A 55,509-nucleotide genomic window follows, 5' to 3' on the forward strand; every position below is an offset into this window, starting at 1 on the left:
ACTGGTCACGATGTCGAATGTGGCTCGCGGCTTGCCCAAGGCTGCCCGCAGCAAGCCGCCCCGTCTGCACGGCGCTCAACCTGCGACGAGCTTGACGAAATTTTCGTCCACCCAGCCCTGGTTGCAGGGGCCTTCATAGGCGCGCACGCTGGATACGGGAGAATTGGTCCCGCAGCTGATATCGGTGTCTTTCGGAGCATAGACGATGCCGATCCAGTCGCCGACCTGCTGGCACATGGAAACGCCCTGGCCTTCGCGGATGCGGTCCACCTCGACCGATTCGCGCGACGGAGCCGCGCGCACCGGAAGGGTCGGGTTTCCGTCGGGCAGGTCGCGGATCAGGCCGTAGCTCGCGCAGGCATCGAAGCGCGGACCGTCGAAGCCGATCAGGACCGAACGGGGAGGCACCTCGCCGGGATCCTCGAGCGCTTCGGGAGAGGTTTCGATAGTTTCGGGTTCGATGCGTGTATCATCCGCCCGGTCGCCGCGCGGGCTGTCGCACGATGCCAATGCAAGAGCCGGAAGGGCAAGAGCGGCGAGGAAGCGAACCGGATAAAAGGGAGTTCGGCAAAGCATGGAGACAGGTCTATCGCGCATGGCCTCTCAACACCAGTGGCATGGATGCATACGCCGGCCGGGAAAACGCATCGTGCATCGAGGGGTTTGCATCATACAACGAGCCCCATCGGGTTTTCGACGAGGCTTTTGATCGCCTCCATCAACTGCGCACCGTCTGCCCCGTCGATCGCGCGGTGGTCGAAGCTGCCGGAGGCGTGCAAGACGGTCGCGGGCCGGACTTCACCATCGACCACGAACGGCTGCTGCTGGCCCGATCCCACGGCAAGAATCATGCCCTGCGGCGGGTTGATGACCGCGTCGAATTGCTTGATCCCGTACATGCCGAGATTGGACAAGCTGGCCGTCCCGCCCTGATATTCATGCGGCATCAGCTTGCCCTCGCGCGCCTTGCCGGCGAGTTCTGTCATCTCGCTCGAGATTTGGGCGAGCCCCTTGGTGTCGGCATGGGCGATGACCGGCGTGATAAGACCCGAGGGCGCCGCCACCGCAACCGAAATGTCGGCGCGCGAGTAACGGCGCATCGTGTCGCCGTGATAGCTCACATTGCATTGCGGCACGCGCATCAGCGCGCGGGCGAGCGCCTTGATCAGCAGGTCGTTGACCGACAGCTTGATCCCGTCCGCCTCGAGGCTCGCATTGAGCTGCTTGCGAAGGTCGAGCAAGGGGTCGAGCCGGATGTCGATCGTCAGATAATAATGCGGGACGGTCTGCTTGCTCTCGGTCAGGCGACGAGCGATGACCTTGCGGATATTGGAGAGCTTTTCTTCCTCGAACGGCGCGCCGTGATCGGGTGCTTCCCGAGGTGCGGGTGCGGCAGGGGCTTCGGCCTGCGCAGCGGGTGAGGGAGCGGGAGCGGAGGTGGTATCGAAGCCTTCGATATCGGCTTTGACAATGCGGCCATTAGGGCCGCTCCCGGTGACCTGCGCAAGGTCGATCCCCCGCTGCTCGGCCATGCGGCGGGCCAGGGGGGACGCGATGATGCGTTGACCCGACGACACCGGGGCCGGAGCCGTTTCCCGCTCGGGATCGGGCGTGTTGGCTCCAGTTACCGAGGCCGCGCCGCCGCCGCCCATCGCCGCCTCGACGTCGCCCTTGGTTATCTTGCCCTTGGGACCCGTACCCTCGATCTGGCCGAGGTCGATCCCGTTCGCCTCGGCGAGTTTCCTTGCGGTGGGAGAAGCGGAGGGACCGTTCTTCGTGGTCGGCGCAGGATTGGGCGAAGGCGCGCTGCTTTCCGGGGGCTTCGGGGCGGGAGCGGGAGATGGGGCGGGTTTCGGTGTCGGGGCCGGCGCTGCGCTTTCCTGCGGCACGGCCACGTCGCCGGCATCCTCGCCCTCTTCGGCGAGCATCGCGATGATCGTGCCGACCTTGACGTTCTCGGTCCCTTCGGAAACCGCGATTTTCGCGAGCGTCCCTTCCTCGACCGCTTCGAATTCCATCGTCGCCTTGTCGGTCTCGATCTCGGCCATGATGTCGCCGGGGCCGATATGGTCGCCCTCCTTCACCAGCCACTTGGCGAGCGTGCCTTCTTCCATGGTCGGCGAAAGGGCCGGCATCTTGATTTCAATCGCCATGGTCGCGTGGTTCTCCCTTACGGTCTCGCGCGGCTACGCTCTGGCCGATCAGCGCTGCACGGGCAAGGCCTTGCATTGCAGCGAATTTGACAGGATACCCCGGCGCGGAGCGGAGAGCATGCGTACATTCCTTGTCGTCACCGATGAAAGCGAAGAGTCGCGGGCCGCGCTGCGTTTCGCGGCGCGCCGCGCGGTTGCCGTGGGCGGTGCGGTCCATATCCTTGCCCTCGTGCGCCAGCCCAATTTCAGCGCTTTCGGCGCGGTGCAGGCGACGATCGAGCAGGAGGCGCGCGACCGGGCTGAGATGCTCGCCCACGGGGTTGCCGGAAACCTGCTCGCCGAAAGCGGGATCATGCCGACCATTTCGGTCAAGATCGGCAGCGGGCAGAAGATCGTGCGCGAATTTCTCGACACGCACAGCGAGGTCGCGGCACTTATCCTCGGCGCGGCTGGCGGGAACAGCCCGGGGCCGCTGGTGATGCACTTCTCCGCCCATGCCGGGAGCCTGCCCTGCCCGCTCTATATCATCCCGGAAAACTACGACGAGACCGAGGCCGATCACGGCTGAACCTCAGCTGCGCATGCCGCGCGGCGGATAGTCCTGCTCCAGCGCGATCTCGACCCCGGCTATGAGCTGGTCGATATCCGGGCGGGTAAACGGCGCGCTCTGGACCTGCGCCATGTAGAGCGTGCCGTCGGGCCGGACGAGGAACATGCCGGGTTCGGAAAAGACCTCCGGCTCGTCCGATTCCTCTCGGGCGGCCGAGATATACAGGCCCCATGCGCGCGCAGTGTCCTCTTCCATCGCATAGGCGAGCGGCAGGTCGCCCGTCTTCCAGTCGTTGTCGACTTTCATCGCGCGTTCCTCGTCGTCCATCGACACCGCGACCGGGTTGATGCCGTGTTCCGACAGGGCCTCGACCTTGCTTCCCATTGTCTCGAGATGGGACCGGCACAAAGGACAATGGCTGCCGCGGTAGAACGCGACGAGGGTGAAATTCTCGGGCCGCTGTTTCGACAGGTCGTATTGCGCGCCGATCGTGAGCGGCAGGTCGAGGGCGGGGACTTCCTGTCCGGGAATGAGCATGATTGGCGTTCTCCTGTGTAACGCCAAACCAATGAGCGCCCCCGCCCGCGCGTTCCGAGCCTATTTCCTGCGTCTGCCCTGATGGCGGATATTGCCGGGACGGCCGCGCTTGCCGACCGCATGCTTGCCCACCTTCTTCTGGCCTTCGCGCCTTGGCCTCCTTTCGGGCCGTCGCCCACGCGGTTCGATAGCGTCCGCCTCTGCATCAGGCAGGACGAATTTGAGCGCCCCGGTAAGCGCATTGGCCTCGGCAAGCTTGAGCTTAAGACGGTCGCCAACCGCAAAGACCGTACCCGTCCGCTCACCGATCAGCGCATGGGCAGCCTCGTCATGGCTGAAATATTCACTGCCCAGCGTCGAGATCGGAACAAGTCCGTCGCCGCCCAGCCCCTCGATCGTGGCGAAGAAGCCGAAGCCCTGCACACCGGTGATACGAGTATCGAACACCTCGCCCACGCGGCCCGATAGCCAGGCGGCGACATAGCGGTCGATCGTGTCGCGCTCCGCCTCCATCGCGCGGCGTTCGGTCTGGCTGATCGCGTCGGTAATCTGGGAAAGGTTTGCCCGGTCGCGGTCGGCCAGGCCCGTCGTGGGCGGCAGGGATCCGGGCGGCTTGGGCTGCTCCAGCCCGTATGCCTCGACCAGTGCGCGATGCACGAGAAGGTCGGAATAGCGCCGGATCGGCGAGGTGAAATGGGCATAGGAGGACAGCGCAAGCCCGAAATGCCCGGCATTGGCAGGGCCGTAATAGGCCTGCATCTGGCTGCGCAGCACGGCTTCCATGACCTGCGCCTTTTCGGACTCGTCGGAGACGTCCTTGAGCATCCGATTGAACAGCCCCGGCGTGATCACCTGACCCAATGCGAGCTTCATGCCCAATGTCTGGAGATAGTCGCGCAGGGCGATCAGCTTCTCGCGCGCCGGGGTTTCGTGGATGCGATAGACCACCGGCGCGTTCTTCGCCTCCAGCGCCTTGGCCGCCGCGACATTGGCGGCGATCATGAAGTCTTCGACAACCCGGTGCGCATCGAGCCGTTCGCGCACGGCGATTTCCTCGATCTGGCCTTCCTCGTTCAGCATCACCCGCCGTTCGGGCAATTCGAGCTCGAGCGGGTCGCGTTTCGCCCGTGCGGCGGCGAGCAGTTTCCACGCACCCCACAGGTGTTCGAGATATTCGGGCGGCTCGCCGCTGTCGATGGCGGCCTGTGCGTCCTCGTAGGCGATGTTGTGGTGGATCTTTACCAGCGCACGGGTGAAGCGGAAATAGTCGACCTTGCCGCCCTGGTCGATATGCAGGTGACAGGCCATCGCCGCGCGGCTTTCGTCCTCGACCAGCGAGCAGACATCGGCCGACAGGATTTCCGGGAGCATCGGCACGACGCGGTCGGGGAAATAGACCGAATTGCCGCGTTTCCTCGCCTCGCGGTCGAGCGCGGAGCCGGGACGGACATAGAACGAGACATCGGCAATCGCGACCAGCGCATTGAAGCCGCCCTCCCCATCCGGTTCGGCCCAGATCGCATCGTCGTGGTCGCGGGCATCGGCGGGGTCGATCGCAACGATGGGGAGATGGCGCAGGTCCTCGCGCTTCGATTCCGACAGCTTGAGGTTCGCGGCGCGGCGCGCTTCCTCGTGGACCTCTTCGGGAAAGATGTGCGGGATGCCGTGCTTGGCGATGGCGATGAGGCTGAAAGCGCCGGGGGCAAGCGGGTCGCCGATCACCTCCACCACCTTGACGCCGGAGCGTTCGGAGCGGCCCGTGCGTTCGCACAGAACCAGGTGCCCGGCTTCGGCTTCGCCCAGATCGCTGATCGGCGAGGACTTGCGGATGCGCTTGTCCACGGGCGCAAGCCATGCCTTGCCCGCCTTGTCGATCTCGACCACGCCGAGCAGTCCCTCGGTCCGCGCCGGGAGCTTCTTCATCGGGAAGGCGATCCAGCCGCTGTCGCGCTCCTCCGTCCGGGCGAGCACTCGGTCGCCGGTCTTGAGCGCGGGTGGGCGTTTGCCGCCCCTACCCTTCATTTCTCGCAAGGCGAGGCGCGGCGGCTTTTCCTGGGCGTCGGGCGCCCAATTGTCCGGGATTGCCACGGCCTCGCCGTCCTCGATCTCGACGACGCGCAGGACCGTCACCTTGGGCACGCCGCCCATGCGGTGATAGGCGGTCTTCTTGCCGTCGATCAGGCCCTCCTCGGCCATGTCCTTGAGCAGGGCCTTGAGCTTGATCTTCTCCTGCCCCTTGAGGCCGAAGGCGCGCGCGATTTCACGCTTGCCTGCGGGCTGGTCGGAGGACTGGATGAAGTCGAGGACCTGCTTCTTCGTCGGAAGGCCCTGCGGATGCTTGGGAGAGGGTTTTACCATACTGCCCTCCCATATGGAGACGGTGTCAGTCGCTGTCACCCTCGCTGCGCTCGAGCGGCTCGAAGGCGCCGCCGGGAACTGCGGTGGAAACGGGCGAGCAGTATTCGCCATTGCAGGCGGCCACCCCGAACAGCCAGTCGTCGCCGCGCAGGGACACGGTCTGCGAGTAATCGGAAGTACCCGGAATGCCGGCGAGCCTGAGCGGCGCGTCCGGCAGGGAGGCAGTGACCGGGGCGGAATTGCGCCAGTAAGGCTCGTCGGTGCGGCGCGCATGGACAAGATAGCGATCGGCACCTGGCACAGCATCCCACACGATCTGCGTATCCACCCGCACCGCGGCATCCGCGCCCACCTCGGGCGGCATAGGAGCCATCGCGAGATGGTGCAGCGCGCGCACGTTGAGCCGGGTCGCCCGCGTCAGGTAGTCCCAGTCGAGCTCGTCCACAGTGTCGCCGTATTTCACCCCGTCCTCGGTGCGCAGGTCCTGGTGCTGGTGTTCGTAATCCTCGACCGCGACGGTCACGCGCACCGCCGGATAGCCCCGGTCGAGGAAGGGGATCTGGTCTCCGCCCCGCCCCATCCGGTCGGTCCGCCAGACCTGCCGCACCTGCATCCCTTCGGGGTGCTTCGCAGCAAGATTAGCGAGCCAGCGCGACAAATTACGCCCCGGGCTGTCATTTTCGCCGCCATAGCGCCGCTGGAGCGCGCGCAGGCGTTTCGTGGAATCGGCGCGCAGCCCTTCGGAAAAGACGCGTACGTGCTCGGCGTCGCAGAAGCCGTCGGAGCCGCAGGAATTGCCGATCATGTCGTTGTTGAGCACGGCCTTCACGGTGAAGCCCTGCTCGCTCACCCAGTCGGCGAGGATGTTCGCGCCGTAGAGCCCCTGCTCCTCGCCCGTGAGCAGGGCGTAGATGATGGTGGAGGGATAGTCGTTCCGAGAGAGCAGCCGCGCCGCTTCGAGCACCATGACGCTGCCCGACCCGTCGTCGTTCGCGCCGGGCGCGTCGTCAGTCGCGTTGAGCGGGTCGGAAACGCGGCTGTCGTAATGCGCCTGGACAATGATGACTTCGTCGGGCCGCTCGGTCCCGCTCTGGATCGCGACGGCGTTGCGGATCAGCGTCGGCTGCGGGATGCGCCGCCCGTCCGGTTCGACCACCTTGCCGACCGCCTGCACGTCGAGGCAGCCGTCGCATTCCGCCCCGATCCGCCGGAATTCATCGAGCGCCCAGTTCACCGCTGCGCCCACGCCCCGCTCGGGATCGTCCTGCGCGGAGAGCGTGTGGCGCGTGCCGAAGCCGACGATCGTGTCCATGTCGGCGCGCAGGCGCTGCTCGGACACTTCGTCGGCGGGGGTTTCATCGGATTGGGCGGCGAGCGGTGCCGCGACGAGCGCGGCGCACAAGGCAAGGCGTTTGATCATGCTCAGGGTTTTTGCGGGAAAGCGGCCGCGTTGCAAGCCGCAGGGCAGGATCAGTAGGCGCGCGCCACCAATATCCGCTCGACTGCCTTTTCGCCGGTGAAGATGCAGGTTCCAGCGGCAGGTGCGGCATCCATCGGTACGTTGCGGATGGTGAGCTTTTCGCTTTTCAGCTTGTCTACCACCCGCTCGAGCGCCGCGCCGGTCGGCTTCGCCCATTCGACTTCGACCCAGCCCGGATATTTGCCGTTCGTGGCGAAGAAATCCGTCACCGCGTCCCAATCGGTCAGGCCCCGCGTGATGTTCGCATCGCGCCGATCGCGCGCCTGGGTGAAAAGCGCATTCTGGATGTCCTCAAGCAGCGCGGGGGCCGATGCGGTGAACTCATCGCGCGGGACGAATTGCATTGCGGGCTTGCCGGTCTCCGCATTCCAGACCGCATCGCGGCGGAGCATGGCGACCTTGCCGCCCTCCATGTCGCGCGGTCCGACTTCGAGGATGACGGGAGCGCCCTTGCGCACCCAGTCCCAGCGCTTGGCCGACGCCTTGCCCGGGCTCCTGTCAAGCAGAACGCGGACCGGTTCGCCGAGCGTTTTGGTGGATGCGATTTGGGCGCGCAGGCTTTCACAATAATCGAGCACCGCCGCATCTTCCGGCTTGTCGCGGAGCATCGGAAGGATGATGATCTGGTGCGGCGCGATGCGCGGCGGCACGCGCAGGCCATCATCGTCGCCATGGGTCATGATCACCCCGCCGACGAGCCGCGTGGACGTGCCCCAGCTGGTCGTATGGCAGAATTGCTGCGCGCCCTCGCGGTCCTGGTACTGGATACCGGCGGCTTGCGAGAAATTGGTGCCGAGATAATGCGAGGTGCCCGCCTGCAGCGCCTTGCCGTCCTGCATCATCGCCTCGATCGACCACGTTTCGACCGCACCGGGAAAACGTTCGTTCTCCGGCTTTTCGCCCGCGATCACCGGAACGGCGAGGTCTTCCTCGACACAGGCGCGATACATTTCGAGCGCACGATGCGTTTCCTCGCGGGCCTGATCGCGGTTCTCGTGCGCAGTGTGCCCTTCCTGCCAGAGGAACTCGCTGGTGCGCAGGAACATCCGCGTGCGCATTTCCCAACGCACGACATTGGCCCACTGGTTGAGCGAAAGCGGCAGGTCGCGCCAGCTCTGCACCCAGCGCGCCATCGCATCGCCGATGATCGTCTCCGATGTCGGGCGCACCACGAGAGGCTCTTCGAGCTTTGCTTCGGGATCGGGTATCAGCCCGCCCGTGCCGTCCGCAATCAGGCGGTGATGGGTGACGACCGCCATTTCCTTCGCGAAGCCTTCGACATGGCTTGCTTCGCGCTCGAAATTGGCAAGCGGGATGAACAGAGGGAAATAGGCATTCGAAATGCCGGCGGCCTTGATCCGGTCATCCATCAGGCGCTGGATGCGTTCCCAGATGCCGTAGCCCCACGGCTTGATCACCATGCAACCGCGTACGCCCGATTCTTCGGCGAGATCGGCGGCGGCGACGACTTCCTGATACCACTTGGCGAAATCGTCTTCGCGCTTCGTCGCGAGCGCATGGCGGATCTGGGACACGGGTAACGTTCCTGCTGCTCTGGTGCTTGGCGGCGCGATTAGCCGAGCATGGCGGGGAGGCCAAGGGGCCAATGCGCGACCAAGCGAGGGTCTATTGCGCTTGGCCCGCGTTCACCTTCTCCTGCGCCTCGTCACACCTGAAATAGTCGCCTACCGCGCGTGGCCATGCCTCTGTCGCCTTGAAGTCCGGGTCGAGAGCTTCCTTCCCGATGCGATCGGCTGCGGCTTCGACGCCGTGATCGATCATATAGGCCGGGAAATATTCTGGTGCGCCGAGAGCGACCATACGCTCGCACATCGTGATTATCGCCGCGTGGTCCTCGAGTTTGCTCATCGCGTCGGTAAGCTGTTCGGACTTGTCCTCATCCAGGGGTCCGAATATCGATCGCTGCGCCGCGATCACCGCCCGCCACGCGGTGCGGTCGACAACGCGCCCCGTGTCGAACCGTCCGCGCACGCCGCCGAGAAGCAGAAGGTCGCGCGCTTTCACGGCATCTCCCGCCTCAAGGCACTCGCGGCTTGCGAGGAAAAGGTCGATGGGGGTGCCAAGAGGTGAAACGTCTTCAAGCGAGACGCAGCCGAGCGGCTCGGAAAGGGCGGGCCTGCTCTCGCGGTCCTGATTTCGCCGATCGGATTCTTGCTGCGGATGCGCAGGCGATGCGGCAAGGGCCAGGCTGCTGCCGAGAACCGCTGCAAGCCCGGCACGCGGGGTCATTTGCCGAGTTCGTCCAGTTTCTTCTGCATCGCCTCCATTTGTTCGCGCAGCGCGGCGATTTCGTCCTTCGTGCCCTCGCCCTTTGTCCCATCGCTGCGGTCATTGTCGCGGCGCTGCACCGGTTTCCCGCCCGCTCCGCCCGGTATGAAGGCCCCGGTCGCAGCCCGCATCATAGCCATGTTCGTTTCATGGATCGCAGCGAGCGGGCCGCCGGTCAGACCTTTTTCGAAAGCTTCGCGGATCTTGGCCTGGTTCTGACGGAAATTCTCCATGCTCGCCTCCAGATAGGAGGGCATCATAGCCTGCATCGAATTGCCGTACATCCCGATCAATTCGCGCAGGAAGCTGACCGGAAGCATCTGCCCCCCGTTCGCCTCTTCATCCATGATGATCTGGGTCAGGATCGAATGGGTAATGTCGTCACCCGACTTGGCATCGAGCACCTGGAAATCGACATTGTCGCGGACCATGGCTGCAAGGTCGTCGAGCGTGATGTAGCTGGAAGAAGACGTGTTGTAGAGGCGGCGATTGGCGTATTTCTTGATAATGACAGGCGCGTTCGCGTCGGTCTCTCTTGCTTTGCGTGCCATGGTCGGATCCCTGTCCTTGTGAGCGACGACGAGCTTAGCACTTGCACAAAGTGCGGCGCAACAAATACCGCGTCAGGACTTGAACCTCGTACCCAGCGTAGTGAGCAATTCATATTGTGAAAGAGAGGTTTGCTGCGCAGCATCGTGGATGTCGAAGGGAACGTCGATCCAGTCCCCTGCCCCGAGATCGCGGGCCTCTGAAAGATCCACGACGACCATGTCCATCGAGACCTTGCCGAGCACCGGCAGGCGACGGCCTTCGCTGCAAAAGGCTGCGCCCTGCCCTCGCACCCGCAGGAAACCATCGGCATAGCCGAGCGAAACGGTGCCGATCCGCATCGGCGCAGAGGCCGTGAATTGCGCGTTGTAGCCCACGCTCTCGCCCGCTTCGATGGTTCGGCACTGGATGAGCGCGGCCCGGATGCGGGCGACGGGCCGGATCGCCTGCGCCAGCTCCCCGCGCGGGATGCCGCCATAAAGGGCAAGGCCGGGTCGGGTCACGTCGAAAACGTAATCGGGGCCCAGTGCAATGCCCGCACTGTTGGCGAGGCTCGCGCTGCGATGGGCCACCTGGCCCGTTACGGCACGGAAGGCTTCGAGTTGGCGCAGGTTCATATCGCCGTCTTCGTCCGCGCAGGCAAGATGGCTCATCAGCACGTCGATTTCGAGCGCGCGGATTGCCGGGTCGCCGAGATCGCGGGGAGCGACACCGAGCCGGTTTATCCCGGTATCGACCATGAGATGGCAGCGCCCTCCCCCGGCCGCACTCCACACGTTTGCTTGTTCGGGCGAGTTGATGACCGGGACGACGCCAAGCGCGCGGGCGTAATCGGCCTCGGCGCTGGTGACCGGGCCGTGCAGCACGGCAATCTGAGCAGCGGGTACGTGATGCGTGAGAGGTGCGACCTCGCTCCAGTGAGCGACGAAGAAATGACGGCATCCCGCCTTGCGCAGCACCGGAACGCATGTGTCGACCCCGAGCCCGTAGCAATCGGCCTTGACCGCAGCGCCCGCTGCCGCGTTGCCCGACAGGGCATCGAGCGTCTGCCAGTTGTCAGCCAGCGCGCCCGTGTCGATATCCAGGCGGAGCGTGGGCGCCGGCGGATCAGGCGGCATGATGCTCCTCGAAATCACGCGGCGGGCCGCCGGGAATGCCCCACAGCGCGACGATGAGACCGAAGCCGACCACGACCCACGTATACCAGAGGCCCGAATAGATATCGCCCGTGCTTGCCACGATCACCCCGGCGATCAGCGGCAGGAAGCCACCGAGATAGCCCGCCCCGATGTGATAGGGTATCGACATCGAGGAATAGCGAATTTTCGGCGGAAACATTTCGGAGAGGAGCGCGGCGACCGAACCATAGGTCAATGCGGAGAGCATTCCGAGCCCGAGCAGGATGCCGACAATGCCGACTACGTTGGCAAAGGGCGGTTCCTGCTCGGAGAAATCAAATCCGTAAGGTTCGAGCGCCGCATGGATCCCCTCGCGCCGCGCCGTGCCGTCCTCGAACCACGCGTCCTCGAGCGCGATCGCCTCGCCCCCGGCGGTGAGCGAGAGCGTCTCGCCTGCGGACAGCGAATAGGGCACGCCCGAAGCGGTGAGCGTCTCGAGCACCTTGCCGCAGCGCGTCTGGTCGCGGTCGAACAGTTCGGCGAAAGGATCGGTTTCGCATTGCGGCCCCGAAACCGCGATCTCGGTGCGTTCGGCCGCCTGCGCAATGCCGGGATTGGCGAGCTGGCCCATGCCCCAGAAAGCCGGGAAAAGCAGTGCAAGGGTCGCTGCCGCGCCGACCACGATGGGTAGCTTGCGCCCGACCCTGTCGGACCACTTGCCGACGACGAGATAGAAACTCATCGAAATCGCGCCCGCCACCAACAGGATCAGTTCGACTGTCTGCGCCTCGACATGCATCGGCCCCTTGAGAAAGCTCAGCGCCGAAAAGAATGCGGTATACCAGATCGTCGTCAGCACGCCGGTGATGCCGAACAGGGCGACGAAAATGCGTTTCTTGTTGCCGGGATAGGTGAAGCTTTCGATGAAGGGATTGCCGCTGGTTTCGCCCGCTTCTTTCATCGCCTGGAAAACCGGGCTTTCCGAGAGCATCAGCCGCATCCACAGCGAAATCGCCAGAAGCGCGAGCGAAAGCAGGAAGGGCACGCGCCAGCCCCATGCGGCGAAATCATCCTCGGGAATGATGAAACGGCAGGCGAGCACCACGATGATCGACAGGACGAACCCGCCCGCGACGCTCGACTGGATGAAGCTCGTGTAGAACCCCCGCTTTTCGGGCGGCGCGTGTTCGGCGACATAAATCGCCGCGCCCCCATATTCGCCGCCAAGGGCAAGCCCCTGGATAACTCTAAGCCCGATCACGATGATCGGTGCTGCCGCCCCGATAGTATCGACGGTGGGGATAAATCCGACCCCGGCCGTGGCAATGCCCATCAGGGTGACGGTGACAAGAAAGGTGTATTTGCGGCCCAGCCTGTCGCCGAGAAAGCCGAAGAGGATCGCCCCGATCGGGCGAAACGCGAAGCCGACAGCGAAGGTGGACCATACAAGCAACAGCCCAAGTGTATCGTTCTCAACGTTGTAGAACGCATCTTTGAGAATATAGGCGAGCGTACCGTAGATGAAGAAATCGTACCATTCGAAGATCGTCCCCGCACTCGACGCGCCGATGACGAGCTTGATTTCCTTGTCGCTCGGTTCGCGCTGGGCGACTGCCGCGCTCTCGCCGATACCCGTGCCCGCGGGTCCTGCCTGTGCCTGTGTCATGTGATCCCGTTCCCCGCCGGACATGCTAGCCCGGTCTTCCGCCTGGTGACATCAAATAAGTCTGTCTAGCCGCTGGAGCGCGCTTGGGAAAGCGCGTCGAGCGCGGCCCGCCAGGGCATGAGCAGCGCTCCGTGGCGGCCCGGATGCTCCCTTGCCGGTACCAGCGCCGCAAAACCCGGCCACTCGGGCAGGTCGTCTGCACCTTCGAGCCAACCGGCGATCTCGTCGAGAGCCTCGGCAAGCTCTGAGCGCGAACGACCGGCAATGCCACCCGCCAGGATCGCCGCCGAGCTTTGTCCGACAGCACAGGCCGCAACCTGCATCCCGATCCGCGCGACCCGCCCCGCCGCGTCGGGTTCCAGACCCAGCGTAATGGTCGAACCGCAAGTGCGCGAGCGGCCTTCGCCGCGCAGGGGAAACTCACCCTCCAGCGGATAATCGGCAAGCGAGGCGGCGAGCGCCAGGAGGCTCGGCGAATAAAGCTTCGAAGAGCGCCCATCGGCCTCGACGCTCATGAGTCTCCGGCCTCAGGTGTCCCGGCTTCGTCTTCGTCGCGCAGAGCGGCGCGGCGTTCGTCGATCATCTGCACCAACGCCTGTGAAAAGGCATCGGCGGCCGGATAGGTGCGCGCGGTGGTGATCCAGGTCGGGCGTCCCTTGAAGCCCCAGATCGTATCGAAGCCGAGCACAAGCACCGAAAAGGCGAAGACCATGATCAGCGCCCCCTTGACCGCGCCGAAACCGAAACCCAGCACCCGGTCGATCGGTCCGAGGATCGACCCGCGCGAAGCCTCGCCTGCATTGCTGGCAATGACTTTCATCGCGGCGTAGGGGATGAGCAGCAGGAGCGCGAAAGCAAGAATGGGCGTCGCAGGCTCGGCATCGTACCATTCGCGCAGCGCCTGCGTGAGCGGGGTATGGAGATAATAGACCGAAAAGGCGGCGAGGATCCACGCGGCAAGGCTCAGCACCTCCTGCACCAGTCCGCGCAGGAAACCTCCGATTGCAGCCACGCCGACGACAATGAAGACGATGATGTCGAACCCGGTCATTGACTGAACCGGTTATGCGTTGGCCACCACCTGGTCAACGAGGTTCATGAGCCCGGTCATTCCCCGATAATCGAGGCTCGTTTTCCCGATGCGCGCATCCTGTGGGCCGAAACCCTTGGCGAAGCCCAGCTTTTCGGCTTCGCGCAGTCGTAAGTCGGCATGGGCGACCCGCCGAATCTCCCCCGCCAGCGAAACCTCTCCGAAAAATGTCGCCCTTTCGGGCAGCGGCCGGTCGGCCAATGCCGAGACGAGCGCGGCCGCAACGGCGAGATCGGCGGCCGGGTCGGACAGGCGGTATCCCCCGGCAATGTTGAGATAAACCTCTGCCGACGAGAAATTCAGACCGCAGCGCGATTCGAGCACGGCGAGCAGCATGGCGAGCCGGCCATTGTCCCAGCCCACGACCGCCCTCCGCGGGGTAGCGCCGGACTGCAATCGCACGATCAGGGCCTGGATCTCGACCAGGACGGGCCGTGTGCCTTCGAGCGCTGGGAAAACCGCACTCCCAGCGAGAGGTTGATCGCGGACAGAGAGGAAGAGCGAGGAAGGATTGGCGACCTCTTCCAGACCCTCGGATGCCATCGAGAACACGCCGATTTCATCGACCGCACCGAACCGGTTCTTGAGAGCGCGAAGGATGCGATATTGATGGCTGCGTTCGCCCTCGAAGCTCATCACGACATCGACCATGTGTTCGAGCACGCGCGGCCCCGCGATATTCCCGTCTTTCGTCACATGCCCCACCAACACCAGCGCGCAACCGCTCGCCTTTGCGTAGCGGATCAATTCCAGCGCGCAGCCGCGCACCTGGCTTACCGTACCGGGTGCGCCCTCGATCGTGTCGGAATGCATCGTCTGGATCGAATCGATCACCAGCAGGGCCGGGGGATCGCCTGCGCCCAAAGTCGTGATGATATCGCGCACCGAGGTTTCAGATGCGAGCCGGATCGGCGCGTCGGCCACTCCCATCCGCGCAGCGCGCAGGCGGACCTGCCCGGCCGCCTCCTCGCCGCTGACATAGACCACATCCGCCCCCGAACGCGCGATGCTCGCCGCAGTCTGGAGCAGCAGGGTCGATTTCCCGATGCCGGGATCGCCTCCCATCAGGACCGCCGAGCCCGGCACCAACCCCCCGCCCAGCGCGCGGTCGAATTCGGCAAGCCCCGTCGTCTTGCGGACCGGCAGGGGCGTTTCCTGGTCGAGCGCAGTGAATTCCAGCCGCCGGCCACCGCTCGACAAGTCGTGCTTCTGCGAAAAGACCGTCGCTGGAACGTCCTCAACGATGCTGTTCCATTCCGCGCAATCCGGACATTGTCCCTGCCAGCGCGAGGAAACGCTGCCGCAGGCCTGGCATACATATCGCTTTTTCGCCTTCGCCATGACACGGCTCTAACCGGAACAAAGGCTGAACGCAATTGCATCCTCGCGCCCATGCATTACGGGACTGTCCCATGCGGCAGAAGGAACTCAGGCTAGCGCTGGTATGCTATGGCGGGGTCAGCCTTGCCGTCTACATGCATGGCGTGACGAAAGAGATCTGGCACCTTGCAAGGGCCAGCCGCGCGTTCCTTTCACATCCGGGGCAAGGCGCTGCGCTTTCCGGCGTGGCAGACATCTATCGCGGCCTGCTCGAGGAGATCGAACGTGGCCATGCGCTGCGCCTGCGTGTCCTGCCCGACATCCTGACGGGGGCGAGCGCGGGGGGGATCAATGCAATCTTCCTCGCCCAGGCGCTCCATTCCGGCCATAGCCTCGAGCCGCTGACGGATCTCTGGCTGGAAAACGCCGATGTTTCCCAGCTCACCGATCCCGAGGCCGAGCCGCTGTGGCGTTACGCCAAGATCTGGGCGCAGCCGATCGCGGAATGGTTCCTTACCCGTCCCGGTAATGCGGTTAGCGAGAGCGTCTCGCCCGAAACCCGCGCCGAGGTGCGCCATAAGGTTTCGCGCCTTGTGCGCGGGCGCTGGTTCAGCCCGCCTTTTTCCGGCGACCGTTTCTCGGCCATGCTCTACGAAGCGCTGGCCAGCATGGCCGCCGAGCCAGCGGGGGCACCCCTGCTTCCGCCCGGCCATCCGCTGGACCTCGCCGTAACGGCGACCGATTTTCGCGGTCATGTCGAATTGCTGCGCCTCCATTCGCCACAAATCGCGCAGGAGACAGAGCATCGCATGCCGATCGCCTTTCGCGCCAAAGCCGGCACAAGAGCAGGCGCGGGGATTGCAGACCCGCTCGAACTGGTGCTGGCCGCGCGGGCCACGGCGAGTTTTCCGGGCGCGTTCCCGCCGCTCGAACTGGCCGAGATCGACCGGCTCGCTCTGGCCGAGGGGCATCAGTGGCACAGCCGCAGCGAATTCCTGCAACGGATCATGCCGGGGCACGTCCGGAAGGAGACGGTGGACGAGGTCGCGCTGATCGATGGGTCGGTGCTCGTCAATGCACCCTTCGGCGCGGCGCTGCGCGCGCTCGGCGGGCGTCCGGCCCAGCGCGAGGTCGACCGACGCTTCGTCTATATCGATCCGCGCCCCGACCGAGTCCGTTCGCTGCGCGAGGATGCGGAGCAACCGGTGGGCTTCTTCGGGGCGATCTTCGGCTCGCTTTCGACAATCCCGCGCGAACAGCCGATCCGCGACGATCTTGAACGGATCGAGCAGCAATCGCGCGACGCCGAGCGTCTGCGTCGCATCGTGATGGGTATGCGGCCCCAGATCGATCGCGCGGTCGAGCGCCTGTTCGGCCGGACCTTTTTCCTCGACCGCCCCACCCCGCGCCGCCTCGCGATCTGGCGTTCGCGCGCGCATGAGGCCGCGGGCGAACGGGCCGGATATGCCTTTTCCGCTTATCTCCAGACCAAGTTCACGGCACTGATCGGCCGGCTCGCCGAACTGACCCTCGCCGCCGCTCCCGAGCTGGAATTGGGCGATGCGAGCCTCGTGGGAGAGGTGCTGCGGGCGGAACTGGCCCGTCGCGGGCTCGACGAGCTGACGGACGAGGACGGGACAGCGAGCGAGGAAACGATAAGCTTCCTGCGCGCACACGATATCGGCTTTCGCATCCGGCGGCTGCAATTGCTGGCCCGCCGCCTCTCGCGCGATTGGGAAATCGACCCCGAAATCCCCGACGACGCACTCGACCGCGCGCGCGAGCGCATCTACGAAATCCTGGCGCTGTATTACGCTGCGGACGACAGCGAGATGTTGAGCGCGGATTTTGCAAGCCTCGCTCGCAATGTCTTTGACGCGCCGGGCGCCGTGTTGGACCACCTGGCCGCGCGGCGCCTGCTTCCCGAGACGGATCTCGAGGCGGAAGAAAGCCTTGCCGCAGCGCTCGAGGACATGCCGCGAGGGCTCAAGCGGCGCATGCTGCTGACCTATCTCGGCTTCCCGTTCTACGATGTCGCCACCTTGCCGCTGCTGCAGAGCGAAGGTCTCGACGAATACAATCCGGTCAAGGTCGACCGGATCTCGCCCGATGACGCGACTTCGATCAGGGAAGGCGGCACCAGCGCGACGCTGCGGGGCATCGAATTCTACAATTTCGGTGCTTTCTTCAGCCGGTTCTACCGCGAGAACGATTATCTCTGGGGGCGCCTGCACGGTGCGGAACGGATGATCGACCTCGTCGCTTCCACGCTCGAAAGCGCGCTGGACGAAGAGGCGATCCGCAGATGCAAGCGCGCGGCATTCCTCGCCATTCTCGACGAGGAGGCCGAGGCCGGGCGTTGCGGAGCGGGGCTGATCGCGACGATTCGGGCAGAAGTGTCCGACCGGATGGGCGATTCGCGTTAGACGCGCTCGAAGAAAAGCAGCATGACCAGTCGCGCTTCCTCGGCGGTGCTGCCGAAACCGGGCGCGGCATTGTGGAACTGCCAGGGTGAGAACAGCAGCAGGCGATTGAAGCGCGCGGGCACGCGCATTACGCGCTCCCATTTCGCAGGATGGCCGGTGTCGGCATTGACGACATCGTCGATCAGAGCATTGATGTCGGCATAGCCCGCGCGCGCGATCCTATCCGCGTCGCGAGGCACGAATTCGAGCCCTGTGCGCTTGTGGCGGAAAAAATCCGTCCCTCCCGCTTTGGGCTTCGCACAGTCTTCGGGCCGCGAGAGATAGAGTATGCCCGAAAGAAAGGCAGGGTCGATATGGACCCCGCTATGCCCGGTATCGCCCTTTCGCGTCACGCGCAGGTGACCATGCTGGGTCCCGCGCGCTCCGCGTACCTTCACGCCGAGAAGTCTTGAAACCGTCTCATCGATCATCTCTGTACCAAACGGCGTCGAGGAATTGAGTCCGGCAAAATTGCCGTGCTGGCGCTCAGGATCGTAATCGAGCGCGAGACCGGCGCAGCGCACCGCCCAGGGGTCTTTCAGAAAGTCGTCGAAAATGGCGACCGACGGCAGCACACGCACGAAAAGCGCTCGGCTCAGCCGCCGAAGGCATCCTTGAGCTTCGAGAGGAAGCTGCGGCTCTCGGGGCATTCATCGCCGGTTTCGGTCTCGCGGAATGCCTGCAGGATTTCCTTTTGCTTGCGCGTGAGCCTGGTCGGCGTTTCAACCTTGATCTCAACCACCAGATCGCCCCTTCCGCGGCCCTGGAGCACCGGCATCCCCGCACCGCGCACGCGCAGCTGCTTGCCCGACTGCATCCCGGCGGGAATGTCGATCCGGTTGGTCGAGCCGTCGAGATCGGGAATGTCGACGCACCCGCCGAGCGCCGCGGTCGTGAAGCTTACCGGAACACGGGTCGCCAGCGTCGTGCCTTCGCGCTCGAACAGGTCGTGCGCCTTGACATGAACGAAGATGTAGAGATCGCCCGGGGCAGCACCGCGCTGGCCGGCTTCGCCCTTGCCCGAAAGCCGGATCCGCGTGCCTGTGTCGACGCCGGGGGGGATATCGACCTTGAGAGCCTGCGGGCGATCGACCCGGCCTTCGCCGAGACAGTCCCGGCAGGGATCTTCGATGACCACGCCGCGGCCCGAACAGGTCGGACAGGGCCGCTCGACCACGAACAGCCCCTGCTTCGCGCGCACCGCGCCCATGCCTCCGCACAAATTGCACTGCCGCTCGCCCGTTCCGGGGGTTGCGCCGCTGCCGTCGCAGGTGTCGCAGGGCTGGCTGACCTCGATCTCGATCTCGGTCGACTTGCCGTGGAATGCCTCTTCGAGGCTGACCTGCATGTCGTAGCGCAGGTCGGCGCCGCGCCGGGCCTGCTGGCGTCCGCCGCGCGGGCCGCCAAAGGCGCTGCCGAAAATGGTCTCGAACAGGTCGCCGATATCGGCGAAGCCTTCCTGCCCTCCATAACCGCCGCCAAAGCCGCCCGCGCCACCGCCGCTCATGCCCTGCGTGAAAGCATCGTGACCGTAGCGATCATAGGCGGCGCGCTTCTGCGGATCCTTGAGGCATTCATACGCTTCGCCCACGGCCTTGAAGCGGGCCTCGGCCTCGGCATCGCCCGGATTTCGGTCCGGGTGATACTTCATGGCGAGCTTGCGATAGGCACTCTTGATGGTCGCGCCGTCGGCATCGCGTGACACGCCGAGTGTCTGGTAATAATCGATCTGTGTCTGGGACATGTCGGTCTAGACCCCCGTCAAAGGCCCGCCGCCGATCGTCGCACCCTTGCGGAGCGACGTCGGCGACGGGGCGCTTTCCATCGGGGTTTTAGCCCTTCTTGTCTTCGTCGACCTCGGAGAATTCGGCGTCGACCACGTCATCGTCCTGCGAGGAAGTATCGGATGCGGCCTCCGCACCGGCATCGCCGCTTTCGGCAGAAGCGGCCTGCTCTTGCTCGTAGATCGCCTGCCCCATCTTCATGGCGAGCTGGCTCAAGGCCTCGCTCTTGGCATTGATCGCATCCGCATCGTCCCCTTCGAGTGCGGTCTTGAGCTCGCCAATAGCAGTCTCGATCTCGGACTTGAGCCCGGCATCGACCTTGTCGCCATTTTCCTCGAGCTGCTTTTCGGTCGCATGGACGAGGCTGTCGGCCTGGTTGCGGGCCTCGGCCTGGGCGCGGCGCTTCTTGTCCTCCTCGGCGAATTTCTCGGCATCCTGGACCATCTGTTCGATGTCGTTGTCCGAAAGACCGCCCGAGGCCTGGATCTTGATCGTCTGCTCCTTGCCCGTGCCCTTGTCCTTGGCCGAGACCGAGACGATGCCGTTGGCATCGATATCGAAGGTCACCTCGATCTGGGGCACGCCGCGCGGCGCGGGCGGGATCCCGACGAGGTCGAAATTGCCCAGCAGCTTGTTGTCCGCGGCCATTTCGCGCTCGCCCTGGTAGACCTTGATCGTCACCGCGTTCTGGTTGTCCTCCGCGGTCGAATAGGTCTGGGTCTTCTTGGTCGGGATCGTCGTATTACGATCGATCATGCGGGTGAACACGCCGCCCAGCGTCTCGATGCCGAGCGAGAGCGGGGTCACGTCGAGCAGCAGCACGTCCTTGACGTCGCCCTGCAGCACGCCCGCCTGGATCGCCGCGCCCATGGCCACGACTTCATCCGGGTTGACGCCCGTGTGCGGTTTGGAGCCGAAGAACTTCTCGACCGTCTCGCGCACCTTGGGCATGCGGGTCATGCCGCCGACGAGGATGACCTCGTCGATGTCGTCCTTGGAAACGCCGGCGTCCTGCATCGCCTTCTTGCACGGCTCGAGCGTGCGGTCGATCAGCCCGCCGACGAGCTTTTCGAGGTCGGCGCGGGTGATCGTCTCGACGAGGTGAAGCGGCGTGGAGGAGCCGCCTTCCATGCGCGCGGTGATGAAGGGCAGGTTGACTTCGGTCGACGCCGAACTCGACAGTTCGATCTTGGCCTTTTCCGCCGCTTCCTTGAGCCGCTGGAGCGCTAGCTTGTCGCTGCGCAGGTCCATGTTTTCCTTCTTCTGGAAGGCATCGGCAAGGTATTCGACGATCGCGTTGTCGAAATCCTCGCCGCCGAGGAAGGTGTCGCCATTGGTCGACTTCACCTCGAACACGCCGTCGCCGATCTCGAGGATCGACACGTCGAAGGTTCCGCCGCCGAGGTCATACACCGCGATGGTCTTGCCCTCTTCCTTGTCGAGACCATAGGCAAGCGCCGCAGCCGTGGGTTCGTTGATGATGCGCAGCACTTCGAGCCCTGCAATCTGGCCGGCGTCCTTGGTCGCCTGGCGCTGGGCATCGTTGAAATATGCCGGAACGGTGATGACCGCCTGGTCGACAGTCTCGCCAAGATAGCTCTCGGCGGTTTCCTTCATTTTCTGCAGGATGAAGGCGGAAATCTGGGAAGGGCTGTATTCATCGCCGCCTGCCTTCACCCAGGCATCGCCGTTCTTGCCCTTGGTGATCGTGTAGGGGACGATCTCCATGTCTTTCTTGGTCGTGGGATCGTCGAAACGGCGGCCGATCAGGCGCTTGATCGCGAACAGCGTGTTATCCGGATTGGTCACGGCCTGGCGCTTGGCCGGCTGGCCGATGAGGCGCTCGCTATCCTTGGTGAAGGCGACGATCGAGGGCGTCGTGCGCGCCCCTTCGGAATTTTCGATGACCTTGGGCTTGCCCCCGTCCATGACGGCGACGCACGAATTCGTGGTGCCGAGGTCGATGCCGATTACTTTACCCATTTCTACCCCATCCATGCTGGTTGTTGGACACCGCCACACGGTGCCTCCCATTACAGCGGCAAGGCACAAGGCGGCTCGGTTACCGGCGGGATATAGGAGCGGTTTCGCTTGGCACAAGGCATTGGCCGATGTAGTGCGCCGCCTGCATCAGATAGGGGAGAAAATAGTGAGTCCGAATCCCGGAAAACCCGCCTTCGCCGCACCGGCCGTGATGGCCGTCACACTTGCCCTCGCCGCCTGCTCGGGAGAGGCGGATGCGCCGGTCGAGGAGCCGCAGGAAGGCACCGTTCCGGGCATCGAAATCACCGATCCGCGCCTTGTCCTCGCCGCTGTAGAGGGCAACCCTGCGGCGGTGTATTTCGACCTCGCCTATGAGGGCGAGAAAGGTCTCGCGATCCGCGATGCAAGGGTCGAGGGCGCGGGCGATGCCGATGTTCACGATGTCATGGAATACGATTTCAAGATGCAGATGAACACCGCGAACCCGATCCCGCTCACAAAGGGCACCAAGGTCGCTTTCGAACCGGGCGGCAAGCACATCATGGTGTTCGAGCCGTCCGATGCGCTCGCCCCCGGCAGCACGACCACGGTCACGCTGGTCCTTGCAGGCGGGGCGACTCACGAATTCGAAGCCGAGGTGCGCGAAATCGGCGAGGACGAAGCCGGGCCTACGGGGGACGATAGCTGACGCCGGACCGAGAAACCCCGTCGGCCGGACCAGCGGAACCGCCGCCGCGCCCCCGGCAGGGACATCCGCCTGCGCCGACCTGCCCAAAAGGGGGCGCGCGTGCGCTCACGCCCGGCGAGATCGATCTGGCGCGCAGCATTTTCGGCGACGCACTGGAATATGCGGCGATCGAGATCCGGCGGCGCAAGTGGTTCGCCTTCCAACCGCGCCGCGTCACCATGGCCCCGCGCGGCCATGTCCATTTCCATCCCGAAGGCAGCGCCTATTGCGACGATTTTTCGCGCGAAGGGGTGCTCAGGCAGGGGCTACTGATCCACGAGCTTACCCATGTCTGGCAGGCGCAGGAGAAAGGGAGCTGGTATCTCCCGCTTCGCCGCCACCCTTTTTGCCGCTATGATTACGCGCTGAGGCCCGGCCGACCGCTCGACTCCTACGGGATCGAGCAGCAGGCCGAAATCGTTCGCCACGCCTTCCTGCTGCGGCGCGGGGTGCGGCTTGCCGGTGTCGCGGACAGCGCCGCTTATGACGCATTGGTGCGCTTTCCGGGCGCGACCCTCTAGCTTGCCCTACCGGCGCGGATCGTCGGGATAGCCGCGCCGTCCGAAGCAATCCTCATCGAGATATTCGTCACGGTAATAGCCGTCGCAATCGTCGTTCTTGTCGACGAAATAGCCCGCAAGTCCGCCCGCTGCGGCTCCTGCCAGGGCGTAGGTCGTGATATCCTCGCCCGTCACGGCGGCGAGCCCAGCCCCGGCAGCCGCGCCGGCAAGGCCGCCTTCGGCCGCGTAATTTTCGGCACACGCGCCAAGCGACAGCATGCTGGCAGCGAGCGCGGGGGCGATAAGCAGTGTCTTCATCATGGTCTCTCCGTGGTTCCCCTGTGTTACAGGCACTTACGGATGGGACCTTGGGCAGGTTCCGTGGCCGGGCGCGGCTGCGCCTCAGTCCGGCTTCTTCGCCACCCCGACCATCGCCGGGCGCAGGAGGCGGTCCTTGATCATCCAGCCCGATTGCATTTCCTGCACCACCGTGCCCGGCTCGTGCTCGTCGGTTGGCACTTCCATCATCGCCTGGTGCTGGTTCGGGTCGAGCGGCAGTCCGACCGCAGCGATCCGCTCGATGCCGTGACTCTTGAACACCTTTTCCATTTCGCGCTGGGTCGCCTCGATGCCGATCACGAGGCCCTTCATCTTGTCGTCTTCGCGCAAGGATTCCGGAATCGCCTCGATCGCGCGGGCAAGGTTGTCGGCCACGCTCAGAATGTCGCGCGCAAAACCGGTCGCGGCGTAATTGCGCGCGTCCTGAATGTCCTTTTCCATCCGGCGGCGGACATTCTGCGTGTCCGCCTTGGCATAGAGCACGTCCTGCTTCGCGGCCTCGAGATCGCTGCGCAGCTGGGCGATGACTTCGGAAAGGTCGGCGTTTTCACCCTCGCCTGCTTCGTTCGATCCCTCTTCGCCACCCCTGTCCGAATCCTTGAGGAATTCCTCGGGGACACCTTTTAGTTCGGCCTCGGCCGCTTCGTCGCGCGGCTTGTCTTTCTCGTTCATTTCCAGAGTCTTCCAGACTGTATATGAGGGGTTCTCAAGTTATGCGCCGGCCCAGTGACCGCGCCGTGAAATCCACCATGGGGACCACGCGCGCGTAATTCAACCGCGTCGGGCCGATCACGCCGAGCACGCCGAGAACACGCCCCTCGCGGTCGCGATAGGGCGAGGCGATGACCGAGGAGCCCGACAGGCCGAACAGCCGGTTTTCCGAGCCGATGAAGATCCGCGTCGCCTCCGCCTCGCGCGCCCTTTCGAGCAGGGACGCGACCGATTGCTTGTCCTCGAGGTCCTCCAGCAGCGAGCGGACCCTCTCGAGGTCTTCGAGCGCCGCCTCGTCGAGCAGGTTCGCCGCCCCGCGCACGATCAGCACCGGCCGCTGCTGGCTGTCCTCGCTCCAGACGGCGAGGCCGCGCTCGACGAGGTCGCGGCTGGCATTGTCGAGCTGGCTTTCGCCCGCTTCGATCTCGGCGCGCATCGCCTGCGCCGCCTCGGCCAGGGTGCGGCCCGAGAGCCGCGCGGTCACATAATTCGACACGCGATCGATCGTCCCCGGATCGAGTGCGCCGGACAGCTCTACCACCCGGTTCTCGACCCCTCCGTCCTCGCCCACCAGCACGGCGAGCGCCCGGCCCTGCCCAAGGTCGACCAGGCTGAACTGGGCGAGCCGCTGTTCGCGCGCGGGAACCATGACCATGCCGGCCGCGCCCGACAGGTCGGACAAGAGCGCGCTCGCCTGTTGCAGGGCCTGTTCGATCGGTCCACCGCCCCCAAGCCGGGCCTCGATCTGCGCGCGCTCATCCTCGGTCGGCTCGCTCATGCGCATCATGCCGTCGACGAAGATACGCAGGCCCGCATCGGTCGGCATGCGCCCGGCGCTCGTATGCGGTGCGGCGAGCAGGCCGAGCCGTTCGAGATCGGCCAGGACCGAGCGGATCGAAGCCGGCGAGAGGTCGAGCGTCCCGTCGCTCGCCAGCGTTTTCGAGCCGACCGGCTGGCCCGAATCGAGATAGCCTTCGACAACGAGCCGGAAGATCTCGCGGGCTCTGTCGGTCAATTCGGTTATCGGGGGCGCTGCCATGGGGCCTAGCTAGGAAAAACGCGGGCGAAACTCAATTTGTCTTGGTGCACCGGGTTGCCGCAGCGGCGCGATTGCGCCAAGCGGCAGTGACAGAACCAAACCACTGGAGCCCCCATGCGCCCCTCTTCCCGCGCCCCCGACGAAATGCGCGCCATCGCGATCGAGACCGGTTTCACCAAGCATGCCGAGGGCTCTTGCCTCATCAGTTTCGGCGATACGCGCGTCCTGTGCACGGCGAGCGTGGAGCGCAACGTGCCGCCGTGGATGCGGGGCAAGGGCGAAGGCTGGGTCACGGGCGAATATTCGATGCTGCCGCGCGCCACCCACACACGCGGCAGCCGCGAGGCCGCGCGCGGCAAGCAGTCCGGCCGCACGCAGGAAATCCAGCGCCTCATCGGACGCAGCTTGCGCGCCGTGGTGGATCTCAAGAAGCTGGGCGAGCGGCAAGTCACGCTCGACTGCGACGTGATCCAGGCCGATGGCGGCACGCGCACCGCGGCGATTTCCGGGGCTTGGGTGGCCCTGCGCATTGCGATTGACGGGCTGATCAAGGCGGGCGAGATCAAGGAAGACCCCGTCACCGCGCAGGTCGCGGCGATTTCCTGCGGGATCTTCCAGGGCACGCCGGTGCTCGACCTCGACTATGACGAGGACTCGAGCGCCGATGCCGATGCCAATTTCGTCCTGATCGACGGAGGACAGATCGCCGAGGTGCAGGCCACCGCCGAGGGCGCGACCTATGACGAGGAAGGCCTGCTGCGCCTGTTGCGCCTCGCGCGGATGGGCTGCGACGAAATCTTCGCCGCGCAAAGGGACGCGGTGAAGTGACGCGGAAACTCGGCGGCGGGTCGCTCGTCATCGCGACTCACAATGCGGGCAAGCTGAAGGAAATTTCCGCGCTGCTCGAACCCTACGGGATAAAGTGTATCTCGGCCGGATCGCTCGGCCTGCCCGAGCCCGCCGAAACCGGCACGACCTTCGTCGAGAACGCGCTGATCAAGGCGCGCGCTGCGGCCGAGGCTTCGGGGCTTGCCGCGCTTGCCGATGACAGCGGGCTCGGCGTCGATGCCCTGGACGGACGGCCGGGCGTCTACACCGCCGACTGGGCCGAGCGGCAATGGTTCGAAGGCGATCCGGGCCGCGACTGGTACATGGCCATGGGCAAGGTCGAAGGCATGTTGCAGGAGATCGGCCCCGGAACCGATCGTTCGGCCGCTTTCCATTGCGTTCTGGCGATCGCCTGGCCCGATGGCGAACACGTCTCCTATGAAGGTCGCTGCGCCGGCTCGCTGACCTGGCCGCCGCGCGGGGACATGGGGTTCGGCTACGACCCGGTCTTTGTTCCGGAAGGCCGCGAGCGCACCTTCGCCGAGATCGACCCGGCGGAAAAGCACGCCATCAGCCATCGCGCCGACGCCTTCGCCAGGCTGGTCGCCGACCAGTTCGGCGCTTAATCGCGCACGGCAAAGCGTCCCGGAGCGATCCGTTTGCCCATGACATTGCCCGAAGGCCAGTAGCGGCACACCAATACGTCGAATTGCCGTCCGCGTACGGCCGCGCAGCCGACCTCGCGCGTGTCGCCCCAGACGACCTGGGTGAAATGCCCCACATCCGCCCAGTTGCCGGTGCGCGATACGTGGGGGAAGGTCCCGGCGCGGAAGTGGCGCTTCTCTCCGGTGAAGGCGGAAATCATCTGCGCGGGCGAGTAATGTCCGGCGCTGCCCATCCACAAGTTCTCGCCCGTCCCGTTGCGTTGCTCATAGGTCGAATGGCGCAGAACGCCTTCCGCCGCGAGTCGTTCGGCCCATCGGCGGGCCTCCCGGGCGAGCGTGTCGTTCCAGGCAAGCGGCGGCGTGCCGAAGGCGGCGCGCGCCTGGTTGTGGGCGGCGAGCCAGGTGGCCTCGGACGAGGGCGCGGGAGCTTCGCCGCGGGCTGCGAACGTAAGGGCCAGGAAAGCGGCACAGCCGGCAAGAATTGTCGCGTGCAGTCTCATCGCCTACATCATGGCGTGCCCGCCCTTACCAAAGACTGAAAGCCCATTGGCCCGAGCGCTTTACATCCACTGGCCCTTCTGCGCGAAGAAATGCCCCTATTGCGACTTCAACTCGCATGTCCGCGCGGTCGTCGACCATGACGCCTGGCGCGAAGCGCTGCTGTCGGACATGCGCGCCGAGGCTGCGGCAGCAGGAGGCGAACGGCTGCGCTCGATCTTCTTCGGCGGGGGCACCCCTTCGCTCATGCCGCCCGCTCTCGTCGCGGCGCTGCTGGCCGAGGCGGAGAGGCTTTGGGGGTTCGATAAGGAAATCGAGATTACGCTCGAAGCCAATCCATCTTCGGTCGAGGCGGCGAATTTCGCGGCGCTCGCCGGATCGGGGATAAACCGCGTCTCGCTCGGCGTGCAATCGCTGGAGGACGACACGCTGCGCTGGCTGGGACGGCTGCATGGCGCGCAGGAGGCGCTCGAAGCGTTGGGAACAGCGCAGGCTCACTTCGGCCGGGTCAGCTTCGATCTCATCTACGCCCTGCCCGGCCAGAGCCCGCGCCAATGGGAGACGCAGCTTGCGCGCGCGCTTGGCTTCGGGACTTCGCATCTTTCGCTCTACCAGTTGACGATCGAGCCGGGCACGCGCTTTGCAAGCGAAGTACGGCGCGGGGCCTTTGTGCCTCTCGACGACGATGCGGCGGCGGAGCTGTATGACCTGACCCGGGCGATGACCGAATCGGCCGGCCTGCCCGCCTACGAGACGAGCAATCACGCGCGCCCCGGAGAGGAAAGCCGCCACAATCTCACTTACTGGCGCTACGAGGACTATGCCGGGATCGGTCCGGGCGCGCATGGGAGACGCGGCGGCTTCGCCACGGTGCGCCACAGGAAGCCGGAGAACTACCTCGCCGCGGTGAATGAGCGCGGGCATGGCATCGCGCAGCAGTGTTCGCTCCCGGTCGCAGAACAGGCGGCAGAAGCGCTGCTGATGGGGCTGCGGCTCGCCGAGGGCATCGACCTCGCCGCGCTCGCCGCGCGCTTCGGCATGGAAAGCGGCGAATTGGTGGACGAGGGAGCCCTCGCCCGCTTGCACGGTCTCGGGCTGGTCTGGACGGAGGGACACCGGATCGGGGTCGCGCCGCCGGGGCGCGGCGTGCTCGACGCGCTGCTCGGCGAAATCGTTGCAGACGGGCTGGTCGCGGCATGAGCGCGGTGGAGATGATCGGGCTATGGCAGCGCCACCTTGCCGAAGGCCGCCGCCGTTCGCCCCACACGGTGCGAGCCTATGTCGCCGCCGCCCGCAGGCTGCTCGCAGCGCGGGGGATCGGGGACTGGGACGGCGTCGCCGCAATCGAGGCGCATGACCTGCGCCGCCACCTCGCCGAGCGCCGCGCCGGCGGGCTTTCCAATGCCAGCGCGGCGCGGGAATTGTCGGCGCTCAAGGCCTTCATCGCCTTTGCGCGCGCCGAAAGCGGTGATCCCGACCCCGCCCCGCCGCGCGTGCGGGGGCCGCGGCTCAAGAAGGGCCTGCCCCGCCCCGTCACGCCCGACGATGCGGTAAACCTCGCCGACCTTGCCGGGGCGAGCGCACGCGATGACTGGATCGGCGCGCGCGACCGGGCGGTGCTGCTTTTGATGTATGGCAGCGGTCTGCGCATCGCCGAGGCCCTGTCGCTCAAAGGCCGCGACGCGCCGCTCGGCGAAACGTTGAAAGTGACCGGCAAGGGCGGCAAGCAGCGTATCGTTCCCGTGCTCGGTATCGTGCGCGAGGCGGTCGGCGAATATGTCGCCGCCTGTCCGTGGCAACCGGGCCCCGACGAAGCTCTGTTTCGCGGGGCAAAGGGCGGGCCGCTGTCGCCGGGCATGGTGCAGAAGGCGATGGCCGGGGCGCGCCGCGCGCTCGGCCTGCCCGACAGCGCAACGCCTCACGCCCTGCGGCACAGCTTCGCCACGCACCTGCTCGGTGCCGGGGCGGATCTTCGCTCCTTGCAGGAACTGCTCGGCCATGCCTCGCTCGGATCGACCCAGATCTATACCAGGGTGGACGCGGCAAGCCTGCTTGAAAATTACCGGGCGGCGCATCCTCGCGCCAAGAAAAGCTAGTCTTCGGCACCGGGCCGCTCGGCCGGTTCGCCGCGCTCCGCAGGCTGCCAGGTAACGACCCGCCAGACATACCATGCAAGGCCCAGCGCGAGGCCTGCGATGATCACGATGCTGGCGATGTCCTCATAGGTCTCGAGCAGGCCCGACAGCGCCGCCCCGCCCAGTATCAGCAGCGCATTCCAGATCAGCGAACCGAGAAACGTGAACAGGCAGAACCGCCAGAAGCCCATTTGCGCAAGGCCCGCAGGCAACGAGACGATCGTGCGCAGGACCGGGGAGAAGCGCAGGACGAAAACGATCCAGTCGCCGTGCCGCCGGAAGAAATCGCGCGCGCGGGCGAATTCGTCCCATTCGAAAGTCAGCCAGCGCCCGAAGCGATCGATGAAGGCACGCAATTGCGCCTCGCTCCAGCGCCGACCGAGCCAGTACCAGAACAGGTTTCCCGCAACGGTCCCGACCGTCCCGATGATCAGCAGAGGTGCGAAGGCCATATCACCGCGCGCCACCAGCACGCCGCCAAAGCCCATGATGACCTCGGAGGGAACGGGCGGAAAGATGTTCTCGATCGCCATCAGAAGGAAGATGCCGAGATAGCCGCCCCGGCGGATCACCTCGAGAATGAGATCGGTCATGGATATCGAACGCCCGCGCCTCTCATTCGTTCAAGCCCGTTTTTCGAGGGCCGCGTGGCGCGCCTCGATCGCGTCCCAGATCATGCTCGCCACATCCGTCCCGTCGAAATTCTCGATCGCGACGATCCCGGTGGGCGAGGTGACGTTGATTTCGGTGAGCCACTTGCCGCCAATGACGTCGATGCCCACGAAGGTAAGGCCGAGCCGCTTGAGGTCCGGGCCCATCGCCTCGCAGATTTCGCGCTCGCGGGTCGTGAGCCGTGTCGCCTCGGCGCTTCCGCCCATCGCGAGGTTCGAACGGAACTCACCCTCGCCCGGTATCCGGTTGATAGCGCCTGCGATCTCACCATCGACGAGGACGATGCGCTTGTCGCCTTCCGCCACTTCGGGAAGGAAGGGCTGGACCATGTGCGGTTCGGGCCAGGTCTGGTTGAACACCTCGAACAGGGCGGTGAGATTGTCGCCGTTTTCCGGCACGCGGAAGATCGCCTTGCCGCCATTGCCATGGATTGGCTTCACCACCACCGCGCCGTGTTCGTCCATGAAACGGCGAACCTCTTCCACGCTGCGGGTGACAAGCGTCGGGGGCATGAAGCGGCGATAGTCGAGCACCATCACCTTTTCGGGCGAATTGCGCACGCTCGCCGGGTCGTTCACCACCAGCGTCTCGCCCGCGATGCGCTCAAGCATGTGGGTGGCGGTGATGTAGCCCATGTGGAAGGGCGGGTCCTGCCGCATCAGCACGACATCGATGTCGCGTCCGAGGTCGAGGCGCTGGCACGGGCCCTTCTCGAAATGGTCGCCTTCGACGCGGCGGACCTTGACCGGCGCGGCCTCGGCCCAGAGCCTGTCGTCGGCATCGAGCGTGAGGCTGTTCACGTGGTATTCGAAGACCTCGTGCCCGCGCTCCTGCGCCGCCAACATCAGCGCGAAGGAGCTGTCGCCCTTAATGTTGATGCTTTCGATCGGGTCCATCTGGACGGCGACGCGCAAGGTCATGGCGTTTCCTCAGGGTTGGTAGGCGTTGGCGATGTGGCGCGGGCGGCTGCCGGGCGCAAGGAGAAGGACGTCGATCGTGAAATCGTCGCCGGCCTCGGCATAGTCGGCCAGCGCGATCTCGGCTGCGGCGGCGACGCGGTGCAGGCGGCGTTCGTCTATGGCATCGGCAAGATCGACCTTGCGGGCGCGCCACTTGACCTCGAAGAAACCTAGCAACCTGCCCTTTCGCGCGATCAGGTCGATCTCGCCGCGCGGGGTCTTCACCCTTTCGGCCAGCACGCGCCAGCCCTGCTGCATCAGCCACTGCGCGGCCTCGGCCTCGCCCTCGCGCCCCTTGCGCTCGGCGCGCTCACGCTTTTCGGTCATCGGGCCTTCAGCTCGAGCGCGCGGGCATAGAGATCCTTGCGGTCGAGCCCGGTCGTCTTGGCCACGGCTGACGCGGCCTTGCTCGGGCTCATGTCGGCCAACGCTGTGGCGAGCAGCGCATCGGGATCGGCGGTGCTCGGGGCATCGACCGGCGGGCCGACCAGAAGGACGATCTCGCCCTTGGCCGGGTGCGCGCGGTAATGCGCGGCGAGATCGGCGGCGGGCCCGGTGCGGCATTCCTCGTGGAGTTTCGTCAGTTCCCGCGCGACGGCGACTTCTCGCCCGGGCCAGGCCTCGGCCATCGCCTCTAGGCTGCGGACAAGGCGCGGGCCGGTCTCGTAGAAGACGAGCGTCGCCTCGACCGGGCCGAGTTCTTCGAGCACTTCTCGCCGCGCCTTGTCCTTTACCGGCAGGAAGCCTGCGAAAAGGAAGCGGTCGTTTGGTAGCCCCGAGAGCGTCAGCCCCGCGATCGCGGCGCAGGGGCCGGGAATGGTCGTCACCGACACGCCCGCTTCGCGCGCCGCTCGCACAAGGCGATAGCCCGGGTCCGAGACGAGCGGCGTTCCCGCATCGCTCACCAGCGCGACCGGCTCGGTGCGTGCGCGGTCCAGTATGTGGCGGCGGATCTCATCGCTTGCGTGGTCATCATAGCGAAGCATCCGCACGCGGGCACCGACATGCTTCAAGAGCTTGCCCGTTACCCGCGTATCCTCGCATGCAACAAGCGCCGCCCGGCGCAATACGTCGACAGCACGGAGCGTTATGTCGCCGAGATTGCCAATCGGCGTCGCGACGATGTAGAGGCCTGCGCCAAGCGGCTGCCCGTGTTCACGTTCCATTGAGGCGGCATCGGCAATCGTCATGACGCAGCGTCTTTGAAGCAGGGATCGGGGGTCGGCAAGAATGAAGGTCATCGCAGCGGCGCGCGCTTTGGGTCGCGATCGGAGAGACGGGCTGTTTTCAAGGGTCCTTTCGGCATTTGCGCCTGTCAATCGCCGCAACCTGGTGATTGCCGGATCCGCGGCTCTGCTGGGCGCGTGTCAGGTCATCCCCAAGACCGAAACGGTCTCGACCGGGCCGGACCTTTCCGCCCCCAGCCCCACGCCGAGCGCCACGGCCCTGCCCTCCGATCGCACCCGCCATCGTGTCGCGCTGCTCGTGCCGATGGGCGGGCCAACCGGCGCAGTCGGGCAGAGCCTTGCCAATGCGACGACCATGGCGCTGCTCGATACCAATGCGAACGTTCTGCGCATCACCACATACGACACGTCCGCCGGGGCGGGCGAGGCGGCCCGCCAGGCTGTCGCGGACGGCAATCGCCTGATTCTCGGACCTCTTCTTTCCGCGAACGTGCCCGCCGTCCAGGCTGCAGCGCGGCCTGCGGGCGTCACCGCGATTTCCTTCTCCAACGACGTTTCGGCGGCCAGCGCGGATGTCCTGCTGATGGGTCACATCCCCGAACAATCGATCGAGCGGACCATGCGCTATGCCCGCGCGAACGGATCGCGCGCTTTCGCCGCGCTCGTGCCCGAAGGCGCTTATGGCGAGCGTAGCTACCAAGCGATGCGCCGCGCGCTCAATGCCTTCGGCGGCAATCTCGTTGCGACCGAGCGCTATTCGCGCGGCAATACCTCGATCCTGTCGGCCGCGCGACGCCTGCGTGCGGATGGCGGATACGACACCGTGCTGATCGCCGACGGGGCGAATGCAGGCATCCGCGCCGCACCCGAGATCAAGCGCAACGGGGCCGAAGGCACGCGGTTGCTCGGCACTGCCCTGTGGAGCGGAGAGGGCAGCGTGGCCCGCGCCCCGGCGCTCGAAGGCGCCGTCTTCTCGGCCGTGTCGGACGACCGTTTCCAGCGTTTTGCGCAAAGTTACGAGGCGCGTTTCGGGTCCAAACCCTATCGCATCGCGACGCTGGGCTATGACGCGGTGCTGTTGACGCTGCGCATGGCACGGGACTGGCAGGTCGGGACCCCGTTCCCACGGGCCGATCTCTACGGCCGGACCTTCATCGGAGTGGACGAGGCGTTCCGTTTCCAGAGCTCGGGAATCGCCGAACGCGCTCTCGAAGTGCGCAAGGTCACTGGCGGCAAGGTGATCGAGGTCGAAGACGCGCCGAGTTCCTTCTAGGACCTGCTCGCCGGGAATTGCGCATAAGGGACGGGCGCGCGCTTGTGGGCGGACCCGACAGCGCCCTATAGCGGTCCCATGTCCGACGACCTGTTCGAAAACGCCCCCGCTTCGAGCGGTGATTACGATTCGTCCTCCATCGAGGTGCTTGAAGGGCTCGAGCCGGTGCGCCGCCGTCCCGGGATGTATATCGGCGGGACCGATGAGCGCGCGCTCCACCACCTCGCCGCCGAAGTGCTCGACAATGCAATGGACGAAGCGGTCGCCGGGCACGCCAACCGGATCGAGATGCGGCTCGAGGAAGGAAACCGCCTGGCGATCAGCGACAATGGCCGGGGCATCCCGGTCGACGAACATCCCAAGTTTCCCGGCAAGTCGACACTCGAGGTCATCCTCTCGACGCTCCATTCGGGCGGCAAATTCTCAGGGAAAGCCTACGCCACGAGCGGCGGGCTGCACGGCGTCGGCGTCAGCGTCGTCAACGCCTTGTCGAGCCATACGCGGGTCGAGGTCGCGCGCGACAAGCAGCTTTACGCGCAGGAATTCGCGCGCGGGCAGACGCTTGGCCCGATCGAGACCGTGGGCGCGGCTCCGAACCGGCGCGGGACCACCGTCACCTTCACGCCCGACTCGGAGATTTTCGGCGACCGCGCCTTTAAGCCCGCGCGCCTGTTCAAGCTCTCCCGGTCGAAGGCCTATCTGTTCGCGGGTGTCGAGATCCGCTGGAAATGCGCAGAAAGCCTCGCCGGCGAGGATGTGCCCGCAGAAGCCACGTTCAAATTCCCCGGCGGGCTGGCCGATCACCTTGCCGAACAGGTCGGCGCGCGCGAATGCGTCACCAGCCAGCCTTTCACCGGCTCCCAGGATTTCCCGCAGGCCGGCGGCGTGCAGCAGGGCCGGGTCGAATGGGCGATCGCCTGGCCGCTCTATTCGGACGGATCGACCAGCTGGTACTGCAACACCGTGCCCACTCCCGACGGCGGAACCCACGAACAGGGCCTGCGCGGCGCTCTTACCAAGGGGCTGCGCGCTTTCGGCGATCTCGTCGGCGCGAAAAAGGCGAAGGACATCACCGCCGACGACGTGATGACGGGGGCGGAAGTCATGCTGTCGGTCTTCATCCGCGATCCCCAGTTCCAGTCGCAGACCAAGGACCGCCTGACCTCGCCCGAGGCCGCGCGGCTGGTCGAGAACGCGGTGCGCGACCATTTCGACCACTTCCTCGCCGATAATATGGAGCGCGGGAAGGCGCTGCTCGGCGAAGTAATGGAGCGCATGGAGGAACGCCTCAAGCGCAAGCAGGAGCGCGAGATCAAGCGCAAGAGCGCCACGAATGCGAAAAAGTTGCGCCTGCCGGGCAAGCTCACCGATTGCAGCGGGGAAGGTGAGCGCGAGACAGAGATCTTCATCGTCGAGGGCGACAGCGCGGGCGGCAGTGCCAAACAGGCGCGCGACCGCAAAGCCCAGGCGATCCTTCCCATTCGCGGCAAGATCCTCAACGTCGCCAGCGCCACCGCCGACAAGATCCGCGCGAACAGCGAAATCGCCGACCTCGTCCTCGCATTGGGCTGCGGGACGCGCAAGGACTGCGACCCGGAAACCCTGCGCTATGACCGCATCATCATCATGACCGACGCGGACGTCGACGGGGCGCATATCGCGACGCTCCTGATGACGTTTTTCTTCCAGGAAATGCCCGAGGTCGTGCGGCAGGGCCACCTCTACCTCGCCCAGCCCCCGCTCTATCGCCTGACCGCAGGCAAGGAGAGCCGTTATGCCCGCGACGATGCGCACAGGAAGGAGCTGGAGGAGAAGGTCTTCAAGGGGAAGAAGGTCGAGGTCGGACGGTTCAAGGGCCTCGGCGAGATGAACCCGCAGCAGCTGCGCGAGACGACGATGAACCCCGAAACGCGCAGCCTCATCCGCATCACCCTGCCGCCCGAATTCGAACAGCGCGCGGCGGTGAAACAGCTCGTCGACCAGCTGATGGGCCGCAACCCGGAACACCGCTTCAATTTCATCCAGAGCCACGCGGGCGATATCGACCGCGACCTGATCGATGCCTGACCGCGAAAGCGAGACGCATTATCCCGACCCGCGCGAAGAGGACATCATGGCGGGCGACAGGCGGCTGTCCCGCCCCGATTCCTCGCTGCCGGACTGGGAAGTGCCCGACACGGCCTATCGCCCCATTCCCATCGTCTGGTTCACCGGCGCGCTGGTGGTGCAGATGGTCGCGCTGTTCGCGATCTTCTTTGTCCTTTTCGGCCAGCACGGCGCGTTCACCATCGCCCTGAGCGCGCTGGTGACGGGGACGATCGGGGCATGGACCTGGGACCGGGGGATGAAGAACGCCGGGACCGGGTGGAAGGCGGCGACGGCGATCGCCCTGCTGGCCGGGCTGCTGCTGGTGACGCTGGCCTCGCTCGACCGGGTCTAGCCGTCCACGCTTTGCACCTTGGTGTGGATGTGCAGCTCGCCTTCGAGCGTGCGATGGACCGGGCACTTGTCGGCGATCTCCACTATCCGCGCGCGCTGGTCTTCGCTTAGCTCATCGCCCAGCACCTCGATCGCGCGACTCAGGGCTTCGACCCGGATGTGTTCGTCGAGCGCCTTTTCGCAATCGGCGCGGTGATCGCGTTCGTGCGTCAAATGGATGCGCGCCCCCTCGAAGGGCCAGCCCTTGCGATCCGCATACATCTTCATCGTCATCGCGGTGCAGGTACCGAGCGCGGCCAATAGCAGGTCGTAGGGCGTCGGTCCGGAGTCGTCGCCGCCATAGGAGCGCGGCTCATCGGCGACAAAGCGGTGCGTCTTGGTGTGCACCTCGGTCCCGAACCGGCCATGTCCGGTCTGCACAACCACGCCCTCCTCCGGCATCGGCCAGTCGGCACGCAGCGGCAGGTAACGCTGCGCCCAGCTTGCAATCACGTCGGCGGCGAATTCCGCGTCCTCGCCGCGCGTCAGCAGGTGGTCCGCGCCGTGGAGGCTGACGAAGCTCTTGGGGTGATAGGCGGCGCCGAACAGCGCGCTCGCATGGTCGATGCCCACCACCGGATCGCTCGGCGAATGCATTGCGAGGTAGGGCACGCGCATATCCTTCACCAGATCGAGCAGACTCGCTGCCTCCATCCGCTCGAGGAAGGCGCGCGAGATGGTGAAGGGCCGCCCGCCGATGCTCACCTCGCCCTCGCCGTCGCGCAGGATCGCGTCGTGGTCGCCCTTCATCACGCCGAGCGCGTGAGCGATGTCCGAAGGCGCGGCGATGGTGGCGAGCGCGGCGATCGTATCGCGCCCCAGCTCCGCCGCCGCCGCGAGCGCCGCCGCCCCGCCGAGGCTGTGCCCGACGAGCAGGACCGGGCCGCCCACCCGCTCCTTCACCGCCCGCGCCGCCGCGACGAGGTCGGAGACATCGGTGGCGAAGCCCGCCCGGCCGAATTCTCCCTCGCTCGCGCCCAGCCCGGTGAAATCGAACCGCAGGCAGGCGATCCCCCGCGCCGCCAGCGCCCGCGCGACGCTAACGGCCGCGCGGGCCTGGCGCGTGCAGGTGAAGCAATGCGCGAACACCGCACCGCCCCGCACCAGCCCCGTCGGCAATTCGAGCGCGCCCGACAATTCATGGCCCTCGGCGCTGGTCACGGCGAATGGTTCGCTCGGCATGGTATCCTCCGTTGTTGCCGATCAGCTTGGCATATCCGCAAGCGCGCGCGCGGACTTTTCTTTCCCGCTCGCGTAAGAAATCCGCGAGAGGCCGGACTAGGGGGGCATGGAACACGAGGTCGAACAGCTCTACCGCGAGGCGGGCCGCCAATTCGCCCCGGCGATCGCCCGGCTCGCCCGCGCGTTCGAGCGCGATGCGGAAAAGGCGCGCGATCTCGAACAGGAGATCCATTGCGCCTTGTGGACCAGCCTCGCCCGGTTTCGCGGGGAATGCTCGCTCAAGACCTGGGTTTACCGGGTCGCGCATAATGTCGCCGCCGACCATGTGGCGAAAGCAGTCCGAGGCCCCGCGCGCGTGCCGCTCGAGGAGATCGAGGAACTGCCCGGCAGCACCGATCCCGAAGCCGAAGCCGCCGAAAGGCTGGTGCTCCAGCGCATCGCGCAGCTCGTGCGCCGCCTGCCGGCGCTCGACGCGCAGGTGATCGTGCTCTGGCTCGAAGGCGAGCGCGCCCGCGACATCGCCGAGATCACCGGCCTTTCAGAAGGCGCCGTCAATGTCCGGGTGCACCGGGTGAAGACGCTGCTCGCCGGGCATTTCGACCAACCCGAACAGGAAGGAGCCCCCGCATGACCCAGCCCCCCTTCCCCCTCTGGACCGAGGAAGCGCAGGGCGCTGCCTTCACCGACCCCGCCGAGATCGCCCGCCGCGCGGACGCGTTCGAGCGCTCCATCCGCCGACGCAACCTGATCGAATACGCCGCAGGCGGGATCGTGCTTTTCCCGGCCGCGCTTGCCGCTGGCGCCGCGGCCTTGATCGGCGAATACGCCTTTGCCTTCGCGCTCGGCGCACTTGCTGCCGGGATCATCGTCGTCCTGCGCAATCTCGCGCGGCGCGCGGCCAACCTCGAACAGCGCCCGGAAGAGCCCTGCGTCGAACACCTCGAACGCCAGTATCGCCGCCAGTACGAGGCATTGAGAAGCGTGCCCACATGGTATGTAGGCCCCTTCGTGCCCGGCTTCGTCCTGCTCTACGGCACGGTCGCATGGAAGACCGCCGGGGCGCTCGGCTGGCGTGCCGCGATGGAAGGCATGGCCGTGCCGGTCCTCGCGACGCTCGCCGTGGGGATTGCGGTCGTCGCGCTCAACCGCTGGGCCGCGCGCCGCATCAAGCGAAAGCTCGACGCGCTCGGCAAGCTGGATTGACGCAGCCGCAGCCCCTAACCTGCCCCCAAGCAAGGAGACCCGACAATGATCCGCCAAGCTCTTGTTGCCGCCGCCCTGCTCGCCTCGCCCATCGCGGCGAGCGCGCAGGAGGCGGCCCCGCCCGCCAACGCATCGGCAGAAGAATCCGCGCTCGAAACTCGCGCCGAACAGGTCGTCGGGCTCATCAACGGCGACATTGCCCCGGCCGAAGTGTTCAGCGACGCCATGCTCGCACAGGTTTCGCCCGAGCAGTTCGCCGCCGTATCGAAACAATTGGTGAGCCAGTTCGGCCCCGCGATCGCGCTGCAGGGCCTCACGCCGCGCAGCCGCACGGACGGGATAATCGAGATCAGGATGGAGCGCGCCATCGCGCGCGGGCCGTTGGTCATCGACCCGGCCGAGGGCAACCGCATCAGCGGATTGCTTTTCCGCGAATTCGAGCCGGTCAACGACAGCCTGGAGAAGATCAGGACCGACCTCGAAGCGCTGCCGGGCGAGGTCGGGGCGTATTTCGGCCCGGTCAAGGGCAATGCCCCGGTGCTGGAGATGAACGCCGGGCAGCCCTTCGCCATCGGTTCGAGCTTCAAGCTCTACGTCCTTGCTGCGCTGTCCGAGGAAATCCGGCAGGGCAAGCGGCAGTGGGACGACGTGGTCGAGCTGGAAACGAAAAGCTTTCCCAGCGGCAAGCTGCAGGACTGGCCGCTGGGCGCCCCGCTCACGCTGCACACGCTCGCCAGCCTGATGATCTCGATCAGCGACAATACGGCCACCGACCAGCTGATCGACCTGCTAGGGCGCGAACGCGTGGCCGAGGTGATGCGCGCGAGCGGACACGCCGCGCCCGACCTCAACGATCCCTTTCTCAAGACGCGCGAGCTTTTCCTGCTGAAGGGCGGCGACCCCGAGAGGCTCGAGGATTACCGCGCGGCAGAGCCGGAGGAACGGCTCGCGATCCTCGCCAATACTGCCGGGGACGACCTCGACCTCGAAGCGCTCGCAAAGACTTTCGACGGCAAGCCGATCGCGCTCGACGTCGAATGGCTGGCGAGCGGACAAGACCTACGCAAGCTCTTCCTCTACATGATGATGAAGGGCGATCCGCGCGCGCTCGAAGTGCTCTCGATCAACGCGGGCCTGCCCGATGCGGTCGCGGACAAGTGGCAGCGCGTCGCCTTCAAGGGCGGGTCGGAGCCCGGCGTGCTCCACCTCACCTGGCTGCTGCAGGACGAGGGCGGCGAATGGCACCTGCTCAACCTCGCCTGGAACAACCGGCAAGAGCCGGTGGACCAGGACACGCTCACCCTCATCGCCCAGCGCATCGCCTCGCTCGGGCGCTGAGTCCCTGCCCGAATTGCGAGCGGCGCGCCCCTTGCGCGGCGGGGACGCGCGCCTTATCGCTGCGGGCGCGAGATCCAGTTTTACAGGGAAACCCATGACCGACCAGCAGCAGCGCTTCGAAGGCACCAGCAATTACATCGCGACCGAGGACCTCAAGGTCGCCGTCAACGCCGCGGTATTGCTGCGCCGCCCGCTGCTGGTGAAGGGCGAGCCGGGCACGGGCAAGACGGTGCTCGCGCATGAAATCGCCAAGGCGATCGACGCGCCGCTGATCGAATGGAACGTCAAATCGACGACCAAGGCGCACCAGGGCCTTTACGAGTACGACGCGGTCGCTCGCCTGCGCGACGGCCAGCTGGGCGACGAACGCGTCCACGACATCCGCAACTATATCAAGAAGGGCAAGCTGTGGGAGGCGTTCACCGCGGAAAAGCTTCCCGTCCTTTTGATCGACGAGATCGACAAGGCGGACATCGAATTCCCGAACGACCTTCTGCAGGAACTCGACCGGATGAGCTTCGACGTCTACGAAACGCAGGAGCGGATCGAGGCGAAGGAGCGCCCGATCGTCGTCATCACCTCGAACAATGAAAAGGAACTGCCCGACGCCTTCCTGCGGCGCTGCTTCTTCCACTACATCAAGTTCCCCGACCGCGAGACGATGCAGGAGATCATCGACGTCCATTATCCCGGCATCCAGAAGACGCTGGTGAAGAAGGCGATGGATATCTTCTACGAACTGCGCGAGGTGCCCGGCCTCAAGAAGAAGCCCTCGACCAGCGAATTGCTCGACTGGCTCAAGCTGCTGATGAACGAGGACATGCCGCTCGAGACGCTGCAGGATTCCAACCCGAACAACGCGATTCCCCCGCTGCACGGCGCGCTGCTGAAGAACGAGCAGGACGTGATGATGTTCGAACGGCTCGCCTTTATGGCGCGGCGCAATCCTTCGTGAGGTCTTATCATATGAGGCGAGGATGCAACTTGGAAGATTGAAGGAGGTCGATCTCAGGGACGTTTGGAAATCCGAGCCCAACGATTTCACTCCATGGCTGGCGGAACCTGAGAACTTACAATTTTTGGCAGATAGCCTCGAATTGCCCGGTCTGGAACTTATTCGTACTGAGCACCCTGTCGAAAGTTTTTCAGCCGACATAGTTTGCAAGATCATCGACACTGATCATTTCGTTCTGATCGAGAACCAACTCGAAAAGAGCGATCACATGCACGTTGGTCAAATCTTGACCTACGCGGCCAAGTTTGATGCTCGAATAATCGTATGGGTGGCGCAAAAGTTCACCGAAGCCCACCGTGCCGCCCTGGACTGGCTGAACGACATAAGCGCGGACCGATACGGATTTTTCGGCGTCGAAATTAGAGCGGTCAAAATCGGGGAGAGCGATGTTGCGCCGCTGTTCGATGTCGTAGCAAAGCCGAACGAGTGGACGAAACCCGAGACCATTTCAGGGGCGAAACGAGCTGAGTTATCAGAAGAAAATATGGAGAACATCGAGTTCTGGAATCAGATTGATGACGAGCTTGAAAAACGGGGGAAGATCCAGCGAAAAATCAAGAAAGAGGTCAAAGGTACAAATTTATGGATTCCGATTTCATCTGATGGAAGCGTCTACATAGTTTTGTACCGGGCGCTCAGTGGGACCGCGCGCGTAGGAGTATATCTTGGTATATACTCTGAGTATATGCCTTATTACTCTTCGCGGCTCCGAAGTATACCTCCAGAAAGTATCTGCGAAGCCATACGGGGCGGGAAGTGGACGATGAACGCCAAACAAACTGTCGACAGCTACCAGATTTCACCAATGCCTATGGCCGGCAAGGACCAAGGAGAGCTCGTAGGATGGTTGGTTGATCGAGCGAATGATCTTGCAGAGGCTTTTCTGCAACCCACTATTGAGGCGCAACAGAGCAAGCCGTCCGTCACCTGACCTCACCGGAACGTATAGGCCAGCTCCAGATCGCCCCAGCGCCGCCCGGCGATGGTGAGCGGCACATAGACATTGCGCACGACCACATATTGCTCGCCGTCGCCTTCCTGGCGGTAGGTCGCCATCATATAGGCAGCGGCGCTTTCCTTGGCGCGCTTGTCGATCGGGTCGAGGATGATGCGCCCGTTGCGGCAATACTGCGTGTCGTGGGTGAGGTCCCCGGTCGGCTTTCTCGAAAACTCGGACAAGTGCGTCGGGAGGAACCCGTTCATGTCGGTGCAGGCGGCAGCAAGGACGCGGCTGTCCGATCCCTTTACCTCGTCGAGCACGGGGCGCCAGTTCTCGTCCGCCCAGTCCGAAAGGCCGGTGCGGTATAGCTGCGGATCGGTGCCTTCGATCTTCATGTAATCGGTATCGAACAACGCCGCCTCGGTCAGCCTGCCCTCGGCCAGGGCCGTTTCGGTGCGGTCCACGATCCGGCGCGCTATGTCCTGCGCGCGTTCCACCATCGCGCTGTCTTCGGGGCTGAGCCCGGCATGGACGATCGCATCGAACATCCCGCTCGCGGTGAGTTCGAGCTCCTCCATCCGCCGATGCGCGCCCTTCAGCTGGCTTTCATTGCCCTGCGCGGCCTTGTCGAAGCCCGTGAGCACCTCCTGAACCGCCGCGACATGGCCGCCGATCGTGCCGGTGGAGCGCGCGATGACATCGTTCTGGCGGTCGACTTCCCCGACCAGTTCGCCGACGCTCTTGATGGTGTTCTCGATCTGCGCGACCGAGGTCTTGGCCTCGCCGCTCGCTTTCGAGCCCGCCTCGATCCGGCCGATAACGATGCCCGCTTCCTCGCCCAGCGCATCGATCGTCGAGGCGATTTCGTCGGTCGCGCGGCGGGTGTCGCTGGCGAGGCTTTTCACCTCGCTCGCCACCACGGCGAAGGTGCGCCCGGCCTCGCCGGCGCGCATTGCCTCGATCGTGGCATTCAGGGCGAGGATGTTGGTCGTCTCGGCAATGTCCTCGATATCCTTGGCGCTGCGACGGACCTGTTCCATCGCGGCGGAGAAGCTGGTGACGTGCTGGCCCAGCGCGTCGACCAGTTCGAGCAGCGAATTGACCTGTGCGAGCGAGGACCGGATCAGGCGCGTGCCTTCGTCGAGGCGGTCGGTCGCGCGTTCGGACAACAGCCGAGCCTCGTCGCTCGCTTCGGCCACGCGCCCGTGATCGGCTTCCAGCGCGCTGACGGTCTCGCGTAGCGCATCGTGCTCGGCACGCAGGGTTTCGGACGAACGGATGACGGCCTGCACCACGCCCGCGACATCGCTGCATCCGACGGTCACAGCGCCGCAGCTTTCCGGGATCGTCCCCAGTTCGGCCGCATTGGCGGTGTCGATCGCGCTCGGCTTCATCGTGTGTCCCCGTGTGGATGCCCCGTCTGTGACAGGTTCCTAACCACGGATGGTTAGCGAAGGCTTAAACCTTTTGCATGCGAAGGGGCTGGAAAGCGCGAAGGGGTACGGCTAGACCACCGCCCATGTTTTTCAACTTCGTCGACGAATTGCGCGCCGCCGGTATCGGGGCCAGCTTCAAGGAACATCTCACCCTGCTCGAAGCGCTCGACAGGGATGTGATCGAACAAACGCCCGAGGCGTTCTATTATCTCTCCCGCGCGACTTTCGTGAAGGACGAGGGCCTGATCGACCGGTTCGACCAGGTGTTCCACAAGGTCTTCAAGGGCGTGCTGACCGATTACGGGCAGAACCCGGTCGACATTCCCGAGGACTGGCTGAAAGCCGTCGCGGAAAAGATGCTCAGCGAAGAGGAAATGGCCGAGATCGAAAAGCTCGGCAGCTGGGACGAGATCATGGAGACGCTGAAGAAGCGGCTTGAGGAACAGCAGAAGCGCCACGAGGGCGGCAACAAGTGGATCGGCACGGGCGGCACGAGCCCCTTCGGCAATTCGGGCTACAACCCCGAAGGCGTGCGGATCGGCGGCGAGAGCAAGCACAAGCGCGCGGTCAAGGTCTGGGAAAAGCGCGAGTTCAGGAACCTCGACAACACCAAGGAACTCGGCACCCGCAACATCAAGATGGCGCTGCGCCGCCTGCGCCGTTTCGCGCGCGAAGGCGCGGCGGACGAGCTCGACATCGACGCGACGATCGAAGGCACGGCCAAGCAGGGCTGGCTCGACATCCACATGCGGCCCGAACGCCACAATGCCGTGAAATTGCTGCTGTTCCTCGATGTCGGCGGGTCGATGGACCCTTTCATCAAGCTGTGCGAGGAATTGTTCAGCGCGGCCACGAGCGAATTCAAGAACCTCGAATTCTTCTACTTCCACAACTGCCTTTACGAAGGCGTGTGGAAGGACAACAAGCGCCGCTGGCAGGAGCGCACCAAGACCTGGGACGTGCTTCACAAATACGGCCATGATTACAAGGTGATCTTCGTCGGCGACGCGGCGATGAGCCCCTATGAGATCACCCATGCGGGCGGCAGCGTCGAACACATGAACGACGAAGCGGGCGCGGTGTGGATGAAGCGCGTGACCGACACCTACCCCGCGACCGTGTGGCTCAACCCCGTGCCGGAAAAGCAGTGGGGCTATTCGCAATCGACCAAGATGATGCGCCAGCTGGTCGATGACCGAATGTATCCGCTGACGCTCGACGGGCTGGAGGATGCAACGCGGGAGCTGTCACGCAAGCAGGGGCATTGAGGGGGGCGCGCGGCCCTGTCGTTAACAGTCGTTCAGGCCACGCCCATTGCTCGGGCGGTCCCCAGCGTGTCGATGTATTGCTGGAAGCGCACGACCTTGCCGTTCTCCACCGTCCAGACATGGGCCGCCTGCACGTCGAGCGGCTTGCCCGTCGCCTTGCTGGTGCCGGTATAGCGGCCCATCGCCACCACCCTGTCCCCGCCATCGACGATGTCGCTCATATCGACGGCGAAACCGTCGAAATCATCGGCCGTGCGGGCAAAGACACCCTCCACGATCTGCTGGAATCCGCGATAGGGATTGCGGTCGGCGTAAGGGTAATTCTCCGCCTCGTTCCACACCACATCGGGGGCGAGCGCCGCGCCGAAGCTTTCCATGTCGCCCGCTGCAAAAGCGGCGTAGATGCCCTCGACCAGTTCGCGTGAAGATGACGCCATTTCCAGTTCCCCCCTCTTTCACGCCACAGCACCGGCGACTTCGCGCAGCCTACAGGGTCGGCGTCGGCATGGACAGCGCCAAAGGCGCTTCAGTAAAGCAAACGCTCCCTCACATCCGCCACCCACGCCGCCTCGTCGGCTGACGCCAGCGCGTCGAGATCGCCGGGACCCGCCTCGCTGTCATCGACCCATTCGCGCAAGGACGGCCCGCCATTGATGACGTCGATCGCGAGCCGTTCGTGCTCGTATTCGTAGGGAAAATCGCGCCACAACTCGTGGTCCGCATAGAGCCGCCGGATCGCCTTGAACGCGAGCGCCTGCAAGCGCCACGGGCGGAACGCGTCGTGCGCGTAGAACGGCCCTTCCGCGTGCAACATCAACGCGTTGCAGAGCGAACCTGAGTGCTTGTGGAAGGTCGGCTCGAACCAGCATTCGCGAATCGCGGCTCCGTTGCACCATTCGGGGGCGAGCGCGCGCATCTCCGCCAGCACGGCTTTCGCGTCCAGGTCGGGCGCGCCGAACAGCACTTCCAATGGCCGCGTGGTCCCGCGCCCTTCCGACAGAGTGGTCCCTTCGAGCATCACCGTCCCGGCATAGCAGCGCGCCATGTTGGCATTGGCGGCATTGGGCGACGGGTTCACCCAGACGCGCGAGGGAGGCCAGCCCTTCCCCTCGCCGTCGGGCTGCCACCCCTCCATCGCCACGACCCGGTAATCGACATCGAGCCCGAAATGGCGCAAGAACCAGTTCCCCATCTCGCCCAGCGTCAATCCGTGGCGCATCGGCATGGGGGCCGCGCCCACGAAGCTTTCCTGCCCCGGCACCAGCATCGTCCCTTCGACCGGGCGGCCCGCAGGGTTCGGGCGGTCGAGCACCCAGACGCTCTTGTCTGATTTCGCCGCCTCTTCGAGCAGGTAGAGCAGCGTCGTGACGAAGGTGTAGATCCGGCAGCCCAGATCCTGCAGGTCGAACAGGAAGACGTCCGCGCTCTCCATCATGCGCGCCGTCGGCCGCCGGACCTCGCCGTAGAGCGAGAACACCGGGATGCCGTAGACCGGGTCCATCTCGTCCGCGCTTTCGACCATGTTGTCCTGCTTGTCGCCCTTCAGCCCATGCTGCGGGCCGAAGGCGCTGGCCACGTTCACGCCCGCGCCGATCAACGCATCGAGGCTGTGCGTCAGGTCAGCGGTCACGCTTGCCGGATGGGCGACCAGTGCGACGCGCCGCCCCTCCAGCTGGGTCAGCAGCGAGCGGTTTTCGAGCAGGCGGTCGATGCCGAATTTCACGTCAGTCATGGGCCGAAGCGTTGGAACAGCCATGGGGCAAAGGCAAATCTTTTGCACATTGCCCCCGCGCGCGGGAACAAGCAGGCCGTTCTTTCGCTTGTGCAGCATGGATATCGAATGGACCCCTGCGATCATCGCCGCTCTCTGGGCGATCATCCTCGGCGGCGCGGGCGGTGCGTTGACCGATATCGGCCATTGGTATCGCAACCTGAAAAAGCCGAGCTGGCAGCCGCCCGACTGGCTGTTCGGCCCGGCCTGGACGATCATCCTAGGCCTTGCGGGCTGGAGCTTCTACCTCGCATGGACTGCGGCGGAAACCACGGCGGGCGGCATCGCGATCGGTGCGCTGTTCGGGGTGAATTTCGTTTTTCACATCGCGTGGTCGCCGCTCTTCTTCAAGCTGAAGCGGCCCGATTTGGCGCTCGTCGAGAATGTGTTCCTGTGGCTGTCGGTGTTCGCGCTGTGCCTGTTCCTGCCCTTGTGGTCGCCGCTCGCGGGATGGCTCAACATTCCCTACATTTCCTGGGTCAGCTTCGCTTTGCTGCTCAACTGGAAGATCGTGCAGCTCAATGCGCCTTTCGGGGAACGCACGGCCGAGGCCTGATCGCCTAGCGTTCGACGATCACCTGGCGGCAGGCTTCGGAATGGAAGTCGGGCGGCCCGGGCGGAAAGGCGAGGGCCCAGTATTGCAGCCCCCCGCCCGCCTGTTCGATCACGGCACTAAGCCCAACCTGCGCAGGAGCGGCAAGGTCGGCGGCAAGGCTTGCCGTGAGCACCATCCCCCCGGTGCCCTGCGAGGAGGCATGGGAGGCGGACACCGAAATTCCTTCGACCGGGGCTTCGCGCATGCCGTCCCGGTGGCGGTCGAAGGCATATGCGGCCCATTGGCCCGATGGCGCGAAGTTGAATTCGCGGTAGCCCTCTTCCCCGATCGATTGCCAGAACACCTCGAAGCAGGTCGATCGCCACAGGCCATCGGTGCGGATCGCGGGCCCGGCGGGTGGCAGGACCACGCCTTCGAGCGTCCCGTCGAGGCGGAATTCGGCCTCGCAGCCGATCTCGGTAGCGCGAATTCGTGCGGTCACGGCGCGCACCGGGCCGAGGTCGCAGGTGCGATGCAGCATGAGGGGGATCATGCCGCCCCTGATGCCACAGGCGCAGCGGCGCGCAAGGCCCTAGGCGACCTGCGAAACCGCTGGTAAGCGCCCGCGTCATGAACACGGGCACGACCACTTACGATTCCGACCTGCTGCGCCTGCTGGAGCAGCGCGGCTATATCCACCAGGTCACCGACCCTGCGGGCCTCGATGCGCTCGCGGCGAAGAGCATCGTGCCCGGCTATATCGGCTTCGACGCGACCGCACCTTCGCTCCATGTCGGCAGCCTCGTCCAGATCATGATGCTGCGCCGGTTGCAGCAGGCCGGGCACAAGCCGATCGTGGTGATGGGCGGCGGGACGACCAAGATCGGCGACCCCTCGGGCAAGGATGAAAGCCGCAAGCTGCTAACCCCGCAAGTGATCGACGATAACATCGCCTCGATCTTCACCGTGTTCGAGCGGCTGCTGACCTTCGGCGACGGCCCGAGCGATGCCGTGATGGTCAACAACGACGAATGGCTGTCCACCCTCGGCTATATCGAGCTGCTGCGCGATGTCGGCCCGCATTTCACGATCAACCGGATGCTGACTTTCGATTCGGTCAAACTGCGCCTCGACCGCGAACAACCGCTGACCTTCCTCGAATTCAATTACATGATCCTGCAGGCTTACGATTTCCTCGAACTCGCGCGGCGGTACGATTGCCGCTTGCAGATGGGCGGCAGCGACCAGTGGGGCAACATCGTTAACGGCATGGAACTCGGCCGCCGGATGGAGGGGCGCGAGCTTTACGGGCTGACGACGCCGCTGCTGACCACCGCCGACGGGGCGAAGATGGGCAAGACGGCCAGCGGTGCGGTGTGGCTCAACGAAGACCAGCTTTCGGCTTATGATTTCTGGCAATACTGGCGCAACACCGATGACCGCGACGTCGGCCGTTTCCTGCGCCTGTTCACCGACCTGCCACTGGACGAGATCGCCCGGCTCGAAGCGCTGGAAGGCGCCGAGATCAACGCGGCCAAGGTCGTGCTGGCGAACGAGGTCACGAAGCTCGTGCGCGGCGAGGATGCGGCGCTCGCCGCCGAAGCGACCGCACGCGAAACCTTTGCCGGCGGCGCGGGCGAGGACCTGCCGAGCCTTGCCGTGGGCGAGGATGGCATGCGGATCGCGGCGGTCCTGAAGGAGATCGGCTTCACCGCATCGGGCGGAGAGGCCAAGCGCAAGCTCGCCGAGGGCGCGGTGAAACTGGAGGGCGAGACGGTGAAGGACCCGGGCCATCTCGTCCTGCCCGATGCCGGGGAGACGCTGCGTCTCAGCCTCGGCAAGAAGCGGTACGGCCTAATCACGCGCTAGGGATTGATTTGTAAGGGTAAACGCGTCGTAACCACCGCATTTTACCAAATGTCAGCCTTTATCTCCCATTAGCAATGTCTTGCGAGCATCAGTGGAGGAAAAGGCGCCGTGTCCGTCGGAGCGAATCTGAGCGTTACAGACATGCGCCGTGCGGCGCGTCACCCGGTCGATTTCCCGGTGATCGTCGAGCATTTTCAGCACGGCGACCTCACCCTGCATGTTTGCAACCTGTCGGCGCACGGCTTCATGGTGGACGACGCCCATGGCCTGTCGCGCGGGGACCGCATCATCATTCGCCTGCCGGTGGTGGGCCGGATCGAGGCCTATTGCATCTGGACCCGCGACGTGCGCGCGGGCTTCCAGTTCGAGCGGATCATAAGGCTCGACGATTTCGTCCAGATCATCGACGCGCTCCAGCCCAATCCGCGCCTGCGCAAAGGGCGCTGAGACGGGCCGGCGCAGGGCTCGCAAAGCCTGCGTTTGACCCTTCCATAGAAGCGATTGCTTGGCACGCGCGCACCGGCCTGCCATGGCACCGTGCGTGACCGAGACCGCTGCCCCCCACCCTTTTCGCGTCCACAATTTCCGCGCCTACTGGCTCAGCCGCCTCGCCATGACGTTGGCGGGCTATGCGATGATGCTCATTATCGGGTGGCAGACCTACAATATCGCGCGCGATGCGGGGATGAGCATTCCGGAGGCTTCCGGCCAGCTCGCGCTGATCGGCCTGTTCCAGTTCCTGCCGCTCTTCGTGCTCACGCCCTTTTCCGGCCTTGCCGCCGACCGTTTCGACCGGCGCGCCCTCGGGCGGGCAACGGTGCTGCTGCAGCTGGGCTGTGCGCTCGTGCTGGCCTGGTCCACCGCCACCGGAGCCATAACGCTACCGATCCTCTACGCGGTTGCGGTGGTGCTGGGCATCGCGCGCGGCTTTGCCGGACCTGCGCTGAGCGCGCTCGCTCCCAATCTCGTGCCCAAGGCGATCCTGCCGACGGCCATCGCCTTGTCCTCGATCGCGTGGCAGGTCGGCATGATCGGCGGTCCGGCGCTGGGCGGATACCTGTTTTCCATCGAGCCGCACCTGCCCTACACGGTCGCGGCGGGGCTGTTCGCGGTATCGGCCACCGCCCTCACTTTCATCGGCCGCGTCCCCCAGCCCGCCGTTCGCCGCGACCAGCGCCCCATTGGCGCGATCGTCGACGGGCTGCGCTACGTGGTGAACAACAAGATGGTGCTGGGCGCGATCACGCTCGACCTGGCGGCGGTGTTCCTTGCCGGCGCGACGGCGCTGTTCCCGGTCTATGCGCGCGATATCCTGGAGGTGGGCGAGAAAGGCCTGAGCCAACTCGCCATGGCGCCCGCCATCGGCGCGGCGCTCACCGCGGCATGGTTTTCCTTTCGCCCGATCAATTCCAATGTGGGGCCGAAAATGCTCGGCGCGGTCGCGGTCTTCGGATGTGCCACCATCGTGTTCGGCCTGTCCACGTCGATGCCGCTCAGCCTCGCCATGCTGTTCATCGTCGGCGCGGCGGACATGTTCAGCGTCTATATCCGCCAGTCGCTGATCCAGCTCCACACGCCCGACGACAAGCGCGGGCGCGTCTCCTCGGTCAGTCTCCTCACCATCAGCGCGTCGAACGAGGGCGGCGATTTCTTTTCCGGCACGCTCGCTTTCCTGATCGGGCCCGTCGCGGCGGTCGTCGCGGGTGGTGCGGGCGCGGTGGCGACGGTCGCGATATGGGCGAGGCTGTTCCCCGTGCTTGTCACCACCAAGACCTTCGATCCGCCCTCAGACCTGCTAAACAGCGAACCAGACACAAAAACACAGGAGGCCTGACATGAAAGCAACCAATATCCTCGAGACCGTCGGCGGTACGCCCCATATCCGCATGGCGCGCCTGTTTCCCGACCACGAAGTGTGGATCAAGTCCGAGCGCGCCAATCCCGGCGGCTCGATCAAGGACCGCATCGCGCTCGCCATGGTGGAGGACGCGGAGGAATCGGGCCGGTTGCAGCCCGGCGGGACCATCGTCGAGCCGACCAGCGGCAACACCGGCATCGGACTTGCCATGGTCGCCGCGGTCAAGGGCTATCGCCTCGTCCTCGTCATGCCCGAGTCCATGTCGATCGAACGCCGCCGGCTGATGCTCGCCTATGGGGCGACATTCGATCTCACGCCCAAGGAAAAGGGCATGAAGGGCGCGATCGAACGCGCCGCCGAGCTGGTCGAGACGACCGAAGGCGCATGGAGCCCTTCGCAATTCGAAAACCCGTCCAATGTCGCCGTCCACGCCCGCACGACGGCGCAGGAAATCCTGCGCGATTTCAAGGACGATCCGATCGACGTGATGATCACCGGCGTCGGCACGGGCGGCCACCTGACCGGCTGCGCGGAAGAGCTGAAAAAGGTCTGGCCCGATTTCAAGGCCTACGGGGTCGAACCCGAAGCGTCTCCGGTCATCAATGGCGGCGAACCCGGCCCGCACCCGATCCAGGGCATCGGCGCGGGATTCATCCCCGACAACCTCCACACCAATGCTATCGACGGCGCGATCCCGGTCGATGCCGAGGCCGCCAAGGACATGGCCCGCCGCGCCGCGCGCGAGGAAGGGATGCTGGTTGGCATATCCTCCGGCGCGACGCTCGCAGCCATTGCGAAGAAGCTGCCCGAGCTGGGCGAAGGCACGCGGGTGATGGGTTTCAATTACGACACCGGCGAACGATACCTGTCGGTCCCGGATTTCCTGCCGGTGGAATGACACCCGGCACAATCGCAGGCGGAGAAAAAGCAGGGGACGGACGTGTTCGGCAGGAATACACGCAGGCAATATCCGGGCCTTTATGCCTGGTATCGCGACAATCTCGCCGATGCCTGCACGGCGGCTGGCTTCGAGTTCGAAGCGGAGATCGACAAGAACGAAACTATCCTTCGCCGCCAGCGCAGGAGTTGGCGAAGGAAGGTCGCAAAGGGCGATCCCGCGCACGAACGGCAGGGCATTGTCGAGGCCATGGCCGCCGAAACGCTCGCGAAGTCCACGGCGCTGGATGACGTCGAGGACGAAGTTGCGCGCCTGGTGGGCCTCTATCACGCCCTCGCCGCGCTGTTCAGCGTTTTCCTCTGCCACGGTCCGGCCTTTGCCGATGGGTCGGGAGGCGAAGGCATTGCAAGCTTCGAGCGCCGGATGCACCATGTTCGGTTGTTCATCGAGGCACTGATTGCCGAGGGGCGATCCAGCGAGGAGCGGCGGCAGCTCGAGGACGACAATCCGACCTACCGCATATGGCTGGCCATGCTGACGCTCGCGCTCAAGCGCATCGACGGCGCGGACCAACACGAGGCCGCGCTCGAAGCGGCTTTTGATCCGGTAAAGCTCACGGCGCGCGATCCTCTCTCACCTTCCCCGGCCGCTCCGCCTTCCGCCGGAGAAATTCCGGCCGGCACTGCCCCGGCCCACCCGCCGCGCCTGCACGATCCGGCAGCACTCGCTGCGGTTATGGGTGCTTATTATCCCTCGCGCGCGCTACGCGAAGGGATCGAAGGCGATGTCGGCTTTCGCGCGCTTGTCGATGCGGAGGGGCGCGCGACGCAATGCCAGGTCGCAAACTCCTCCGGCCACGCCTTGCTCGACGAGGCGACCTGCAAGCTGATCGCCCGGTCGGCGCGGTTCGAACCGGCGCGCGGCGCGGCGGGAGAGGCGCTGCCGGGCGAATATTCGGGCACGCTGCAATGGCGGCTCGATTAGGGACGAGGTGGCGCTTCGGCAGAGGGGCGGAATGCCGGTGCGTAACCGGCACGAAACACTCGCCAGCCCCCAGCGTATTTCTCGACCCGAGATCCGGCCTTTCCCCGGCAAGCGGGCGCGAGACGCTGCGCACGATCTGCACGAACCCTACCAAGCCTGCCCGGAACGGGCCTGCCGGTCCCCGGTTTCCTGCCGGTGGACTGAGGCGGACAGCCTAACCGGCCGCGAATTGCCCCCGGGTCCGGTTGGCGATGGCGACGAGAGAGAGCATCACCGGGACTTCGACAAGCACGCCCACCACCGTCGCCAGTGCCGCCCCGCTGCCCAGCCCGAACAGGCCGATGGCGACCGCCACCGCCAGTTCGAAAAAGTTGGACGTGCCGATCAGCGCGCAGGGCGCGGCAATGGCGTGGGGCACGCGCCACGCCTTGGCCGCGCCATAGGCGATGAAGAAAATCCCGTAGCTCTGGACGATGATCGGGACCGCGATCAGCGCCACGAGCAACGGGCGCGCAACGATGGTTTCGGCCTGGAACCCGAACAGCAGCAGCACGGTGGCAAGGAGGCCGATGATCGAGAGCGGTTTCATCCGACCGGTGAAATCGGCCACCGCGTCCTCGTTCCCGCCATGGGCCGCCAGCAGGCGGTGACGCACGAAGGCCCCGGCGGCGAGCGGGACCACCACGTAAAGCGCGACCGAAAGCAGCAGCGTCTCCCACGGCACGGCGATGTCGGTAACGCCCAGCAGCAGCGCGACAATGGGCGCGAAGGCGACGATCATGATAAGGTCGTTGGCCGCCACCTGCACCAGCGTATAGGCGGGGTCGCCTTTGGTCAGCTGCGACCAGACGAACACCATCGCGGTGCACGGCGCAGCGCCCAGCAGGATCAGCCCGGCGATATATTGCTGCGCGTCTGCCGGGTCGATCAGGGGCGCAAAGACCACTTCGAAGAACACAACGCCCAGCGCCGCCATCGTGAAAGGCTTGACCAGCCAGTTGACCACGAGCGTGATGATCAGCCCCTTGGGCTTGTCGCCGGCGCGCCGGACCGCACCGAAATCGACCGCGACCATCATCGGGAAGATCATCGCCCAGATCAGCACCGCGACGACGAGATTGACCGAGGCGTATTCGAGGCCCGCCAGCAGGGCAAAGGAATCGGGTGCAAGGTTGCCCAGCGCAACGCCCGCGATGATCGCGGCAGCGACCCAGACCGAAAGCCATTTCTCGAACAGGCCAAGCCCCGCTGCGGCGGGTTCGATGTCAGCGGTCGCGCTGGTCATGCCTGTTCAGCCTCCTTGCCGATTTTCGCCAGTTCAAAGCGCAGGGCATCCGGTGTCAGGCTGTCGAGCGGCAGCGCGATCAGCCGGTCGATGCGGCGCTTCATTCGCTCGAAAGCAAGGTCGAACGCGGCCTGCTTTTGCGCATCGTCGCCTTCGACCGCCGCCGGATCGGGAATGCCCCAATGCGCCGAGATCGGTCGTCCCGGCCAGACCGGACAGCTTTCCGCAGCCGCGCTGTCGCAGACGGTGAAAATGAGGTCGAATTCTGGCCCGTCGGCATATTCGCTCCAGCTTTTCGACCGCAAGCCGTCGACCGGAAGCCCGCGCCGCTCGAGCGTGCCCAGCGTGAACGGGTTGACCGTGCCCGCTGGATTGCTGCCCGCGCTGAAAGCGGTGAAACGCCCCTCGCCATGATGGTTCAGGATCGCTTCGGCGAGGATCGAGCGGGCCGAATTGCCCGTGCACAGGAAAAGGACGTTGATCATGCCGGCTCCTTGCGCTCGGCCGGGGCGCAGACCGCTTCGCAGTCATCGCCGCCGCAGCAATTTTCGGTCAGGTAACCCATCAATTCGTTCATCGCCGCATAGTCGGCGGAATAGATGATCGACCGGCTTTCCCGCCGCTGGGTCACGAGGCCGGCATGCGAAAGCTGGGCGAGATGGAAACTCATCGATGACGGCGGCACGCCGAGCTTTTCGGCGAGCACGCCCGCCGGGATGCCCTGCGCGCCCGCCTGCACCAGAAGGCGGAATGCGGCCAGACGGTGCTCCTGCGCGAGGGCAGCGAGAGAGCTTATGACCTGTTGGGACTGCATCGCGATCCTCCGATGATTCGATAAATATCGAAATATTGTCTTCAGCGAAAGGCGTCAACACGGATCGGGGGGGAAAGGGGCGGTCGCGGCTGGGCGGCATCGTTCGGGCGGACGCGGGCGCGCATTTTCCTACCCCAAAGCGCAATGCTAGCTTCGCACGGGGTCTTTTCGTGCCGGAAGAACGCAAAATGCGGGCCGTCATATCGAAATACGACGACCCGCGAATGGACGAAATCAACTTGCTCACCGCGACTCGGGGCCACGGCAGCTGTAGGGTGCCTCAGGCCGCGGTGGCGAAGGCGTCCTCGGTAAGCTTCATCATGTTTTCGCTGCCCGCCTCGAGCTTGCGCCGCAGCGCGCCCGCATCGGGCAGCCAACGCTCGGCATAATAGGCCGCGGCGGTCAGCTTGGCCTCGTAGAACGCCTTGTCCGACGGATCGCCCGCCAGCGCATCCTTGGCGACCTTCGCCATCTTGAGCCACATATAGCCCAGCGTCACGATGCCCATGATGTGCATGTAGTGATGCGCGCCCGCGCCAAGATGGTTGGGGTTCTGCATCGCGTTCTGCATGAACCACATGGTCGCCGCCTTCTGCTCGCCCAGCGCCTTTTCAAGCGCGGTGGCGATCGGCGCGAGCGTCTCGTCATCCTTTACCGAGGCGATTTCTTCGTCGATCACGGCGAAGAATTTCTGGATCGCCTTGCCCCCCTTGGCAGGCAGCTTGCGGCCGCACAGGTCCATCGCCTGCACGCCGTTCGTGCCTTCGTAGATCATGGCGATGCGGCTATCGCGGACGAACTGCTCCATGCCCCATTCACGCACATAGCCGTGCCCGCCATAGACCTGCTGCATATTGTTGGCGATGTCATAGCCCTTGTCGGTGCCGTAGCCCTTTATGACCGGGGTCATGAGGCCGATGAGCATGTCGGCTTCCTCGCGCTCCTCCTCGGTCTGGGCCTTGTGCGTCAGGTCGACCTGCAGAGCGCCCCACAGGCACAGCGCGCGCATGGCCTCGTTGAACACCTTGGCATCCATCAGCATCCGGCGCACGTCGGGGTGGACGAAGATCGGGTCGGCCTTTTCATCCGTGTCCTTCGGACCCGAAAGCGCGCGGCCCTGACGCCGGTCGAGCGCATAGGTCACGGCATTCTGATACGACACTTCGGCCTGGGCAAGACCCTGAAGGCCGACACCCAGACGCGCCGCGTTCATCATGATGAACATGGCGGCGAGCCCGCGATTTTCCTCGCCAACAAGGAAACCCTTGGCGCCGTCATAATTGAGCACGCAGGTCGCATTGCCGTGGATGCCCATCTTCTTCTCGATGGAACCGCAGGTCACGCCGTTGCGCTCACCCGGCTCGCCATTCTCGTCGAGGATGAACTTGGGCACGATGAACAGCGAAATGCCCTTCGACGAATCCGGCGCGCCCGGCGTTTTCGCAAGGACGAGGTGGATGATGTTGCTAGTGAGGTCGTGCTCACCGGCAGAAATGAAGATCTTGGTCCCGGTGATCGAATAGGAGCCATCGTCATTGGGTTCCGCCTTGGTGCGGATCATGCCGAGATCGGTCCCGCAATGCGGCTCGGTCAGGTTCATCGTGCCCGACCATTCGCCCGAAATCATCCTGGGCAGGTACATTTCCTTCTGTTCCTGCGATCCGGCGGCCTCGATCGCCGCCGTCGCGCCGTTGGTGAGGCCGGGATACATGGCGAAAGCCTGGTTGGCAGTGCCGGTGAATTCCTCGATCACGAAGCCG

General features: G+C 65.1%; 56 protein-coding genes (1 of these 56 only partly in view). 23 read left to right on the forward strand and 33 right to left on the reverse strand.

Annotated elements, in window-relative coordinates; genetic code table 11:
- Positions 1-75: 75 nt before the first annotated feature.
- Positions 76-597 carry a hypothetical protein gene (locus RIB52_RS10350; RefSeq protein ID WP_350175359.1) on the reverse strand — a complete coding sequence of 174 codons (522 nt, stop codon included), beginning with the start codon at positions 595-597 and terminating at the stop codon, positions 76-78.
- A gap of 71 nt (positions 598-668) precedes the next feature.
- Positions 669-2,153, reverse strand: coding sequence for a 2-oxo acid dehydrogenase subunit E2 (locus RIB52_RS10355; protein WP_350175360.1), 1,485 nt, complete (start codon positions 2,151-2,153; stop codon positions 669-671).
- A gap of 118 nt (positions 2,154-2,271) precedes the next feature.
- Here RIB52_RS10355 and RIB52_RS10360 point away from each other — a divergent pair, with 118 nt between their 5' ends.
- Positions 2,272-2,721 (forward strand): universal stress protein, encoded by a 450-nt coding sequence (locus RIB52_RS10360; RefSeq protein ID WP_350175361.1) that lies wholly within the window; start codon positions 2,272-2,274, stop codon positions 2,719-2,721.
- A 3-nt stretch (positions 2,722-2,724) separates the two neighbouring features.
- Here RIB52_RS10360 and RIB52_RS10365 read toward each other — a convergent pair whose 3' ends face one another.
- The 11 genes from RIB52_RS10365 to radA form a co-directional block, all read right to left on the reverse strand.
- On the reverse strand, positions 2,725-3,240 hold the full coding sequence (locus RIB52_RS10365) for a peroxiredoxin-like family protein (protein ID WP_350175362.1): 516 nt from the start codon (positions 3,238-3,240) through the stop codon (positions 2,725-2,727).
- A 60-nt stretch (positions 3,241-3,300) separates the two neighbouring features.
- Positions 3,301-5,598, reverse strand: coding sequence for a ribonuclease R (gene rnr / locus RIB52_RS10370; protein ID WP_350175363.1), 2,298 nt, complete (start codon positions 5,596-5,598; stop codon positions 3,301-3,303).
- Positions 5,599-5,623: 25 nt separating this feature from the next.
- Positions 5,624-7,018 (reverse strand): M28 family peptidase, encoded by a 1,395-nt coding sequence (locus RIB52_RS10375; RefSeq protein ID WP_350175364.1) that lies wholly within the window; start codon positions 7,016-7,018, stop codon positions 5,624-5,626.
- A gap of 50 nt (positions 7,019-7,068) precedes the next feature.
- Positions 7,069-8,613 carry a proline--tRNA ligase gene (proS, locus tag RIB52_RS10380; protein WP_350175365.1) on the reverse strand — a complete coding sequence of 515 codons (1,545 nt, stop codon included), beginning with the start codon at positions 8,611-8,613 and terminating at the stop codon, positions 7,069-7,071.
- A 91-nt stretch (positions 8,614-8,704) separates the two neighbouring features.
- Complete coding sequence (locus RIB52_RS10385; protein WP_350175366.1) at positions 8,705-9,103, reverse strand: hypothetical protein; 399 nt, start codon at positions 9,101-9,103, stop codon at positions 8,705-8,707.
- 221 nt (positions 9,104-9,324) lie between these two features.
- Positions 9,325-9,918: a polyhydroxyalkanoate synthesis repressor PhaR gene (phaR, locus tag RIB52_RS10390; protein WP_350175367.1), complete on the reverse strand. Its 594-nt coding sequence runs from the start codon at positions 9,916-9,918 to the stop codon at positions 9,325-9,327.
- 72 nt (positions 9,919-9,990) lie between these two features.
- Entirely contained in the window at positions 9,991-11,034 is a 1,044-nt protein-coding gene (alr, locus tag RIB52_RS10395; protein ID WP_350175368.1) for an alanine racemase, read from the reverse strand.
- A complete protein-coding gene (locus RIB52_RS10400; protein WP_350175369.1) occupies positions 11,024-12,700 on the reverse strand; it encodes an MFS transporter in 1,677 nt (558 codons plus the stop codon). Before RIB52_RS10400 ends, alr begins: the two co-directional genes overlap by 11 nt.
- Before the next feature lie 65 nt (positions 12,701-12,765).
- Entirely contained in the window at positions 12,766-13,215 is a 450-nt protein-coding gene (locus RIB52_RS10405; RefSeq protein ID WP_350175370.1) for an iron-sulfur cluster assembly scaffold protein, read from the reverse strand.
- Positions 13,212-13,751, reverse strand: coding sequence for a CvpA family protein (locus RIB52_RS10410; RefSeq protein WP_350175371.1), 540 nt, complete (start codon positions 13,749-13,751; stop codon positions 13,212-13,214). Before RIB52_RS10410 ends, RIB52_RS10405 begins: the two co-directional genes overlap by 4 nt.
- Positions 13,752-13,763: 12 nt before the next feature.
- Positions 13,764-15,131, reverse strand: coding sequence for a DNA repair protein RadA (radA, locus tag RIB52_RS10415; protein ID WP_350175372.1), 1,368 nt, complete (start codon positions 15,129-15,131; stop codon positions 13,764-13,766).
- A 71-nt stretch (positions 15,132-15,202) separates the two neighbouring features.
- Between radA and RIB52_RS10420 the strand changes: the two genes are divergently transcribed.
- Positions 15,203-17,536, forward strand: a complete 2,334-nt coding sequence (locus RIB52_RS10420) for a patatin-like protein (protein WP_350175373.1) — start codon at positions 15,203-15,205, stop codon at positions 17,534-17,536.
- Here the strand turns inward: RIB52_RS10420 and RIB52_RS10425 are convergent.
- The 3 genes from RIB52_RS10425 to dnaK all read right to left on the reverse strand — a co-directional run bounded on the left by RIB52_RS10425 (position 17,533) and on the right by dnaK (position 21,342).
- On the reverse strand, positions 17,533-18,156 hold the full coding sequence (locus tag RIB52_RS10425; RefSeq protein ID WP_350175374.1) for a DUF6445 family protein: 624 nt from the start codon (positions 18,154-18,156) through the stop codon (positions 17,533-17,535). The two genes, RIB52_RS10420 and RIB52_RS10425, sit on opposite strands and share 4 nt — an antisense overlap.
- Positions 18,157-18,170: 14 nt before the next feature.
- On the reverse strand, positions 18,171-19,319 hold the full coding sequence (gene dnaJ / locus RIB52_RS10430; protein WP_350175375.1) for a molecular chaperone DnaJ: 1,149 nt from the start codon (positions 19,317-19,319) through the stop codon (positions 18,171-18,173).
- 88 nt (positions 19,320-19,407) lie between these two features.
- The gene (gene dnaK, locus RIB52_RS10435) at positions 19,408-21,342 is read right to left on the reverse strand and encodes a molecular chaperone DnaK (RefSeq protein ID WP_350175376.1); all 1,935 of its coding nucleotides are present in this window, start codon (positions 21,340-21,342) and stop codon (positions 19,408-19,410) included.
- 166 nt (positions 21,343-21,508) lie between these two features.
- On the opposite strand from dnaK, the gene RIB52_RS10440 reads away from it, so the two are divergent.
- Both RIB52_RS10440 and RIB52_RS10445 read left to right on the forward strand, forming a co-directional pair.
- Positions 21,509-22,030, forward strand: coding sequence for a copper chaperone PCu(A)C (locus tag RIB52_RS10440; protein ID WP_350175377.1), 522 nt, complete (start codon positions 21,509-21,511; stop codon positions 22,028-22,030).
- 119 nt (positions 22,031-22,149) lie between these two features.
- Complete coding sequence (locus tag RIB52_RS10445; protein ID WP_350175697.1) at positions 22,150-22,590, forward strand: vgr related protein; 441 nt, start codon at positions 22,150-22,152, stop codon at positions 22,588-22,590.
- A 6-nt stretch (positions 22,591-22,596) separates the two neighbouring features.
- Here the strand turns inward: RIB52_RS10445 and RIB52_RS10450 are convergent, their stop codons facing one another.
- The 3 genes from RIB52_RS10450 to hrcA all read right to left on the reverse strand — a co-directional run bounded on the left by RIB52_RS10450 (position 22,597) and on the right by hrcA (position 24,658).
- Positions 22,597-22,890, reverse strand: a complete 294-nt coding sequence (locus tag RIB52_RS10450) for a YMGG-like glycine zipper-containing protein (RefSeq protein WP_350175378.1) — start codon at positions 22,888-22,890, stop codon at positions 22,597-22,599.
- An 81-nt stretch (positions 22,891-22,971) separates the two neighbouring features.
- Positions 22,972-23,580, reverse strand: a complete 609-nt coding sequence (gene grpE, locus RIB52_RS10455) for a nucleotide exchange factor GrpE (protein WP_350175379.1) — start codon at positions 23,578-23,580, stop codon at positions 22,972-22,974.
- Positions 23,581-23,614: 34 nt separating this feature from the next.
- Entirely contained in the window at positions 23,615-24,658 is a 1,044-nt protein-coding gene (gene hrcA, locus RIB52_RS10460; RefSeq protein ID WP_350175380.1) for a heat-inducible transcriptional repressor HrcA, read from the reverse strand.
- Between the two features lie 114 nt (positions 24,659-24,772).
- Here hrcA and rph point away from each other — a divergent pair, with 114 nt between their 5' ends.
- On the forward strand, positions 24,773-25,486 hold the full coding sequence (gene rph, locus RIB52_RS10465; protein WP_350175381.1) for a ribonuclease PH: 714 nt from the start codon (positions 24,773-24,775) through the stop codon (positions 25,484-25,486).
- Positions 25,483-26,112, forward strand: coding sequence for an RdgB/HAM1 family non-canonical purine NTP pyrophosphatase (gene rdgB / locus RIB52_RS10470; protein WP_350175382.1), 630 nt, complete (start codon positions 25,483-25,485; stop codon positions 26,110-26,112). Before rph ends, rdgB begins: the two co-directional genes overlap by 4 nt.
- On the opposite strand, the gene RIB52_RS10475 is transcribed toward rdgB, so the two are convergent.
- Positions 26,109-26,651, reverse strand: coding sequence for a CAP domain-containing protein (locus tag RIB52_RS10475; protein ID WP_350175383.1), 543 nt, complete (start codon positions 26,649-26,651; stop codon positions 26,109-26,111). The genes rdgB and RIB52_RS10475 overlap by 4 nt on opposite strands.
- Before the next feature lie 46 nt (positions 26,652-26,697).
- Here RIB52_RS10475 and hemW point away from each other — a divergent pair, with 46 nt between their 5' ends.
- A complete protein-coding gene (gene hemW / locus RIB52_RS10480; RefSeq protein ID WP_350175384.1) occupies positions 26,698-27,849 on the forward strand; it encodes a radical SAM family heme chaperone HemW in 1,152 nt (383 codons plus the stop codon).
- On the forward strand, positions 27,846-28,745 hold the full coding sequence (locus tag RIB52_RS10485) for a tyrosine recombinase XerC (RefSeq protein ID WP_350175385.1): 900 nt from the start codon (positions 27,846-27,848) through the stop codon (positions 28,743-28,745). The genes hemW and RIB52_RS10485 overlap by 4 nt, the downstream gene beginning before the upstream one ends.
- Here the strand turns inward: RIB52_RS10485 and RIB52_RS10490 are convergent.
- From RIB52_RS10490 to rsmI, 4 genes are read right to left on the reverse strand one after another with little or no spacing between them, the layout of a single operon-like run.
- Entirely contained in the window at positions 28,742-29,377 is a 636-nt protein-coding gene (locus RIB52_RS10490) for a DedA family protein (RefSeq protein WP_350175386.1), read from the reverse strand. The genes RIB52_RS10485 and RIB52_RS10490 overlap by 4 nt on opposite strands.
- A gap of 30 nt (positions 29,378-29,407) precedes the next feature.
- Positions 29,408-30,376 carry a glutathione synthase gene (gene gshB / locus RIB52_RS10495; protein WP_350175387.1) on the reverse strand — a complete coding sequence of 323 codons (969 nt, stop codon included), beginning with the start codon at positions 30,374-30,376 and terminating at the stop codon, positions 29,408-29,410.
- Positions 30,377-30,385: 9 nt separating this feature from the next.
- Positions 30,386-30,742 carry a YraN family protein gene (locus tag RIB52_RS10500; RefSeq protein WP_350175388.1) on the reverse strand — a complete coding sequence of 119 codons (357 nt, stop codon included), beginning with the start codon at positions 30,740-30,742 and terminating at the stop codon, positions 30,386-30,388.
- A complete protein-coding gene (rsmI, locus tag RIB52_RS10505; RefSeq protein WP_350175389.1) occupies positions 30,739-31,605 on the reverse strand; it encodes a 16S rRNA (cytidine(1402)-2'-O)-methyltransferase in 867 nt (288 codons plus the stop codon). Before rsmI ends, RIB52_RS10500 begins: the two co-directional genes overlap by 4 nt.
- A 142-nt stretch (positions 31,606-31,747) precedes the next feature.
- On the opposite strand from rsmI, the gene RIB52_RS10510 reads away from it, so the two are divergent.
- From RIB52_RS10510 to RIB52_RS10520, 3 genes are all read left to right on the forward strand, one after another.
- A complete protein-coding gene (locus tag RIB52_RS10510) occupies positions 31,748-32,875 on the forward strand; it encodes a penicillin-binding protein activator (protein ID WP_350175390.1) in 1,128 nt (375 codons plus the stop codon).
- A gap of 78 nt (positions 32,876-32,953) precedes the next feature.
- A complete protein-coding gene (parE, locus tag RIB52_RS10515; protein ID WP_350175391.1) occupies positions 32,954-34,942 on the forward strand; it encodes a DNA topoisomerase IV subunit B in 1,989 nt (662 codons plus the stop codon).
- Complete coding sequence (locus tag RIB52_RS10520) at positions 34,935-35,315, forward strand: hypothetical protein (protein ID WP_350175392.1); 381 nt, start codon at positions 34,935-34,937, stop codon at positions 35,313-35,315. The genes parE and RIB52_RS10520 overlap by 8 nt, the downstream gene beginning before the upstream one ends.
- Here RIB52_RS10520 and RIB52_RS10525 read toward each other — a convergent pair.
- Positions 35,312-36,535: a bifunctional alpha/beta hydrolase/OsmC family protein gene (locus RIB52_RS10525; RefSeq protein ID WP_350175393.1), complete on the reverse strand. Its 1,224-nt coding sequence runs from the start codon at positions 36,533-36,535 to the stop codon at positions 35,312-35,314. The genes RIB52_RS10520 and RIB52_RS10525 overlap by 4 nt on opposite strands.
- Before the next feature lie 106 nt (positions 36,536-36,641).
- On the opposite strand from RIB52_RS10525, the gene RIB52_RS10530 reads away from it, so the two are divergent.
- The 5 genes from RIB52_RS10530 to RIB52_RS10550 all read left to right on the forward strand — a co-directional run bounded on the left by RIB52_RS10530 (position 36,642) and on the right by RIB52_RS10550 (position 41,022).
- Positions 36,642-37,166: an RNA polymerase sigma factor gene (locus RIB52_RS10530; RefSeq protein ID WP_350175394.1), complete on the forward strand. Its 525-nt coding sequence runs from the start codon at positions 36,642-36,644 to the stop codon at positions 37,164-37,166.
- Positions 37,163-37,738, forward strand: a complete 576-nt coding sequence (locus tag RIB52_RS10535) for a hypothetical protein (protein ID WP_350175395.1) — start codon at positions 37,163-37,165, stop codon at positions 37,736-37,738. The genes RIB52_RS10530 and RIB52_RS10535 overlap by 4 nt, the downstream gene beginning before the upstream one ends.
- 45 nt (positions 37,739-37,783) lie before the next feature.
- Positions 37,784-39,076: a serine hydrolase gene (locus tag RIB52_RS10540; RefSeq protein WP_350175396.1), complete on the forward strand. Its 1,293-nt coding sequence runs from the start codon at positions 37,784-37,786 to the stop codon at positions 39,074-39,076.
- A 94-nt stretch (positions 39,077-39,170) separates the two neighbouring features.
- Positions 39,171-40,031 (forward strand): AAA family ATPase, encoded by an 861-nt coding sequence (locus RIB52_RS10545; protein ID WP_350175397.1) that lies wholly within the window; start codon positions 39,171-39,173, stop codon positions 40,029-40,031.
- 37 nt (positions 40,032-40,068) lie between these two features.
- On the forward strand, positions 40,069-41,022 hold the full coding sequence (locus tag RIB52_RS10550) for a hypothetical protein (protein WP_350175398.1): 954 nt from the start codon (positions 40,069-40,071) through the stop codon (positions 41,020-41,022).
- A 2-nt stretch (positions 41,023-41,024) separates the two neighbouring features.
- Here RIB52_RS10550 and RIB52_RS10555 read toward each other — a convergent pair whose 3' ends face one another.
- Positions 41,025-42,425 (reverse strand): methyl-accepting chemotaxis protein, encoded by a 1,401-nt coding sequence (locus tag RIB52_RS10555; RefSeq protein ID WP_350175399.1) that lies wholly within the window; start codon positions 42,423-42,425, stop codon positions 41,025-41,027.
- Between the two features lie 125 nt (positions 42,426-42,550).
- Here RIB52_RS10555 and RIB52_RS10560 point away from each other — a divergent pair, with 125 nt between their 5' ends.
- The gene (locus tag RIB52_RS10560; RefSeq protein ID WP_350175400.1) at positions 42,551-43,735 is read left to right on the forward strand and encodes a vWA domain-containing protein; all 1,185 of its coding nucleotides are present in this window, start codon (positions 42,551-42,553) and stop codon (positions 43,733-43,735) included.
- Between the two features lie 32 nt (positions 43,736-43,767).
- Here RIB52_RS10560 and RIB52_RS10565 read toward each other — a convergent pair whose 3' ends face one another.
- Together RIB52_RS10565 and RIB52_RS10570 are read right to left on the reverse strand one after the other, a co-directional pair.
- The gene (locus tag RIB52_RS10565) at positions 43,768-44,172 is read right to left on the reverse strand and encodes a nuclear transport factor 2 family protein (protein WP_350175401.1); all 405 of its coding nucleotides are present in this window, start codon (positions 44,170-44,172) and stop codon (positions 43,768-43,770) included.
- An 89-nt stretch (positions 44,173-44,261) separates the two neighbouring features.
- Positions 44,262-45,458: an exo-beta-N-acetylmuramidase NamZ family protein gene (locus tag RIB52_RS10570; RefSeq protein ID WP_350175699.1), complete on the reverse strand. Its 1,197-nt coding sequence runs from the start codon at positions 45,456-45,458 to the stop codon at positions 44,262-44,264.
- 106 nt (positions 45,459-45,564) lie between these two features.
- Here RIB52_RS10570 and RIB52_RS10575 point away from each other — a divergent pair, with 106 nt between their 5' ends.
- Entirely contained in the window at positions 45,565-46,062 is a 498-nt protein-coding gene (locus tag RIB52_RS10575; protein WP_350175402.1) for a TspO/MBR family protein, read from the forward strand.
- 4 nt (positions 46,063-46,066) lie between these two features.
- Here the strand turns inward: RIB52_RS10575 and RIB52_RS10580 are convergent, their stop codons facing one another.
- Positions 46,067-46,594 (reverse strand): DOMON-like domain-containing protein, encoded by a 528-nt coding sequence (locus RIB52_RS10580; protein ID WP_350175403.1) that lies wholly within the window; start codon positions 46,592-46,594, stop codon positions 46,067-46,069.
- Between the two features lie 77 nt (positions 46,595-46,671).
- On the opposite strand from RIB52_RS10580, the gene tyrS reads away from it, so the two are divergent.
- From tyrS to RIB52_RS10605, 5 genes are all read left to right on the forward strand, one after another.
- A complete protein-coding gene (tyrS, locus tag RIB52_RS10585; RefSeq protein ID WP_350175404.1) occupies positions 46,672-47,910 on the forward strand; it encodes a tyrosine--tRNA ligase in 1,239 nt (412 codons plus the stop codon).
- 108 nt (positions 47,911-48,018) lie between these two features.
- A complete protein-coding gene (locus RIB52_RS10590; RefSeq protein ID WP_350175405.1) occupies positions 48,019-48,357 on the forward strand; it encodes a PilZ domain-containing protein in 339 nt (112 codons plus the stop codon).
- Positions 48,358-48,451: 94 nt separating this feature from the next.
- Entirely contained in the window at positions 48,452-49,744 is a 1,293-nt protein-coding gene (locus RIB52_RS10595; RefSeq protein ID WP_350175406.1) for an MFS transporter, read from the forward strand.
- 1 nt (position 49,745) lies between these two features.
- Positions 49,746-50,666, forward strand: a complete 921-nt coding sequence (cysK, locus tag RIB52_RS10600; RefSeq protein ID WP_350175407.1) for a cysteine synthase A — start codon at positions 49,746-49,748, stop codon at positions 50,664-50,666.
- Between the two features lie 42 nt (positions 50,667-50,708).
- Positions 50,709-51,650 carry an energy transducer TonB gene (locus RIB52_RS10605; protein ID WP_350175408.1) on the forward strand — a complete coding sequence of 314 codons (942 nt, stop codon included), beginning with the start codon at positions 50,709-50,711 and terminating at the stop codon, positions 51,648-51,650.
- 214 nt (positions 51,651-51,864) lie between these two features.
- Here the strand turns inward: RIB52_RS10605 and arsB are convergent, their stop codons facing one another.
- The 4 genes from arsB to RIB52_RS10625 form a co-directional block, all read right to left on the reverse strand.
- Positions 51,865-52,935, reverse strand: a complete 1,071-nt coding sequence (gene arsB, locus RIB52_RS10610) for an ACR3 family arsenite efflux transporter (RefSeq protein WP_350175409.1) — start codon at positions 52,933-52,935, stop codon at positions 51,865-51,867.
- Positions 52,932-53,420: an arsenate reductase ArsC gene (locus tag RIB52_RS10615; RefSeq protein ID WP_350175410.1), complete on the reverse strand. Its 489-nt coding sequence runs from the start codon at positions 53,418-53,420 to the stop codon at positions 52,932-52,934. The genes arsB and RIB52_RS10615 overlap by 4 nt, the downstream gene beginning before the upstream one ends.
- A complete protein-coding gene (locus tag RIB52_RS10620) occupies positions 53,417-53,749 on the reverse strand; it encodes an ArsR/SmtB family transcription factor (RefSeq protein WP_350175411.1) in 333 nt (110 codons plus the stop codon). The genes RIB52_RS10615 and RIB52_RS10620 overlap by 4 nt, the downstream gene beginning before the upstream one ends.
- A 280-nt stretch (positions 53,750-54,029) precedes the next feature.
- Positions 54,030-55,509, reverse strand: the 3' portion of a protein-coding gene (locus RIB52_RS10625) for an acyl-CoA dehydrogenase C-terminal domain-containing protein (RefSeq protein WP_350175412.1). It continues 326 nt past the right edge of the window; the window shows 1,480 of its 1,806 coding nt (coding positions 327-1,806); the start codon falls outside the window, past its right edge; the stop codon is at positions 54,030-54,032.

This window comes from Erythrobacter sp. (genome assembly GCF_040217515.1).
Lineage (GTDB): Bacteria > Pseudomonadota > Alphaproteobacteria > Sphingomonadales > Sphingomonadaceae > Erythrobacter.

Excerpts from the sequence above, each read along its gene's own strand:
- RIB52_RS10350 (WP_350175359.1), bottom strand. The coding sequence starts at position 597 with ATGCGCGATAGACCTGTCTCCATGCTTTGCCGAACTCCCTTTTATCCG.
- RIB52_RS10355 (WP_350175360.1), bottom strand. The coding sequence starts at position 2,153 with ATGGCGATTGAAATCAAGATGCCGGCCCTTTCGCCGACCATGGAAGAA.
- RIB52_RS10360 (WP_350175361.1), top strand. The coding sequence starts at position 2,272 with ATGCGTACATTCCTTGTCGTCACCGATGAAAGCGAAGAGTCGCGGGCC.
- RIB52_RS10365 (WP_350175362.1), bottom strand. The coding sequence starts at position 3,240 with ATGCTCATTCCCGGACAGGAAGTCCCCGCCCTCGACCTGCCGCTCACG.
- rnr (WP_350175363.1), bottom strand. The coding sequence starts at position 5,598 with ATGGTAAAACCCTCTCCCAAGCATCCGCAGGGCCTTCCGACGAAGAAG.
- RIB52_RS10375 (WP_350175364.1), bottom strand. The coding sequence starts at position 7,018 with ATGATCAAACGCCTTGCCTTGTGCGCCGCGCTCGTCGCGGCACCGCTC.
- phaR (WP_350175367.1), bottom strand. The coding sequence starts at position 9,918 with ATGGCACGCAAAGCAAGAGAGACCGACGCGAACGCGCCTGTCATTATC.
- alr (WP_350175368.1), bottom strand. The coding sequence starts at position 11,034 with ATGCCGCCTGATCCGCCGGCGCCCACGCTCCGCCTGGATATCGACACG.
- RIB52_RS10400 (WP_350175369.1), bottom strand. The coding sequence starts at position 12,700 with ATGACACAGGCACAGGCAGGACCCGCGGGCACGGGTATCGGCGAGAGC.
- RIB52_RS10405 (WP_350175370.1), bottom strand. The coding sequence starts at position 13,215 with ATGAGCGTCGAGGCCGATGGGCGCTCTTCGAAGCTTTATTCGCCGAGC.
- RIB52_RS10410 (WP_350175371.1), bottom strand. The coding sequence starts at position 13,751 with ATGACCGGGTTCGACATCATCGTCTTCATTGTCGTCGGCGTGGCTGCA.
- radA (WP_350175372.1), bottom strand. The coding sequence starts at position 15,131 with ATGGCGAAGGCGAAAAAGCGATATGTATGCCAGGCCTGCGGCAGCGTT.
- RIB52_RS10420 (WP_350175373.1), top strand. The coding sequence starts at position 15,203 with ATGCGGCAGAAGGAACTCAGGCTAGCGCTGGTATGCTATGGCGGGGTC.
- dnaJ (WP_350175375.1), bottom strand. The coding sequence starts at position 19,319 with ATGTCCCAGACACAGATCGATTATTACCAGACACTCGGCGTGTCACGC.
- dnaK (WP_350175376.1), bottom strand. The coding sequence starts at position 21,342 with ATGGGTAAAGTAATCGGCATCGACCTCGGCACCACGAATTCGTGCGTC.
- RIB52_RS10450 (WP_350175378.1), bottom strand. The coding sequence starts at position 22,890 with ATGATGAAGACACTGCTTATCGCCCCCGCGCTCGCTGCCAGCATGCTG.
- grpE (WP_350175379.1), bottom strand. The coding sequence starts at position 23,580 with ATGAACGAGAAAGACAAGCCGCGCGACGAAGCGGCCGAGGCCGAACTA.
- hrcA (WP_350175380.1), bottom strand. The coding sequence starts at position 24,658 with ATGGCAGCGCCCCCGATAACCGAATTGACCGACAGAGCCCGCGAGATC.
- rph (WP_350175381.1), top strand. The coding sequence starts at position 24,773 with ATGCGCCCCTCTTCCCGCGCCCCCGACGAAATGCGCGCCATCGCGATC.
- RIB52_RS10475 (WP_350175383.1), bottom strand. The coding sequence starts at position 26,651 with ATGAGACTGCACGCGACAATTCTTGCCGGCTGTGCCGCTTTCCTGGCC.
- RIB52_RS10485 (WP_350175385.1), top strand. The coding sequence starts at position 27,846 with ATGAGCGCGGTGGAGATGATCGGGCTATGGCAGCGCCACCTTGCCGAA.
- RIB52_RS10490 (WP_350175386.1), bottom strand. The coding sequence starts at position 29,377 with ATGACCGATCTCATTCTCGAGGTGATCCGCCGGGGCGGCTATCTCGGC.
- gshB (WP_350175387.1), bottom strand. The coding sequence starts at position 30,376 with ATGACCTTGCGCGTCGCCGTCCAGATGGACCCGATCGAAAGCATCAAC.
- RIB52_RS10500 (WP_350175388.1), bottom strand. The coding sequence starts at position 30,742 with ATGACCGAAAAGCGTGAGCGCGCCGAGCGCAAGGGGCGCGAGGGCGAG.
- rsmI (WP_350175389.1), bottom strand. The coding sequence starts at position 31,605 with ATGACGATTGCCGATGCCGCCTCAATGGAACGTGAACACGGGCAGCCG.
- parE (WP_350175391.1), top strand. The coding sequence starts at position 32,954 with ATGTCCGACGACCTGTTCGAAAACGCCCCCGCTTCGAGCGGTGATTAC.
- RIB52_RS10520 (WP_350175392.1), top strand. The coding sequence starts at position 34,935 with ATGCCTGACCGCGAAAGCGAGACGCATTATCCCGACCCGCGCGAAGAG.
- RIB52_RS10525 (WP_350175393.1), bottom strand. The coding sequence starts at position 36,535 with ATGCCGAGCGAACCATTCGCCGTGACCAGCGCCGAGGGCCATGAATTG.
- RIB52_RS10530 (WP_350175394.1), top strand. The coding sequence starts at position 36,642 with ATGGAACACGAGGTCGAACAGCTCTACCGCGAGGCGGGCCGCCAATTC.
- RIB52_RS10535 (WP_350175395.1), top strand. The coding sequence starts at position 37,163 with ATGACCCAGCCCCCCTTCCCCCTCTGGACCGAGGAAGCGCAGGGCGCT.
- RIB52_RS10540 (WP_350175396.1), top strand. The coding sequence starts at position 37,784 with ATGATCCGCCAAGCTCTTGTTGCCGCCGCCCTGCTCGCCTCGCCCATC.
- RIB52_RS10545 (WP_350175397.1), top strand. The coding sequence starts at position 39,171 with ATGACCGACCAGCAGCAGCGCTTCGAAGGCACCAGCAATTACATCGCG.
- RIB52_RS10555 (WP_350175399.1), bottom strand. The coding sequence starts at position 42,425 with ATGAAGCCGAGCGCGATCGACACCGCCAATGCGGCCGAACTGGGGACG.
- RIB52_RS10560 (WP_350175400.1), top strand. The coding sequence starts at position 42,551 with ATGTTTTTCAACTTCGTCGACGAATTGCGCGCCGCCGGTATCGGGGCC.
- RIB52_RS10565 (WP_350175401.1), bottom strand. The coding sequence starts at position 44,172 with ATGGCGTCATCTTCACGCGAACTGGTCGAGGGCATCTACGCCGCTTTT.
- RIB52_RS10575 (WP_350175402.1), top strand. The coding sequence starts at position 45,565 with ATGGATATCGAATGGACCCCTGCGATCATCGCCGCTCTCTGGGCGATC.
- RIB52_RS10580 (WP_350175403.1), bottom strand. The coding sequence starts at position 46,594 with ATGATCCCCCTCATGCTGCATCGCACCTGCGACCTCGGCCCGGTGCGC.
- tyrS (WP_350175404.1), top strand. The coding sequence starts at position 46,672 with ATGAACACGGGCACGACCACTTACGATTCCGACCTGCTGCGCCTGCTG.
- cysK (WP_350175407.1), top strand. The coding sequence starts at position 49,746 with ATGAAAGCAACCAATATCCTCGAGACCGTCGGCGGTACGCCCCATATC.
- arsB (WP_350175409.1), bottom strand. The coding sequence starts at position 52,935 with ATGACCAGCGCGACCGCTGACATCGAACCCGCCGCAGCGGGGCTTGGC.
- RIB52_RS10615 (WP_350175410.1), bottom strand. The coding sequence starts at position 53,420 with ATGATCAACGTCCTTTTCCTGTGCACGGGCAATTCGGCCCGCTCGATC.
- RIB52_RS10620 (WP_350175411.1), bottom strand. The coding sequence starts at position 53,749 with ATGCAGTCCCAACAGGTCATAAGCTCTCTCGCTGCCCTCGCGCAGGAG.